General features: G+C 65.7%; 50 protein-coding genes and 3 tRNA genes (1 of these 53 running past the window's edge). 20 read left to right on the top strand and 33 right to left on the bottom strand.

The window, feature by feature from the left end; genetic code table 11:
- Nucleotides 1-81 precede the first annotated feature (81 nt).
- Nucleotides 82-1452, top strand: a complete 1371-nt coding sequence (locus tag ACO06P_RS00780) for a hypothetical protein (RefSeq protein ID WP_420348109.1) — start codon at nt 82-84, stop codon at nt 1450-1452.
- A gap of 21 nt (nt 1453-1473) precedes the next feature.
- Here ACO06P_RS00780 and ACO06P_RS00775 read toward each other — a convergent pair whose 3' ends face one another.
- From ACO06P_RS00775 to ACO06P_RS00765, 3 genes are read right to left on the bottom strand one after another with little or no spacing between them, the layout of a single operon-like run.
- On the bottom strand, nt 1474-2409 hold the full coding sequence (locus tag ACO06P_RS00775; RefSeq protein WP_420348108.1) for a glycosyltransferase family 2 protein: 936 nt from the start codon (nt 2407-2409) through the stop codon (nt 1474-1476).
- Between the two features lie 13 nt (nt 2410-2422).
- Nucleotides 2423-3406: a glycosyltransferase family 8 protein gene (locus ACO06P_RS00770; protein WP_420348107.1), complete on the bottom strand. Its 984-nt coding sequence runs from the start codon at nt 3404-3406 to the stop codon at nt 2423-2425.
- Nucleotides 3403-4566 carry a glycosyltransferase gene (locus ACO06P_RS00765; protein WP_420348106.1) on the bottom strand — a complete coding sequence of 388 codons (1164 nt, stop codon included), beginning with the start codon at nt 4564-4566 and terminating at the stop codon, nt 3403-3405. Before ACO06P_RS00765 ends, ACO06P_RS00770 begins: the two co-directional genes overlap by 4 nt.
- Before the next feature lie 182 nt (nt 4567-4748).
- On the opposite strand from ACO06P_RS00765, the gene ACO06P_RS00760 reads away from it, so the two are divergent.
- A complete protein-coding gene (locus ACO06P_RS00760) occupies nt 4749-6182 on the top strand; it encodes an adenylate/guanylate cyclase domain-containing protein (RefSeq protein WP_420348105.1) in 1434 nt (477 codons plus the stop codon).
- A gap of 43 nt (nt 6183-6225) precedes the next feature.
- Here the strand turns inward: ACO06P_RS00760 and ACO06P_RS00755 are convergent, their stop codons facing one another.
- The 3 genes from ACO06P_RS00755 to ACO06P_RS00745 form a co-directional block, all read right to left on the bottom strand.
- Complete coding sequence (locus ACO06P_RS00755) at nt 6226-7185, bottom strand: glycosyltransferase family 2 protein (RefSeq protein WP_420348104.1); 960 nt, start codon at nt 7183-7185, stop codon at nt 6226-6228.
- 22 nt (nt 7186-7207) lie between these two features.
- Nucleotides 7208-9457, bottom strand: a complete 2250-nt coding sequence (locus ACO06P_RS00750) for a GumC family protein (protein WP_420348103.1) — start codon at nt 9455-9457, stop codon at nt 7208-7210.
- 276 nt (nt 9458-9733) lie between these two features.
- Nucleotides 9734-10678 (bottom strand): glycosyltransferase, encoded by a 945-nt coding sequence (locus ACO06P_RS00745; protein WP_420348102.1) that lies wholly within the window; start codon nt 10676-10678, stop codon nt 9734-9736.
- 65 nt (nt 10679-10743) lie between these two features.
- Between ACO06P_RS00745 and ACO06P_RS00740 the strand changes: the two genes are divergently transcribed.
- Entirely contained in the window at nt 10744-11568 is an 825-nt protein-coding gene (locus ACO06P_RS00740; RefSeq protein WP_420348101.1) for a family 16 glycosylhydrolase, read from the top strand.
- 71 nt (nt 11569-11639) lie between these two features.
- On the opposite strand, the gene ACO06P_RS00735 is transcribed toward ACO06P_RS00740, so the two are convergent.
- The 3 genes from ACO06P_RS00735 to galE are packed head-to-tail and all read right to left on the bottom strand — an operon-like array spanning nt 11640 to nt 15122.
- On the bottom strand, nt 11640-12797 hold the full coding sequence (locus tag ACO06P_RS00735) for a glycosyltransferase (protein WP_420348100.1): 1158 nt from the start codon (nt 12795-12797) through the stop codon (nt 11640-11642).
- Between the two features lie 2 nt (nt 12798-12799).
- A complete protein-coding gene (locus tag ACO06P_RS00730) occupies nt 12800-14107 on the bottom strand; it encodes a hypothetical protein (protein WP_420348099.1) in 1308 nt (435 codons plus the stop codon).
- Nucleotides 14100-15122 (bottom strand): UDP-glucose 4-epimerase GalE, encoded by a 1023-nt coding sequence (galE, locus tag ACO06P_RS00725; protein WP_420348098.1) that lies wholly within the window; start codon nt 15120-15122, stop codon nt 14100-14102. The genes ACO06P_RS00730 and galE overlap by 8 nt, the downstream gene beginning before the upstream one ends.
- Nucleotides 15123-15633: 511 nt before the next feature.
- Here galE and ACO06P_RS00720 point away from each other — a divergent pair.
- Nucleotides 15634-16086 carry a PAS domain-containing protein gene (locus ACO06P_RS00720; RefSeq protein WP_420348097.1) on the top strand — a complete coding sequence of 151 codons (453 nt, stop codon included), beginning with the start codon at nt 15634-15636 and terminating at the stop codon, nt 16084-16086.
- Nucleotides 16087-16298: 212 nt separating this feature from the next.
- Nucleotides 16299-16628: a PilZ domain-containing protein gene (locus ACO06P_RS00715; RefSeq protein WP_420348096.1), complete on the top strand. Its 330-nt coding sequence runs from the start codon at nt 16299-16301 to the stop codon at nt 16626-16628.
- Nucleotides 16629-16735: 107 nt separating this feature from the next.
- On the opposite strand, the gene ACO06P_RS00710 is transcribed toward ACO06P_RS00715, so the two are convergent.
- The 6 genes from ACO06P_RS00710 to ACO06P_RS00685 form a co-directional block, all read right to left on the bottom strand.
- Complete coding sequence (locus tag ACO06P_RS00710; protein ID WP_420348095.1) at nt 16736-17023, bottom strand: hypothetical protein; 288 nt, start codon at nt 17021-17023, stop codon at nt 16736-16738.
- Nucleotides 17024-17208: 185 nt separating this feature from the next.
- On the bottom strand, nt 17209-17568 hold the full coding sequence (locus ACO06P_RS00705; RefSeq protein WP_420348094.1) for a DUF6285 domain-containing protein: 360 nt from the start codon (nt 17566-17568) through the stop codon (nt 17209-17211).
- On the bottom strand, nt 17565-18620 hold the full coding sequence (locus ACO06P_RS00700; protein ID WP_420348093.1) for a phosphotransferase family protein: 1056 nt from the start codon (nt 18618-18620) through the stop codon (nt 17565-17567). Before ACO06P_RS00700 ends, ACO06P_RS00705 begins: the two co-directional genes overlap by 4 nt.
- Nucleotides 18617-19816, bottom strand: coding sequence for an acyl-CoA dehydrogenase family protein (locus ACO06P_RS00695; protein ID WP_420348092.1), 1200 nt, complete (start codon nt 19814-19816; stop codon nt 18617-18619). Before ACO06P_RS00695 ends, ACO06P_RS00700 begins: the two co-directional genes overlap by 4 nt.
- A gap of 21 nt (nt 19817-19837) precedes the next feature.
- On the bottom strand, nt 19838-20611 hold the full coding sequence (locus ACO06P_RS00690; RefSeq protein WP_420348091.1) for an SDR family NAD(P)-dependent oxidoreductase: 774 nt from the start codon (nt 20609-20611) through the stop codon (nt 19838-19840).
- Complete coding sequence (locus ACO06P_RS00685; protein ID WP_420348090.1) at nt 20608-22248, bottom strand: acyl-CoA synthetase; 1641 nt, start codon at nt 22246-22248, stop codon at nt 20608-20610. Before ACO06P_RS00685 ends, ACO06P_RS00690 begins: the two co-directional genes overlap by 4 nt.
- A 172-nt stretch (nt 22249-22420) precedes the next feature.
- On the opposite strand from ACO06P_RS00685, the gene ACO06P_RS00680 reads away from it, so the two are divergent.
- Nucleotides 22421-23071, top strand: a complete 651-nt coding sequence (locus ACO06P_RS00680) for a DsbA family oxidoreductase (protein ID WP_420348089.1) — start codon at nt 22421-22423, stop codon at nt 23069-23071.
- A gap of 36 nt (nt 23072-23107) precedes the next feature.
- On the opposite strand, the gene ACO06P_RS00675 is transcribed toward ACO06P_RS00680, so the two are convergent.
- From ACO06P_RS00675 to ACO06P_RS00645, 7 genes are all read right to left on the bottom strand, one after another.
- On the bottom strand, nt 23108-23893 hold the full coding sequence (locus ACO06P_RS00675; protein ID WP_420349683.1) for an ABC transporter ATP-binding protein: 786 nt from the start codon (nt 23891-23893) through the stop codon (nt 23108-23110).
- Between the two features lie 20 nt (nt 23894-23913).
- Nucleotides 23914-24759, bottom strand: a complete 846-nt coding sequence (locus ACO06P_RS00670) for an ABC transporter ATP-binding protein (RefSeq protein ID WP_420348088.1) — start codon at nt 24757-24759, stop codon at nt 23914-23916.
- Nucleotides 24759-25691: a nickel transporter permease gene (gene nikC / locus ACO06P_RS00665; protein WP_420348087.1), complete on the bottom strand. Its 933-nt coding sequence runs from the start codon at nt 25689-25691 to the stop codon at nt 24759-24761. Before nikC ends, ACO06P_RS00670 begins: the two co-directional genes overlap by 1 nt.
- Nucleotides 25688-26707 carry an ABC transporter permease gene (locus tag ACO06P_RS00660; protein ID WP_420349682.1) on the bottom strand — a complete coding sequence of 340 codons (1020 nt, stop codon included), beginning with the start codon at nt 26705-26707 and terminating at the stop codon, nt 25688-25690. Before ACO06P_RS00660 ends, nikC begins: the two co-directional genes overlap by 4 nt.
- Nucleotides 26708-26785: 78 nt before the next feature.
- Nucleotides 26786-28372, bottom strand: a complete 1587-nt coding sequence (locus ACO06P_RS00655; RefSeq protein WP_420348086.1) for an ABC transporter substrate-binding protein — start codon at nt 28370-28372, stop codon at nt 26786-26788.
- Between the two features lie 174 nt (nt 28373-28546).
- A complete protein-coding gene (gene mfd / locus ACO06P_RS00650; protein WP_420348085.1) occupies nt 28547-32035 on the bottom strand; it encodes a transcription-repair coupling factor in 3489 nt (1162 codons plus the stop codon).
- A gap of 53 nt (nt 32036-32088) precedes the next feature.
- Nucleotides 32089-32361: a succinate dehydrogenase assembly factor 2 gene (locus ACO06P_RS00645; protein WP_420348084.1), complete on the bottom strand. Its 273-nt coding sequence runs from the start codon at nt 32359-32361 to the stop codon at nt 32089-32091.
- A gap of 134 nt (nt 32362-32495) precedes the next feature.
- Between ACO06P_RS00645 and recG the strand changes: the two genes are divergently transcribed.
- A complete protein-coding gene (recG, locus tag ACO06P_RS00640) occupies nt 32496-34580 on the top strand; it encodes an ATP-dependent DNA helicase RecG (RefSeq protein ID WP_420348083.1) in 2085 nt (694 codons plus the stop codon).
- A gap of 13 nt (nt 34581-34593) precedes the next feature.
- Here recG and ACO06P_RS00635 read toward each other — a convergent pair whose 3' ends face one another.
- From ACO06P_RS00635 to ACO06P_RS00620, 4 genes are all read right to left on the bottom strand, one after another.
- Nucleotides 34594-35892, bottom strand: a complete 1299-nt coding sequence (locus ACO06P_RS00635) for an acyltransferase family protein (protein ID WP_420348082.1) — start codon at nt 35890-35892, stop codon at nt 34594-34596.
- A 174-nt stretch (nt 35893-36066) separates the two neighbouring features.
- Entirely contained in the window at nt 36067-37491 is a 1425-nt protein-coding gene (locus ACO06P_RS00630) for a DUF502 domain-containing protein (protein ID WP_420348081.1), read from the bottom strand.
- A 346-nt stretch (nt 37492-37837) separates the two neighbouring features.
- Nucleotides 37838-37924: transfer RNA gene (locus ACO06P_RS00625), tRNA-Leu, on the bottom strand.
- Between the two features lie 50 nt (nt 37925-37974).
- Nucleotides 37975-38061 (bottom strand) — tRNA-Leu (locus ACO06P_RS00620).
- 178 nt (nt 38062-38239) lie between these two features.
- Between ACO06P_RS00620 and ACO06P_RS00615 the strand changes: the two genes are divergently transcribed.
- From ACO06P_RS00615 to ACO06P_RS00595, 5 genes are all read left to right on the top strand, one after another.
- Entirely contained in the window at nt 38240-38473 is a 234-nt protein-coding gene (locus tag ACO06P_RS00615) for a hypothetical protein (protein ID WP_420348080.1), read from the top strand.
- Nucleotides 38474-38752: 279 nt separating this feature from the next.
- Nucleotides 38753-39112 (top strand): TraR/DksA family transcriptional regulator, encoded by a 360-nt coding sequence (locus tag ACO06P_RS00610; protein WP_420348079.1) that lies wholly within the window; start codon nt 38753-38755, stop codon nt 39110-39112.
- Nucleotides 39113-39178: 66 nt separating this feature from the next.
- The gene (locus ACO06P_RS00605; RefSeq protein WP_420348078.1) at nt 39179-39682 is read left to right on the top strand and encodes a hypothetical protein; all 504 of its coding nucleotides are present in this window, start codon (nt 39179-39181) and stop codon (nt 39680-39682) included.
- A gap of 288 nt (nt 39683-39970) precedes the next feature.
- Nucleotides 39971-40279 (top strand): hypothetical protein, encoded by a 309-nt coding sequence (locus ACO06P_RS00600; RefSeq protein ID WP_420348077.1) that lies wholly within the window; start codon nt 39971-39973, stop codon nt 40277-40279.
- Nucleotides 40280-40558: 279 nt separating this feature from the next.
- Nucleotides 40559-41005 (top strand): hypothetical protein, encoded by a 447-nt coding sequence (locus tag ACO06P_RS00595; RefSeq protein ID WP_420348076.1) that lies wholly within the window; start codon nt 40559-40561, stop codon nt 41003-41005.
- 128 nt (nt 41006-41133) lie between these two features.
- On the opposite strand, the gene ACO06P_RS00590 is transcribed toward ACO06P_RS00595, so the two are convergent.
- Nucleotides 41134-41352, bottom strand: coding sequence for a hypothetical protein (locus ACO06P_RS00590; protein ID WP_420348075.1), 219 nt, complete (start codon nt 41350-41352; stop codon nt 41134-41136).
- Nucleotides 41353-41715: 363 nt separating this feature from the next.
- On the opposite strand from ACO06P_RS00590, the gene ACO06P_RS00585 reads away from it, so the two are divergent.
- Both ACO06P_RS00585 and ACO06P_RS00580 read left to right on the top strand, forming a co-directional pair.
- Nucleotides 41716-41961, top strand: coding sequence for a hypothetical protein (locus ACO06P_RS00585; RefSeq protein ID WP_420348074.1), 246 nt, complete (start codon nt 41716-41718; stop codon nt 41959-41961).
- 216 nt (nt 41962-42177) lie between these two features.
- Nucleotides 42178-42378 (top strand): hypothetical protein, encoded by a 201-nt coding sequence (locus ACO06P_RS00580; RefSeq protein ID WP_420348073.1) that lies wholly within the window; start codon nt 42178-42180, stop codon nt 42376-42378.
- Nucleotides 42379-42506: 128 nt separating this feature from the next.
- Here the strand turns inward: ACO06P_RS00580 and ACO06P_RS00575 are convergent, their stop codons facing one another.
- The 5 genes from ACO06P_RS00575 to ssb form a co-directional block, all read right to left on the bottom strand.
- Nucleotides 42507-43589 (bottom strand): sensor histidine kinase, encoded by a 1083-nt coding sequence (locus ACO06P_RS00575; protein WP_420349681.1) that lies wholly within the window; start codon nt 43587-43589, stop codon nt 42507-42509.
- Nucleotides 43590-43947: 358 nt separating this feature from the next.
- A tRNA-Lys gene (locus tag ACO06P_RS00570) sits at nt 43948-44023 on the bottom strand.
- Between the two features lie 202 nt (nt 44024-44225).
- Nucleotides 44226-44780, bottom strand: a complete 555-nt coding sequence (gene coaD, locus ACO06P_RS00565) for a pantetheine-phosphate adenylyltransferase (RefSeq protein ID WP_420348072.1) — start codon at nt 44778-44780, stop codon at nt 44226-44228.
- A gap of 20 nt (nt 44781-44800) precedes the next feature.
- A complete protein-coding gene (gene gyrA / locus ACO06P_RS00560) occupies nt 44801-47527 on the bottom strand; it encodes a DNA gyrase subunit A (protein ID WP_420349680.1) in 2727 nt (908 codons plus the stop codon).
- A gap of 536 nt (nt 47528-48063) precedes the next feature.
- A complete protein-coding gene (gene ssb / locus ACO06P_RS00555) occupies nt 48064-48546 on the bottom strand; it encodes a single-stranded DNA-binding protein (protein ID WP_420348071.1) in 483 nt (160 codons plus the stop codon).
- A 238-nt stretch (nt 48547-48784) separates the two neighbouring features.
- On the opposite strand from ssb, the gene uvrA reads away from it, so the two are divergent.
- From uvrA to trmFO, 4 genes are all read left to right on the top strand, one after another.
- Nucleotides 48785-51640, top strand: coding sequence for an excinuclease ABC subunit UvrA (uvrA, locus tag ACO06P_RS00550; RefSeq protein ID WP_420348070.1), 2856 nt, complete (start codon nt 48785-48787; stop codon nt 51638-51640).
- Complete coding sequence (locus tag ACO06P_RS00545; protein ID WP_420348069.1) at nt 51637-52140, top strand: GNAT family N-acetyltransferase; 504 nt, start codon at nt 51637-51639, stop codon at nt 52138-52140. The genes uvrA and ACO06P_RS00545 overlap by 4 nt, the downstream gene beginning before the upstream one ends.
- A 61-nt stretch (nt 52141-52201) precedes the next feature.
- A complete protein-coding gene (locus ACO06P_RS00540; protein ID WP_420348068.1) occupies nt 52202-53446 on the top strand; it encodes an adenylate/guanylate cyclase domain-containing protein in 1245 nt (414 codons plus the stop codon).
- 85 nt (nt 53447-53531) lie between these two features.
- Nucleotides 53532-54908: a methylenetetrahydrofolate--tRNA-(uracil(54)-C(5))-methyltransferase (FADH(2)-oxidizing) TrmFO gene (trmFO, locus tag ACO06P_RS00535; RefSeq protein WP_420348067.1), complete on the top strand. Its 1377-nt coding sequence runs from the start codon at nt 53532-53534 to the stop codon at nt 54906-54908.
- A gap of 15 nt (nt 54909-54923) precedes the next feature.
- Here trmFO and ACO06P_RS00530 read toward each other — a convergent pair whose 3' ends face one another.
- The gene (locus ACO06P_RS00530) at nt 54924-55763 is read right to left on the bottom strand and encodes a phytoene/squalene synthase family protein (protein WP_420348066.1); all 840 of its coding nucleotides are present in this window, start codon (nt 55761-55763) and stop codon (nt 54924-54926) included.
- 183 nt (nt 55764-55946) lie between these two features.
- Between ACO06P_RS00530 and ACO06P_RS00525 the strand changes: the two genes are divergently transcribed.
- Together ACO06P_RS00525 and ACO06P_RS00520 are read left to right on the top strand one after the other, a co-directional pair.
- A complete protein-coding gene (locus ACO06P_RS00525; protein ID WP_420348065.1) occupies nt 55947-56543 on the top strand; it encodes a urate hydroxylase PuuD in 597 nt (198 codons plus the stop codon).
- Between the two features lie 226 nt (nt 56544-56769).
- Nucleotides 56770-56802 carry the start of a nitroreductase family protein gene (locus ACO06P_RS00520; protein WP_420348064.1) on the top strand. It continues 636 nt past the right edge of the window, so the window shows 33 of its 669 coding nt (coding positions 1-33); it begins with the start codon at nt 56770-56772; the stop codon falls past the right edge of the window.

Raw genomic sequence — 56802 nt, 5'->3', positions numbered from 1 at the left:
GAGCTGGGCCGGTAGAGAGCTTGAACCGACACCTGGCATTGGATGACACCGGGTTAGATGACACTGGGAAGGTGCCGCACCATGTCCGAGACGCCGAAATCCCTGATCGTTCTGGAGTTCAACGAACTCTGTCCGCCAATTCTAAACAGGCTGATGGCCAAAGGTGCGCTGCCGAATTTCCGGCGTCTGCACGACCGCTCCGAGGTTTTTGTCTCCACCACAAAAGACGCAAGCCTGGAGCCCTGGGTCCAGTGGGTGAGCTACCACACCGGCCAGCCGCAAGCGGTCCACGGCATCACCGAGCTCGATCAGGGCCATTGCATCGAACTGCGCCAGCTTTGGGACCGCTTCGCCGAGGACGGCAACAGGGCCCTCGTCTTCGGGTCCATGAACGTGAGCCCGTCGAGGAACGAGCGCGTAACGGTGGTTCCCGATCCCTGGTCAAGGCATGTTCCGCCCTCGGATGACGCCTTCCGGGTTTTCCATCGCTTCATTGCCCACAAGGTGACCGAACACGCCAACCCCGATGCCGAAGCGGGTGGCCGCGATGCACTGGCCTTTGCAGGTTTCCTCGCCAGCCACGGATTGAGCCTGCGCACCGCAGGGCGTGCCGCCGCACAGCTTATGGCGGAACGGCTCGGCAGGCGCGACCGGCGCTGGCACCGGGCAACGATCCTCGACCAGCTCTCCTGGGACGTCTTCAAGCACAGCTACCGCAAACGCCGCCCTGAGGTCGCCTTCTTCTTCGCCAACTCCGTGGCCTTCTACCAGCATCGTTATTGGCGGCATATGGCCGCCGAGGAATACAGCGTGAAGCCCAGTGACGAGGAGCTTGCCTCCTACGGCGATGCGATCGAGACCGGTTACCGCGGCCTCGATCTGCTGGTTGGGGATGCCTTGCGCATGGCCGGCGACGACGGGGCCGTGGTTCTCGTCACCGCGCTGAGCCAGGAAGCCAATCTGAGGTACGAGGATATCGGCGGCAAGTTCGTGCACCGGCCACGGGACTTCCGCAGACTGCTGGACTGGCTGGGCGCCCCGGCGAGCGCGACTGTCGAGCCGGTGATGACGCATCAGGCCTGGGCAAGCTTCGCCAGCGAGGCGGATGCACGCAGCTTCGAGGCGGCGCTCGGCAAAGTGACCGCCGGCGGCGAGCCGGTCTTCGCATGGCGCCGCGACGGCGCACGGGTGATGTTCTGGTGCAACTTCATCCAGCCGCTGGACGACGGCAGCCTGATGTATTGCGGAAACGAGGAAAGCGTGCTCTTCGCGGAGCTCTTCGCCCCGGTCGGCTACGTCAACAACAGTCAGCACCACCGGGACGGCGCCTTCTGGATCATGAGCCCGGGGCGACCGCATCGGGTGGCGACAGCCAAGCTTCCCCTGGAAACGGCGACCGAGATGACCATGAACGTTCTCTCGCAGCGGCAGCCGCTTCACAAGGTCGCCTGAGCCGACGCGGAGCGTCTTCGATCAGCCGCTTGCCGCCGGCTTTGTCGTTGTCTTGAGAGCCCGCGCCAGGCCGTCGCTCCAGCGCTGCGGCAGAACGAACTGACTGAGCAGGCGCAGCACATAGCGCCAGGAGATGTATCCTTCGCGCCAGCAGCGCCAGAGGCTCATCAGCACAATCCCCGGGCTGTGCCAGACCTGGGCCGGCATCTTCGAGGCAAGCTGCGCGGCGAACTTGCGGCGGGTCTCGAAGGGCATCAGGTCATGGGCCGTCGCCAGCCAGTCCAGAGAAAGCAGAAACTTCGGACGGTAGCTCATACGGTCCGGGCGGGCTTCGGCATGCCAGCGGCTGAGCGGTTCGGGGTGGAACCGAAAGTCGGCACCCGCCTTTTGGAGCCGCAGGCAAAAGTCCACGTCCTGGTGGATCCTCAGATCGTCGGTGAAACGGACCTTGCGTGCCAGGCTCCGGCTCATGAACAGGGACGAGGTGTGGATCAGATTGCCGCGCCAGGGAAAAAGATAGTCTCCGACGCTCTCGCCCTCACCCAGCCCGCGCTCCGGCAGGATGAGACGCTCGATGCCGCGGTCGAGTACGACCTGGCTGTAATAGACACTGTCCTGCGGGCAGCCGTCCGCCAGATAGGCTGCAACCTGCCGCGACAGTTTGTCGGAGGTCCAGACGTCGTCGGAATCAAGCAGGGCGACGACCTCTCCCTCCGCGGCATCGAGGCCGGCATTGCGGGCCGTCGCCCCGCCGCGGTTCCTTTCCAGAGTGATCCAACGCAGGCAGCGCTCTGCTGCCTGGGGCAGCGTCAGGGAAACATCGATCGTCGAGGCATCGTCAACCACGATGATCTCCAGGGGCTCGTAGTCCTGCGCCAGGACACTCTCGATCGCCCGCTGCAGTTCGGCGCGGCGGTTGTAGGTGGGTATGACAACGCTGACCAGCGGTCCCGTCATGCTCTACTCCGCGCTATGGCCTGCCGACCTGGGCGGTCAGAGCCAGGCAATTGCCTTTCAGGTGCCGAAATGCCCTCCGCGTCGGGTAGTAGGCGGCGGGAAGGCGGTCGCGAAAGGCCACCTGAGGCCACTGCGCGATGCGCCGCAGCACGCCGGCCAGGGAGACATCCCGCGGTCGGAAATCATGGTAAGGCGTTTTTGCAAGATATTGATAATAAACATCCTTATGGGGATGTGTGTTCTGGAAATGCCAGGGCTTCGAGGGCGTTGTGTAGTGGATAATCCCCGGAGTCAGCAGCAGTTCGCGAAACGCGCGATAGCTCATGGAGAGCGCCTCCGGTTCGCACCACAGCATTGCTGTCTGGAAGTTCCAGTGCGGCGGCAGCTCGGTGATGTCGCCTTCGAAGACCGCATTCAAAGCGTCCTGGTCGTGCGCATAGAGGTGGGCGTGATGGGTTTCAATGAAGCGGACGAGCCGCTCGGTCGCACCCAGACGCCGCCAACGCGCAAGGTCCATCAGCAGAACGCCTGCATTGAAATAGTCCGCGCCGGGCGACATCGCGAGGTCGCCGTGCCGGACAAAGAACGGGTTGTGCACGGCGCCGATGGTGCGCCCGCCGAGGTCGCTTGCCCAGAGCGGCGCCAGATCGGCCTGAACCACGAGGTCGCAGTCGAGATAGAGCACCCGCTCGACATCCGCCGGCAGGATTTCGGGAATGAAGATCCTGAGATAGGACGCATGGGAGATGTGGTTGTCGGTTCGGAAGTGGCGATAGCGCTCGATATCGAAAGGCTGGAACCTGAGGCTGACCCGACTGTTCCCTGCGACGATACGCTGCAGCTTCGCTTCGTCCTCGCCACCCATGTTCAAGGTGATGGCCAGAATATCGAAAGCGTTTGCGGGGTTGTTCTCAAGCAGGGAGACGAGGGTGACAGCCAGATGCTGGCTGTAGCTGCCGTCGACGCCGAAGACGAGCTTGATGGGCGCATTGGTCATAGGGCGCCGCTCCGGCCCGCCCCGCTTTCCGCCGGGCTTTCCGCCCCTGGCTGGTAACGGCGCTCCTTTGCCGCCGTCACCGCCTGGCCCGCCATCTCGCGGGCGGTGACAAAAGCGTTCAGGGTCATGACCAAACTCTCAACCTGTTTTTGAGGATCGATTTCCGGCCGCTTGCCATAGCTCCACGCAGCCGCCGAGGCTTCCTTGTAGACTGCGGAATCGGCCCAGAATTCCCGGACCGCCTCCGCCCAGGTCTCGGCCGGCGCATCGTGGGGCAGGACCCGGCCGGCCGGACCGATGGCCTCCGGCAGCCCGCCGCGATTGCTGCCGATTGCCGGAATACCGCTGAATTGGGCCTCCGTGACCACCCGCCCCCAGGCTTCCTCCCACTGGCTCGGCACCAGAAGACAGCGGGTGGCGCCATAGACGCTGCGCATGTCGTGGGTCCGCGGTTGGAGGCGGATATTGGGATGGGCGGCAACACGCGCCTCCAGGGCGCTCTGTTCCTCGGCGCTCATCGGCCAGCCCTCCACGAAACAGAAGGGTATCTCCGGACAGAGCCCGGCAATCTCGAAAGCCAGGTCCGCACCTTTGACCGGGTGCGGATTGATGAAGGTGACCTGCTTGGGTTCGACCTGCGTCGCATAGCGGGCGGCGCGGAACAATGGCCGGATGACGGTCGCTTTCGGCCCGTAGGCCGCCTTGAAACGATCTGCGACGAACTGGGAGTTGGCGATGTAGCCGAGCGATGGCAACGCAGCCGGGTCACCGCCCAGTTCGTGGAACTCGACGTCGCGCAGATAGACGACCGTTGGAATGCCTGCCGCGACAAAACCCCTGGCCATGCGCAACGACTCGCCGGACTGGACCAGCGCAACTTCGGGGCGCCAGCGGGCGAGAAGCCGGTCGACCTGATCTGCCGGCAACCAGGCGCGGAACACCCGATAGCCCGGCGTCGCATCCGCCAGCAACGGCTGGCGGGTCAGCTTCATCACCACGCGGTTGCGCAGGGCCAGCCAGCCGTTCCCCTGAAGCTGCGCAAGGACTTCGCAGTGATGCCCCGCCTCGCGCAACGCCAGGATCAGTTCATGGCTGCTGGACTCAGACCCGCCGACGCGTTGGGGCAGATAGCCGTGCCCGGTGGCAAAGAGGATTTTCATAAGCCGACTTCCCGGGCCGGAGGCCAGGCGGCGACCGGAAGATGTGATTCCTTGTGTCCTTGCCACAATCTGTCCAAAATTCCGCCGCAGTCTGGGTCTTGGGAAAACTGCGCCACAGGCCGCCCTCTGGGGGCTGCGCAGCGTGATCCACTGGGGAAGGCAAGCATCTGCGAGGGAAGAGCATGAGCCTCACGTCGAGCGTTACCTCGATGGTATGGGACGAGACCACACAGGCGCGTGTCCGCCATGCGCTGCGTGGGGAGGAGGACGCGGGCCTCATTTTCGCTCTCGGTGCGCGCACCCTGGCGCTGATCGTCGTCGGCGTCTGGCTCATCATCGAAGTGCCGATGCCCAGAGCGAGTTACTATCTCGGCATCATCGGGCTGTTTCTGATCCTGGGCGCTGCACACTATGTTACTCGTAGCCAGACCGAACATCCGACGGCCTGGACCGCCCTCTTCATCGCGCTGGATTCCGCGCTCCTGGCCATCGCCCTGATCTTTCCCAATCCCCTCTCCGATGCCCCCTGGCCGATCCAGGGCAACCTGAAGATCCACAACGATCTTTACCTCTACATCTGGCTGGCCCTGGCGGCGATAAGCTACTCGCCAATCCTGGTGATCTGGACCGGCGTCACGACGATGTTGGCCTGGAGCCTGGCCGTGTGGTGGGTGGTTTCGCTGCCCGAGACGGTCACGGAGGTCAATGAGCACCTGGCCACGCCCGCCGATCCGCTTTGGATCGACCAGAACTTTGGCATGATCTTCGACCCCTTCTTCGTAAGCATCACCGGATGGGCGAACCAGGTCGTCCTCTTCCTGATTGCGACCGGACTGGTGGCTGCAGCCGTTTGGCGATCGCGCAAGCTGCTGATCCGCCAGGCGCGCGCGGAGCGCGCGCGTGGCAACCTCGCCCGCTTCTTTTCGCCCAACGTGGTCGAACAGCTGGCCGACAGCGACGACGCCCTGGCCGAGGTCCGCACCCAGGAGGTCGCAGTCCTCTTCATCGACCTTGTGGGCTTCACGCGCTTTGCGGAGACGCTCGAGCCGGTGGCGGTGGTCGAACTGTTGCGCACCTTCCATCAGAGAACGGCGAAGGTCATCTTCGAGCACGGCGGCACCATCGACAAGTACCTGGGGGACGGCATCATGGCGACCTTCGGCACCCCGAAACCCGGCGCGAAGGACGCCCTTGCAGCGCTGCACTGTGCCTGCGCCGTGCGCGACACCCTGGACGCCTGGAACAAAGAGCGGAGCGCCGCCGGCGAACCGATCCTGCGCGCCGGCATGGGACTGCATTTCGGCGCGGTGGTTGTCGGCGCCGTCGGCGATTCCCGCTGTCTGGAGTTCACCGTTATCGGCGATACGGTGAACGTGGCCAGCCGACTGGAGCGCCTGACACGGCAGAGAAACCGCTCGATCATCGTCAGCGGCGCCGTCATCGAGATGGCCCGCGCTCAGGCCGACAGCGACGCCGAGAAAGCCCTTATGAAGCGGTTCGACCGCATCGAAGACGCGGAGTTGAGGGGCCGCAGCGCCCGTATGCCGGTCTGGGCGCCCGTTTCCGCCAACGAGCCGCCCGCGGCACCGACGGCCGCGCCGCCCGCCGCCGGCTGAGAAAGCCGAAGGCCGCGACCGGCGCCGCCGACGCTGCTTTGCCTCAGACAATGCGGTTGCCCCCCGGCAAACGCTTGCGGAGACTCTGCAACCCGTAAAACGCCAGGTGTGGCGTCAGGTCCGGGTTGCTGGCGAAGATGGCGCCCGCATCCCCGACCCTGCGGCCCTTCAGGGCGTCCACGAACTGCATGAACTTCACGTTCAGGTCGACCGAGATCTGCCGCCTGTGCAGGGCGGCGCGCAAATCCGCGCCGCCCTGGGGCGTGGCTCTGAGCAGATCCAGGCGGTTCGCCGTGCTGAGCTGGCGCAGATCGTCCAGGGTAAGGCTGCGCGACAGCGACCCAGGCCGCTGGGTGTAGAGATAACCGGCCTCCGGCGACAGCAGGAAGCGCGCGCCACAGAGCAAGGCATCGAGGCAAAAGTGATAGTCTTCGGCGATCCGCAGGCTCCCGTTCTGGCGCAGTCCATGCCGCTCCAGAAAGCGCCTGCGGAACATGGGCTTCAGATAGCCGAGCTTGAACCCGCGGGTGAGGAACAGGTTGCTGCGGACGTAAGCCGCCGCCGAAACCGGTCTTTGAAACGCCGGGTGCCCGGCGGGCAGCGCCGGACGCGGCGCGGCCTCGCCAAGGTGGCTGACAAAGCGCAGGTTGTCGGCGACGATGTCGGCCTCGCCCCGCTCGCCGAGGTCGACCAGGCCCTCGAGCCGTCCCGGCGTGTAGGCATCGTCGGCGTCCAGCAGGGCGACCCACTTTCCCCTTGCGCAGGCGAAGCCGATGTTCCGCGCCGCAGCCGCACCCGCATTCTCATCACGCCGGACAAGCACGATGCGGGGGTCGACCTTCGCGTAGCCCGCAACCGTATCGGCGGTGCCGTCGGCAGAGGCATCATCGACCACCAGGACCTCGAAGGACTGCAGGCTCTGCAAGAGCAGAGAATCCAGGGCGCGCGGGATACTCTCTGCCGCGTTGTAGGCGGGAAGGATGACCGAGACGATCGGCGTCATGCGACTGTCGTACCCTTGGAGCCTAGTAGTATTTTCGGAAGCTGCGGTCGGCGTAGCCGACGGTGTAGGGATTGAACTTCGCGCTGCGCGTGAGTTGCGCCTGGGTCATGACGGTGCCCGCGATGTGCGCCTTGCACTTGCGCAGGCGCTCCAGCGCCGCCTGGACGAACTGCTTCGGCGTCCGGCCCCAGCGCACGACCATCACCACCTGGTCCGCCAGCTCCGCCAGGCTCGCCGCGTCCGAGACCGCCAGGGCCGGGGGCGCATCGATGCAGACGAGATCGTACTGCTCGCCTGCGGCGCGCACGAAGCGGGTCAGCTTCTGTGAGCGCAACACGGTCAGGGGGTCCACCAACTGAGTGCCCGGCGGAATGACGGACAGTGATGAGTCCTTGTCTATCTCGATGGCCTGCTCGAGCGGACAGTCGGTGAGAACGAAGTCCGAGAGCCCCAGTCGCGGCTCCTGTTCCGAAGCCCGAAGATCGGCATCGATCAGCAGCACATTCATGCCCGCCCGCGACAAGGCCGTGCTGAGCGTGCGCGAGAAAACCGACTTCCCTTCATTGGGAACCGAGGAGGTCACCAGCAGTACGTTGCCGAGGTTCAGAACCCGGCGGTCGACCCGCAGTGCAGCGAAAACGCTCTTGTGGGCTTCCGCAAAGGCGGAGTTGGGCTCGCTGCTCAGGAAGCGCTCCAGCCCCCTGCCGGCAAGACTGCGTTTGGCGATCTTCGGGATCACCGCCAGCACCGGCAATCCCAGCGCGGACTGAAGCTCGTCCGCATCGCGATAGCCGCGCACACTGAGCTCCAGCAGCAGAATGATGAGCGCGCCCAGGCCGCAGCCCAGAACCACCGCAAGGGCGTAATTCAGACGTGTGCGCGGAAAGGACGGGCTGGTCGGAATGCTGGCCAGGGCCAGGATGCGCGACTGCGCCTGGTCGTAGTCCAGCTGTTCGGTCTCCTTGTATCGATTCAGGAAAGACTCGAAGACCTCGCGCGTTGCCTCGGCCTCACGCTGCAGCGCTCTCAGTTCGATCTGGGCGCCGCTCAAGGTGTCGGAGTCGCCCTCCAGTTTGCGGAGAGAGGACCGGATGGAGCCGACGCGCTGCTGGGCGAGATCCCTCTCGTTCTGCAGACTGGAAACAAGGCTCTGAGCTTCCTCGACCATCTGCTGGCGCCGCTTGCTGAGCTGGGACCGCACGGCGATCACAGAGGGATGCTTGTCTCCCAAGGTGGTGAGCAGCTGAGACTCCTCCTGGCGCAGCCGCATCTCTTCCAGCCGCAGGGAATCGATAACCGTCGACTGCACGCCTTCAAAAGCCGCTGTCTGGCCGCGGCTGGCCACCGCGAGGCGCACCCGGTCCAGGCGTTCGTTCACCGTATCGAGTTCGAGCTGAGCATCGAGTTCCTGGCGGCTGAGCGCAAAGATCTGTTCGGCCATCAATTCGCCGTCACGCTCCGAGATGATCGGTGTCGTGGCGCGGAATTCCTCCACTGCGTTCTCGGCCTTCTGAACATCGGCGCGCAGCGCCGCGATACGGCCGCTGAGGAAGGTGTTGGCACCCTCCAGAGCGTCGGTCTTCAAGCGCACCTGATCCCGGATGTACTCTTCAGCGACCGCATTGGCGACCTGCTGGGAAAGGGCGGGATCGCCCGTGGTGTAGGAGATCGAGATCACCCGCGAGGAACCCTGAATGGCGAGGTTGAGCCTGCCCAGGAAGCGGTTCACGATCCTCGTCTGTCCCCAGTCCTGCTGCACCTGCTCGGTGTTCAGGTCCCAGGTGCCCGGGGCCTCGGCAAGCTCGACTGCCCGGGGCTGCGCCGGTTCCTCCTTCAGCCAGGCGATAACCGGCCGAAAGAGACCCTTTACGCCCGACTTCAGTTCGTCGACCACGCTGCGTTCCCGCGGCAGAAGCGAGGGGTTGAACTCCGCCAGGGCGGCGAGCCCCAGGCCGTCGATCACCTGCCGCGCCAGGGTCGGCGACTGAATGATCTGCACCTCGCTCTGCATGGTCTCCAGGCTGACAGGCAGGCTGGACATGACCGACTCGATCTCGATGACGTTCTGCTGGCGCGGCTCCACGATAACCGTGGCGGTCGCGGTGTAGCGCGGCGTGATCACACCGTTGGCGATCACTGCCGTGCAAAGGGCGATAAAGAGGGTGGTGCCGATGATCCATTTGCGGCGCCAGAACACAGCAATAAGCTGGGGGATCGTCAGGCTCATGAAGTCCCCCTGAGCACGGTTCAGCTGCTGTCTAAGGGTGGTCATGGCATCCCCTTGCCCCGGATCCTGCATAGCGCGTATCTAGCTGCACCCCACGGCCCCATGCCCGGTAACCCCATTCGGTCCCTGACCCCGCTCGGCCCCTGGGCGCAGTTCGGCGGACCCGGAAACCGCGCAGACAGCGCGGCGATCTTTCGGCCACCGCCGGCACGAATTCTCGGAACCTTATCAGAGGGCTGTCGGGCTTTTCTCGGCCCCCGGTCAATGTCCGACAAAAGACACAGAGCGGCGGCCCCGCTGCCCCTGCGACCTGCGCGCTTCTCATGCCCCATGGACCTCCCGGTACTCCAAATAATCCCGGCCGAGGGTGCTGGCGAGAATGCCGCAGCCTCGGCAAAGGGTGTACAGCGGGCGGACGATCCTCTCGCGGCGGCCCAACCCAAGCACGGCCAGATTGACAGCGAACAAGGCGCTGCCGGCAACGACCCTCACCCCGCCGCGGACCAGATTGCCGAGCGGACGCCAGGAGGCCGCCCGCGCTCCGCGCAGGAACAGCGCGGCGTCGATGTTGCCGGTGCGGTACCAGCGCCGCATCAGCCAGCCAAGCCGTGCGCGGCTTTCAGGCACGGTTTCAAAGACGACGGCATCGGCGGCGTAGACAATGCGTTCTCCTGCCTCCAGCATCTGCCGGAAGAGTATGGTGTCCTCGCCGCCGCTCAGCGCATAGCGATGGTCGAAGGCAAGTCCGAGGCGGCGAACAACCGCCATGTCGATCAGCACGTTTGCGGTATGGGCGTCGTCAAGCTCGGCTCCATCCGGAAATCTATGCGTGTCGAAGAAACCTCCTGCAATGATCCACTCGGGCGTGCCGTCCGGGAACAGCGGCTGGACAGCACCCAGAACGGCCGCCGCCCCGCTCTTATGCCGGCGCGCCAAGAGGCGGTTCAACCAGTCCGGGGCCGGATACTCGTCATCGTCGATGAAGGCGATGACGTCGCTGTCCAGCGCGTCAGCCCGCTCCAAGGCCGCGTTGCGGGCGTAGGTAATGCCGCGCCGGGGTTCGCTCACGTAGTGCAGCGACCAGGGACAGGCATCGCGGAATCTCTCCACGACCGCCCGCGCATTCGCCTCTGCGCTGTTGTCGACGATCACGACCGAGAGGGTTGTCTGCGCCTCATCGGCGGGCTCCAGCGCCGCAATCGCAGTCAGCAGGCGGACCAAGCCTTGCGGCCGGTTATAGGTTGCCGCGCAGAGCGCTACACGCATGACACAGCGCTCCCCCGGCCCGCTGGATAAGCTGCCCGCGCGACAACCAACCTTGGAGGCTCTGCATGATGGATCGCTCGCCTGCGCACGACAAAGCCGCCTCCACTGCGGGCCCTGCTGCGCGACCCGCCTTTGCCGCCGGCTGCGCGATCACCGCTGCCTTTGCTGTCTGCTTTGCCGCGGCCGGACTGGGCTACGCTGCGGGGGCTGCCTTCGTCGACCCGCTGACCCGGCACGACAAGTCCCATTGGACAAAGTCGCACAACTGGAAGAACGCCTGGGCGGACAACAACACCGGCTGGCGACGGGAAAACGTCCGCTTCACCGACGGCATCATGCACCTCGACCTGACCCGCCGGCCCACGGCAGGAACGCCCTATTCCGGCGGCGAGTACCAGACCCGCGCCTTCTATCACTACGGACGCTTCGAGGCCCGCATCCGCGCTGTCTCCTATCCCGGCGTGGTCACGGGCTTCTTCACCTACACCGGACCGACTTTCGACGGCGACCCCCATCACGAAATCGACTTCGAGTTCCTTGGCGATAAGCCCCGGCACGTTCAATTGAATTACTTCACCGACGGCGTCGGCAAGCACGAAACGCTGATCGATCTCGGCTTCGACGCCTCCGAAAGCTTCAACACCTATGCGTTCGAGTGGCGGCCGGACTCGATCCGGTGGTTCGTGAACGGAGTTCAGGTGCATGAAGAGACCGGTGCGCGCGGTCCCCTGCCCTCGGTTCCGGGCAAGATCTATCTTCATCTCTGGGCCGGCAAGAACCTGGCACACTGGATCGGCGACTTTGTCTGGCCGGGGCAGCCTCTGACCGCGCAGGTCGCTTGTGTCGCCTTCCGCCCGCTGGACAGCGCCGGCCCCAGCTGCGAGGAGTGAGGGGGCCGGGAGTACGGGGGCCGGCCGCGAGCGGCTCCGCCGCGCAAGCGGTCTATGCGCCTGCTGCCGTCTCATCCGGTCTTGCGGCTGCTCTGCGGCAGTTCCCAGGTCTGAAAGCGCTCGCCCTGGCGGGATTTCAGAAGGCCGAGCCCGGTGGCCGCCATTGCCCGCAGGATTTCGACAAGCTGCGCCAGCGGGCCGCTTTGGGCGCGCCTTCCGAGCCAATAGAGAAGCACGAGTGCAAATGGCAGCGCCGCCGCGGCGACCCCCAGACCCCAGAGCCACAGCACAAGCATCGCCGCAGCGATGCCGATCAGCACAAAGTAGATCCCAAACCAGCGCAGCAGCTTGTGCGAGATGTACTTGAACAGATCGGATCTCGACAGCCTGCGCAGCCGCGGCCACAGCAGGCGGTGGCAATTGAAGGCCTGACAGGCGATGCGCACCTTGCGGCGAAACTCGTCGCCACTGTCCGTCGCTGACCGCTCGAAGGCGAGGAGTTCGGGGTCGCGCACAACCCGATAGCCATCGCAGAGAATCGAAAGGGAAACGAACATATCGTCGATGATGTCGGGCGGCACCATCGGGTAGAGGCTGCGTCTTACAGCAAACAGCGCACCGTCGGCGCCCATGGTCGAACCGCTGCGGCTCTCCAGCGACTTGATGCTCTCCTCCAGGCGCCAGTAGAGCGCGCCTGTGGCCGCGGTCGCCCCTTCGTCCGGGTTCGTATAGACAAGGCGCCCGCAGACGCAGCCGATCCGCGGATCCATGAAACTCCGGCGGACTGCCTGGAGAGCTGCCGGCTCGACCAGCACATTCGCATCGGTGAACACGATCAGGTCGCCGCGCGCGGCCTGGACCAGGGTGTTCATGCCATGGCTCTTGCCGAGGCGCTGATCGGAGGCGAAGACGCGTATCCAGTCGCCTTCAGCCTCAAGCAGTCGGGCGGTGTCGTCGGCGCTGCCATCGGAGTATGCCAGGATTTCAAGCGCGGGCTCCGCCTGGCGCAGGCGCCGGAGATTCTCGATCTTCTCCGGCAGGGTCGCGGCTTCGTTGTAGGCACAGAACGCGAGGGACAGCGTGCCGCCATCAACCTCGGCGCCGCCGGGCGCCACGCCGCGGCGCGGCAGCAGACGCAGCAGAAGCGGGTAGATCACATAGGGATACACAACCGCCAGCACGCAGAGCCCCAGAAGTGCCAGCGCCCAAAGGGACATGCCGTCCAGCACGCTCAGTCTCCGCCACTCTCTTTGGCCCCTGCCCCAATGGGCGGGCCGGCGGGCCGCTTCAAGCGGCGGAGGCTGCCAAGATCGCGCCGCCGTCTGTCGATCCCGGCAACGGTGTCGCAGAGATCGCGCGTGTCATGGAGATCGCAGAACTCCTGCAGCGGAAGCGAAAGGATGTGCGCGCGGCGCGCCAGATGCTCATCCCAGGAGTACCACTTCAGGAACGCCACGAGGTTCTCCAGCAGCGGCCCGTCGAAGGTGTAGCCCAGGCCCAGTTCGCGGACCTTCTGCCCCGTCTGCGTGTTCTTGCTGGCCAGCGCGACGCTGCCGAAATAGCCGCCTTCATAGACACGGTTCGGCAACAGCCACTCGGAGTTGGTGCCCTCGTCCAGGAAGTCGAAAGCCCAGGTCAGGTGAACCCGGCCATAGATATCGGCCATATCCTCCGGATTGCGGTATTCGCCCTCGTAGACGATGTTGGGATGCTTGGCGATGGCCTTCTCGAAGTAGTCCATGCCGGTTTCGGTCGGATAACCGCGCATGTAGATCTCAACCCGCTCCGGCAGGCTTTCCGCCAGCCGGCAGAGGATGTCGAGGCTTTTCGGACAGCGCAGCGTTCCGAACCAACCGATGACCCACTTGCCGCCGGCGCGCTGTGCGTCCTCCTCGGCAGGTGCGCATGCGCCCTCCAAAACCGGCCGCTGCACCTGCCGCGCCTGTGCGAAGCTGATCTTGTTTTCCAGAAGAAACACCCGGCCGCGATAGCCCTGCACCGGCTTGAAGTACTCGGTCATGAAGCCCGGCGAGGAGACCACCAGGAGATCGCAGCGTTTCAGAAGACGACGTTCCAGCCAGCGGAAGACCATCCCGACCGGACCTCGCCGGGTAAAGACGCGCTGCACGTCGAGCACCTCGTAGACGAGCGGTGCCGATGACCGGGAGATGAAGCGCGCCAGCCAGGCCAGTGCGCACATGTCGATGTTGCGGGCATAGAAGAAACCCGTCCGGCGCAGGCTGCGGCGCTGGCGGAAGAGCACCGGGACCGCCGCCAGAAGCTTCAGCAGCCGCTTTCGGTAGGCGCGATCTTCCGTCGTTCCCAGATGATGGTTCTCCCAGAAGGGAACAAAGGACTGATTGAACTTCTCGCGCCGAAAACAGTAGCCGGTCACCTTGAGGCCCAGGGCGCCGAAAGCACGCGCACGCTTGATGACGGTGCTTTCCGCCCAATCGTGCCCGAAAAACGCAACGCCACCGGTCAGTGCAAGCTCGTGCGGGACCTCCGCCGTGAGGCTATCGTGATGGTGATCAGGCATGGGCACGCGACCCGTTGGCCGCCGCACCGCGGCCCAGTGAAAGCTCCCAATCGATTGCGGAGCTGATAATCACGTCAATGTCGTCATAGCGTGGCTGCCAGCTCAGGGTTTTCTGCAGCGCGCTGGTGTCGGCGACGAGGATCGGCGGATCGCCGGGACGACGCGGCGCCCTGTCGGGGTTGAGAGGGCGCCCGGCGCAACGCTCCACGGCCTGCAGAACCTCGCGCACCGAATAGCCGTGTCCGTATCCGCAGTTCAGGATCTGGCTCTCGCCACCCGCATCGAGGTAATCGAGCGCCGCCAGGTGGGCGGAGGCCAGATCCGACACATGGATGTAGTCGCGCACACAGGTGCCATCCGGTGTGTCGTAGTCGTCGCCGAAAATGGCGATGGACTTTCGGGTGCCGGCCACCACCTGGCTGGCGATCTTGACCAGATGCGTGGCAACCGGACCGAGCTGGCCGCTGCGGCCCCCCGGATCGGCTCCGGCGACGTTGAAATAGCGCAACGCGACGAAGCGCAGCCCGGCGGCAGCGGCCAGATCCCGCAGCATCCATTCGGTCACGAGCTTGGAGGAGCCATAGGGATTGATCGGGCGGGTTTCCGTATCCTCCGGAATCGGCGACACGGTAACGGCGCCATAAACGGCAGCGGTCGAGGAGAAGATGAAGCGGTCGATCTCATGGCTGGCGCAGGTTTCCAGAAGGTTTCGGCTCACTGCCACGTTGTTCTCGTAGTAGGCCAGCGGCTCGCTGACCGATCGTTCCACGAGGATGCTGCCTGCGAAATGAATGACCGAATCGACGTCGTAGCCCTGCAGCACGCTGGCGACCAGCGCCTGATCGCCGGCGTTACCGTGAACGAAGGCCACGTCGTCGGGTACGATCCCTCGGGTGCCGGCCGAGAGATCGTCGAGCACGACCAAGCGCCGGCCCGCCTGCTGCAAAGCCAGAACCGTGTGACTGCCGATGTAACCGGCCCCACCGGTGACCAAAGTTGCCTTTTCGGATGCCATCGCCGGACCACTCCACCTTGGCGCAACAGATCGGACAAACGACGATGACCGCCGTTACGGAAGCTCCACCCCTCCCCCCAAGACTTGCCGATTTGCGTTGTGACGGCGGACGCCGTGCTCGCTTCGTGGCCACCTGAAACGCCAGGACTTACTGCCGGAGCCGCACCACGCCACCGCACCAATCGCGGCCCGGTTTACCCAGGCGCTTGTAGTTCCAGTTCCAATGGCAGGTCATTCTTAGTCTGCTGCATCATCCAGCGCATGTAGCAAATATCGGTCACAATTGGGGCCGCATGCGGCGATGCTTCCTTCAACGATCTTGCCGACCAGAACGGTGCACCCCTTGGCCGGGCCGCGAAAAACGTGCGATAGTCATCAATCGAAGGGCAAGCGTCGTTGTAGTGGTGCATCCCCGTGACGACGGTCTGACTTCCTGACTTCCGGAGCGCACGGCCGGCCGAATGCCCGTTGACGGTCAGGTGTTCGTTGCCGGGCTTGGGACCAAAGGCGCATGAACATCGAAGAGCGTTTTCGCTCCGATGCGATACGAGAGCTCTACCGCTACTGGCTGTCCCTGCGAGCGGACAGAGCCGCCCCTGCCCGCGCCCAGGTCGATCCGATGGCCATGCGCCGCACCCTGCCGCACCTGGGCCTCTTCGATGTGGAGAATGACCCCAGGCGCTACCGCGTCCGGATCATGGGCACAGAGGTCGTCGCGTGGTATGGCTGCGACGTTACCGGGCGGTATCTCGACGAGATCGACCTCGGTCCCGATCCGGCGCCGGTCTTTGCGATCCTCGACCACGTTGTCGCAACCATGACGCCGGCCCACATGACCGGCGACTACGTGAAGCAGGACGGGCGCCAGATCCGCTATGAGCGCCTCGTGCTGCCACTTTCCAGCAACGGCAAGGAAACAAACATGCTGCTGGGCGCCAGTATCCGTTCCGAAGCGGGCGCCTGAGCGGTGGCCGGCCCCCAGAACTATGTCCCGGGCTATATCCCGGGCCATGTCCCAGAAGGGCGTATCCTAACGATTTGTTAACACTCGCCAGCCACGCTCATAGCGATGCCGATTCTCCTCGCTCTGCGGGCAGAATCATCACCAGAGAACGGGCGGCGGACTTGGCGCAGACGGCAACAGCAGGTTCACGAACTGTCGTATCCCGGACCCGGATGCACGAACATCGGGAATGGCCGCGCTACAGCGCCGAGCGCAGGCTCACACTCTCCGCCAATCTGGACGGCAAGCTCTATCTGTGCACCGTCGCCGATGTATCCCTCGGCGGCGCCCGCCTGGTTTTCGACGACGACCTGCCCGCGGAAACCGGTCGCAGCGGCTCAATCGAACTGCTGCACCCGGATGCGGAGCCGGTCATCTGCGAGCCGATCTGGCGCTCGCGGCGCGAGCTCGGCATCCAGTTCGATTTCTCGGAAGAGTCTCTCGGACTGGTCTCTGTCTGCGTGCGCAACATCGTCGATCACGACTCTCAGACCAAGTCCTGATCGCCGCTTCCCGCAGGGTCGCCGCTGTTTCGCTGAAATCACGATCGCTTTACGTCTGAGTTGGGGCGCGGTCAGGCAAAAGACCCCGCAAGACATCCTGCCGGTATTCAGTCCGAGGAAATCCGCTTGGACTTGCCGCTCCAACTGGCGGGCCCCACCACGACCCGCTCGGTCAGGAAATCATTGGCCGGCGCCGTTTGCGGCTGCGCAAGCGGGTCCTGCTCGCGGTCGCCCAGCACCGTCTTCAGGGGCCGGATCGGCCGCCGAAGATACGGGCTGATGAAGGTTGCACGGTTTCCTGCGCCAGGTTTATCCACAGGGTTATTCCCCGATTTGTCCACAAGATCTGGTGGTTGCGGGTGATGCTCGCACCAGACCCCGTAGCTGTCAATCAAGCCGCCTGTGGAACTTGGGGGTAACTCAATTTCCCCTTTTAAGCTCAATACGCAAGGGTGTCGCTTCTACCCATGGTTCCGCCACCACCATGGTATTCCCGGCCCTCGTTGCGGTCGGCAGTGCCGCGTTCGATGCCAAGCGAACGAGGCCCGGCGGTCGGTACGCAACGGTCAGGACATGACGATCAGGGCCCGGCATCAAGGGCCCGGAGACGGGCTTCGGTGACGGCGAGAAGCGCTTCGTGCAGAGCGACATCGCCGTCCCTTGCGCCCTGTCGGATCTGTTCCTGGATCGACCGCTCGAGGTCGTCTGGCGCGGACCCGTCGGCCTTTGTCTCAAATGCCAGGAGGCCGGAAAGCCGCTCGCGAGCCTCCGCGCCCTGCCGGCCACCCTGCCGCAACTCGGCCTCGGCAAGCGCCAGAGCGTTCAGCACCAGCCGCGCCCGGTAACGGGCATCGCCTGACAGCTGCGGCAGCATCTGCTCCTCGATTTCGCGGCGCGCCAGGCTCAACAGCCGGGCCCCTCCGGCTTCGCCACCGTTCACGACACAGCCCTCCAGAGAGACGGCGCGGTGCAGCGCAGGATTTCCTGTTCAAGCCGGGGCGGATGGATGCGGCCGGTAAGCGCCAGTTCCAGCGATGCCTGATCACCCGACAGCGTTCTTTCGCCTTGCTGCAGGGCGATCACGGCCCACCGCAGGTGGGCCATGACCTCCCAATAGGCCACAGCCTTGGCATCGACGGTCTGGCCCCAGACCTCTTCATAGCCGTCGTAAAAGGCGCGCCGGGAGCCGACGCCGCCGGCTTCCAGTTCCGGATGCGCATAGCGCCAGCACTTCGCACAGAACCAGCCGAGGTCGCTCATGCGGTCGCCCCAGTCGCAAAACTCCCAGTCCAGCACAGCGGTGAGACCCTTGCCGTCGACCATGTAGTTCCCGGTGCGAAAGTCCTGATGGACCAGAACCGGCGCATCGCTGGAGGGTGCATGCAGTTCGCACCATCTCAGCCCCCACTCCAGCGCCAGCGAAAGCGCACCCAGACTGTCCAGGTAGTCCCGGTAGCGTGCGACAGCGGCAAGCGCGGGCTGCCGCGCCGGAGTTCCGAGGAACGCCAGATCCTCCCGCGGTGGCGTGATGCTGTGGATCTTCGCGAGCTCGCGTCCCAGATCGGCGGCCAACCGCTCGCGGTCCCCGCCGAGGCCGGGCTCCTTCATCAGACGGTGCGGGGCGGCGGTACCCTGGGCGCGGGCCATGATGTAAAAGCTCTTGCCCAGGATCGAGGAATCCTCGCACAGCCACAGCGGCTCCGGCACCTTCACGCCTGCATGGCGGGCCGCCTGCAGCAGGGCGAACTCCTCTGCCCGGCTGCGGCTGACGGCAACGCCCGAAGAGGCATCGGTGCGCAGCACAAGCTGGCGCTGCCCGGCTTGCGGACCACCATGAACGCGGACATCGAGCAGCCAGTTTTCCTGAATTGCGCCCCCGGTCAGCGGGATGACGTCATCCAGATCGACGGCATCCGCACCGGCCGCAGCCGCGAGGAACGCTTCCAGCGGCTCTTTCTGTGCCGCAAGCTTGCTCTCCGCTGGCGTGATCACCGCTCCCAGCTCCAGAAGTCGACCCCGTCTTTCAGGAAACTGCGCGCCAGCACCATCTTGTGCACTTCCGAAGCGCCGTCCACCAGACGCGCCTGCCGCGCGTAGCGGTACATCCACTCCAGGGGCGTGTCTTTGGAGTATCCCCGGGCGCCCAGTAGTTGGATCGCCGTGTCGATGGCCTTGTGCAATGTCTCGGAGACCTGGATCTTGGCCATCGAGATCTCCTTGCGGGCAAAGTCGCCGCTGTCCAGCTTGACCGCCGCACGCATGGTCAGCAAACGCCCGACCTCGATCGCCATAGCTGCTTCGCCCAGCAGCCACTGCACCCCTTCGTGCTCCGCCAGGGACTGTCCAAAGCTTTGGCGTTCGGCGACATGCGGCGCGGCGATCTCCATTGCGCGCCTGGCCATGCCGAGCCACCGCATGCAATGGGTCAGCCGCGCGGTCCCCAGGCGAATCTGCGTCACCTTCAGCCCGTCGCCAACCTCCATCAGGCGGTCGTCGTCCGGGACCTGAAGATTCTCCAGCAGGACCTCGCAATGGCCGCCGTGCTCCTCCGGCCCCATGATGGGAATGCGGCGGTCGATCGTCAGGCCGGGCGCATCGCGATGCACGAGGAAGGCCGTCAGGCCCTTGCGCTGGTCCTCTGACGTGCGGGCGACGACGATGAAGTGCTCCGCCACGCCTGCGCCGGTGATGAACCACTTGTGGCCATTCAGAACCCAGGCATTGCCCTGCCGCTCGGCCCGGCTCAGCATCAGGCCCGGGTCGGATCCGGCCCCGGGCGCGGGCTCGGTCATCGCGAAGGCCGAGCGCACCTTGCCGTCGATGATCGGCTGCAGCCAGCGTGTCTTCTGGGCCTCCGTCGCCACTTTTTCCAGGACGATCATGTTGCCGTCGTCCGGCGCAGCGGAATTGAAGACGACGGGTCCGAAGATCGAGCGGCCCATCTCTTCATAGCAAGCGGCCATGGCCGCCACCGGCAGCCCCTGCCCGCCCCTTTCCTTCGGCATCTGCAGCGCCCAGAGGCCCGCGTCCCGGGCCTTGGCGCGCAGCGGCTCCAGGACCGGGAGCCTGATGTTCTCGTGGTCGTCGAAATTCGCCGGGTCGGACTCCAGCGGCATGACCTCGGCCTCGACGAAGGCCCGAACGCGTTGCCGGAGTGCCTCCACCTCAGGGGAAAGCGAGAAGTCCATACCTGATCCTTTTGTGGCGGCCTAAAGCGTTACCGATTGAGCGCCATCGACGACAATCACCGTACCGGAGATATAGCGCGCGCTGTCGGAGGCCAAAAGCAGGAGCGCACCGTCGAGGTCCTCGGGCCGCCCGAAGCGGCGCAGGGGGATGCGCTTGCGCAAGCGCTCGCCCGCCTCGCTCGCCAGGAAGTCGCGGTTGATATCGGTTTCGATGTATCCGGGTGCCAAGGCATTCACGCGGATGTCGTGGCGCGCCCATTCCGCCGCCAAGGCCTTGGTCAGGGCGATGAGACCGCCTTTGGAGGCGACGTAGGCAGGCACCTGTTGGCCCGCGACCAGGCCCAGGACAGAGGCCATGTTCACGATGCTGCCGCCGTGGCCCAGGTTCGCCATGTGCTGCGCAACTTCCTGCGCGACCAGCCAGGCACCTTTGAGGTTCGTGTCGACGACCCGGTCCCAGTCCTCCTCGCTCACCTCGAAGGCGGGTTTGGTCTCGGCGACGCCGGCATTGTTGATCAGAATGGAGATGGGGCCGAGTTCGGTCTCCGCCGTGCTGACGCAGTCGGCCACCGAAGCCGGGTCGGTCACGTCCAGGCGCAGCGGAATGGCGCGGCCGTCCTTGGCCTCGATCTGGCGTTCCAGTTCGACCAGGGGCTCCAGGCGCCGGGCCGCGAGGCCGACTTTGGCGCCGGCCGCCGAGAGCAGCAGCGCGGCATGCCGGCCAAGACCGCTGGACGCACCAGTGACCAGGGCCGCCTTGCCCTCGAGACTGAAGGGACCTGCCGTCGCGCTCACAGTGTCACGGCCCGTTCGCGCAGGACATACTTTTGGATCTTGCCGGTGGAGGTTTTCGGCAGCGGCCCGAACACGACCGTCCGGGGCACCTTGAAGCCGGCCAGCATGTCCCGGCAGAAGGTGACGATTTCCTCGCTGTCTGCCTCCATCCCGTCTTTCAGGGTCACGAAGGCGCAAGGGTGCTCGCCCCATTTCTCATCGGGCCGCGCGACGACGGCGGCCTCCATCACCTTCGGGTGGCGGTAGAGCGCCTCTTCCACCTCCAGGCTGGAGATGTTTTCGCCGCCGGAGATGATGATGTCCTTGGAGCGGTCCTTGACCTCGATGTAGCCGTCGGGATGGGCGACCGCCAGGTCGCCGGTATGAAACCAGTCTCCTTCAAAGGCCGCCGCGGTGGCGCTGGGGTTCTTGAGATAGCCCTTCATCACCGTGTTGCCGCGCAGCATGATCTCGCCCATGGTCTCTCCATCCTGCGGGACCGGCGCCATGGTATCGGGGTTCATGACCACGGCGCCTTCCAGGGTCAGGTAGTTGACGCCCTGGCGCGCCATCTTGGCCGAGCGCGCCTGCAGGTCCAGGGACGCCCAGTCGTCCTGCCAGGCACAGACCGTGGCGGGACCGTAGCTCTCGGTCAGGCCGTAAAGATGGATGATGCGGAACCCCAGCGCTTCCATGGACTCGATCACGGCGCTGGGGGGCGCCGCGCCCCCGGTCGCGCAGTCCACGGTGTGATCGAAGGCGAGCTTCACCGAGGCCGGCGCGTGCGCCAGCATCGTCAGCACAATGGGCGCACCGCACATATGGGTCACGCCCTCGTCGCGGATCAGCGGATAGATCACGGCGGGATCGACCCGGCGCAGGCAGACGTGGGTTCCGCAGGCCGCCGTCACCCCCCAGGTGAAGGTCCAGCCGTCGCAGTGGAACATCGGCAGGGTCCAGAGGTAGACCGAATCGCGCCCCAATCCGAAGGTGATCATGTTCCCCAGGGCATTCAGATAGGCGCCCCGGTGATGGTAGACCACCCCCTTGGGATTGCCGGTGGTGCCGGAGGTATAGAGGAGCGAGAGCGACTGCCATTCGTCCTCCGGCTCGGCAAACACGTCCTCCGCGCTGCCTTCGGCAAGCAGGGCCTCATAGTCCAGAGCGCCGAGCAGTTCGCCGCCCTCGGCCAGGGGGTCGTCGATATCCACCACCAGCGGGCTGCGGCCGCTGATCGCCAGGGCCTCCTTGATCACGGGCGAAAACTCGCGGTCCGTCAGCAGGACCTTCGCCTCGCCATGCTCCAGGATGAAGGCGATCGATCGCGCATCCAGGCGAACGTTGAGGGAATTCAACACGCCGCCCATCATCGGCACGGCGTAGTGGGCCTCCAGCATCGGCGGCGTGTTGGCCCCCATGATGGCGATACAATCGCCGCGGCGGAACCCGCGCCTCGCAAGCGCCGAGGCCAGACGGCAGGCGCGCCGGTAAAACTCCGCATAGGTGATGCGCTGGTCGCCGTACACGACCGCTGTCTTGTCCGGATAGACCGCAGCGGCGCGCCTCAGGAAGTTGACCGGCGTCAGCGGCGCCGCGTTGGCCGCATTCCGCTCCAAGCCCAACTCGAAGGCGCCTGCCTTTACACCGGAGTCGGCCATCGGCATTTTCCCTACCCCCACGTACCCTGCCCCGCTTTTGGCTGTGGGGCTGTCTTGCGGTATGGTGGAAGCTCCGCGGCCCTGCGGTCAAGCCCAGAACTGGTGTCTCGGACCTTCTGGCCCTGACCGCCCGGCGGCGAAGGAGTGCGCAGCGGAGTCCGGAAGGCAGGCCATGATCCAGATCGACATCTTCTCCGACACCATCTGTCCCTGGTGCCTGATCGGCAAGCGCCGGCTCGAAGCAGCGCTGCGGCTGCGCCCGGAGCTGCCGCTGCGGATCCGCTGGCGCGCCTTTCAGCTCAACCCCAACATGCCTGCCGAAGGCATGGAGCGGCAGGCTTACCTCAATCTCAAGTTCGGCGGCGCCGACAACGCCACCATGATCTACGACCGTATCCGCGCCGCCGGGGCGGGCGACGGCATCGACTTCGCCTTCGAAGCCATCGCGCGCACGCCCAACACCCTGGAGTCGCACCGCCTGATCCGCTGGGCGACGGACACAGGCCGCCAGACCGAGGTCGTGGAGGCCCTGTTCGAGGCCTATTTCTTCCGCGGCGAGGACATCGGCGCAAAGGGCGTTCTGGTGGAGGCCGCCGTGGCCGCCGGCCTGGACCGGGCGGACAGCGAGCAGTTCCTCTCCGGGGATCTCTATCGTGCCGAGGTCAGCGAAGAGGACCGTCAGGCCCGCGCGCTGGGAATCGACGGGGTGCCCTGCTTCATCTTCAACGGCCGCCACGCCCTGGCCGGCGCCCAGCCGCCAAAGGCCCTGGCCGAAATGCTCGACCTCGCCCACCAGGAAGTCTCCGCCGCGCCGGCGGAGTAAGACCCCGCACGCTCCCGCAGACCGCGGGCCCGACCCTCAACTGCCGCTGCCGAAATCCTCGAAGCGGTCGATGGCGGCACGGTCGTAACCGAGGCTCGCGGTCACGAGCTGGCGCGTATAGGGGTGCTGGGGCTCGTGGCGCTTCAGGCGTTCGACGTCCAGGCGTTCGACCACCGCGCCGTGATTCATCACCGCCAGTTCGTCGCACATATGGGCGACCACCGAGAGATTGTGACTGACGAGAACGTAGGTCAGGCCCCGCTCCTGCTTCAGGCGCTGCAGCAGGTTCAGGACCTCCGCCTGGACCGAGACGTCGAGCGCCGAGGTCGGCTCGTCCAGCAACAGGATGCGCGGCTCCAGGATCAGGGCGCGGCCGATGGCGACGCGCTGGCGCTGGCCGCCGGAAAGCTGGTGCGGATAGCGGAAGCGGAACTGCGGCCCCAGCCCGACCTCTTCCAATACCTGCTCGATCCGGCGCTCCGGGTCGCTCAGGCCGTGGATCGCCAGGGGCTCCATGAGGATGCGGTCGACGGTGTGGCGCGGATGCAGGGAGCCGTAGGGGTCCTGAAAGACCATCTGCACCAGCTTGTAAAAGGCCTTGTCGCGGCGCGGCGTCTGGGCTTGGCCGGCGATGGTGACGGTGCCGCTCCAATCGGGGTTGAGGCCGCTGAGCGCCCGCAACACCGTGGACTTGCCGGAGCCCGACTCCCCGACCAAACCGTAAGTCGCCCCCTCGGCCACAGCGAAGGAGACATCGCGGACCGCATGCACCCGGTCGGCCCCCCTGCCGAAAATCACGTTCAAGTCGCGGATATCGATCATGGCCCCGGGAGCAGCCGCACTCACAGACCGTGCTCCAGCCACTCGGGGTCGCGGCGCAGCACCGGCAGGTCGCTGCCGTCGCCTTCGATCTTCGGCAGGCAGTTCAGCAGTCCGCGGGTATAGGGGTGCTGGGCCGCGGCCAGATTCTTCGCGTTGCAGATCTCCATGATGCGCCCGGCATACATGATGACGACCCGGTCGCAGAAAGAGGCGACGAGGCTGAGATCGTGGCTGATGAAGATCAGCCCCATGCCGCGCTGGGTCACCAGGTCGTCGAGAATCGCCAGCACCTGGAGCTGGACTGTGACGTCCAAAGCCGAGGTCGGCTCGTCGGCGATCAACAGGTCGGGATCGGGGATCAGCATCATCGCGATCATGATGCGCTGGCCCATACCGCCGGAGACTTCGTGCGGATAGGCGCGATAAACCCGTTCCGGATCGCGGATGCGCACGGCGGCCAGCATGTCGAGCGCGCGGCGGCGGGCTTCGTCGCGGGGTACCTTCTGGTGGGTGCGGTAGGCCTCGGCGATCTGCTCGCCGACGCGCATCACCGGGTTCAGCGAGAACTTGGGGTCCTGCATGACCATGGAGATGCGCTGGCCGCGAATGTCACGCATCTGGGCTTCGCTGGCCCGCTGCAGGTCGATGCCGTCAAACTCCAGACGCCGGGCCGTCACCTCTCCGGGCGCGGAGACCAGGCGCAGGATGGAGCGGCCGGTCATCGACTTGCCGGAACCGGACTCGCCGACGATCCCCAGTTTCTCACGGCCGAGGGAGAAGCTGATGCCGCGCACAGCCTGCACCACGCCCTTGCGGGTCGGAAAGTCGACGTGCAGGTCCTCCACCGTCAGCAGCGGGCCGGCCATCAGCCCTGCCCTCCAGACTTCGGGTCCAGCACGTCACGCAGGCCGTCGCCCAGCAGGTTGAAGCCCAGGCTGACGATAAAGATGGCGATGCCGGGCACCGTGGCCACCCACCACTGATCGAGCAGCACCTTGCGGCCGCTGGAGATCATGGCGCCCCATTCCGGCAGGGGCGGCTGGGCGCCGAGGCCGAGAAAGCCGAGCCCGGCAGCGATCAGGATGATCCCGGCCATGTCGAGGGTCACCCGGACGATCAGCGAGGAGGTGCAGAGCGGCACGATGTGGGACCAGATGATGCGCAGGCGGCCGGCCCCCTGCAGACGCACGGCGGAGATGAAGTCCGAGTTGCGGATGGTGATGGTCTCCGCCCGGGCGATGCGCGCATAGGGCGGCCAGGAGGTGATGGCGATGGCGATGATGGCGTTCTCGATGCCCGGCCCCAGGGCGGACACCAGGGCCAGGGCCAGCACCAGCTTGGGGAAAGCCAGGAAGATGTCGGTGATGCGCATGAGCACGGCGTCGACCCAGCCGCCGAGATAGCCCGCCGTCGTTCCGACCAGCAGTCCGATGGGCGCGGCGATCACCGCCACCAGAACGACGATGTAGAGCGTCAGCCGCGCGCCGTGGATGATGCGCGAGAGAATATCGCGGCCCAGTTCGTCGGTTCCGAACCAGTGCTGGGCGGAAAAGAACTGCAGGCGGTCGGCCAGGATCTGGGCGTTAGGGTCATAGGGCGCAATCAGCGGCGCAAAGACGGCGACGACGATCAGCGTGACCACGATGCCCAGGCCGATCATGGCCAGGGCGTTGGAACGGAAGGCGAGCCAGCCGATGTAGGCCCGCCCGAGCCGCGCCTGACCGCGGGACTGCGGCGAGCTGCTGAGCAGCCAGGACCGCAACCCCTCGCTTTCCACCTGTTGGGCCTGACTGGTCATCGTGCGCGCGGGTCCAGGACCCTGTAGAGCACGTCAGACAGCAGATTGATGCCGATGAAGACGGCGCCCACCACCATGGTGGCGCCCAAGACGGCGTTCATGTCGGCATTGAGCAGCGACTGGGTCAGATAGAAGCCGAGCCCCGGCCAGGCGAAAACGATCTCGGTCAGCACCGAGCCCTCCAGCAGGTTGGCGTAACTGAGGGCGATCACCGTGACCAGCGGCACCCGCACATTGCCCAGGGCATGCACCCAGATCACCCGCCATTCCTTCACGCCCTTCACCCGCGCCGTGGTGATGTACTCCTGGCTGAGCTGCTCCAGCATGAAGGAGCGGGTCATGCGGCTGATGTAGGCGAGGCTGAAGTAACCGAGAATAGAGGCCGGCAGGATCAGGTGACTGGCGGCGTTCCAGAAGATGTCCCATTCCCCGGCCATGGCCGCATCGATCAGCATGACCCCGGTGACCGGATCGATGAGCCCGTCATAGACGAAGTTGAGACGCCCCGGCCCGGGCACCCAGTCCAGCGTGGCATAGAAAAGCAGCAGGCCCATCAGGCCCAGCCAGAAGACCGGGATCGAATAGCCGAGCAGGCCGACGACGCGGATCACCTGGTCGGGCCAGCGCCCCTGATAGACGGCGGCCAGCACGCCCATGGGCACGCCGAGAAGGACGCCCAGCAGCGTTGCCACGGTGGCCAGTTCCAGGGTCGCCGGAAAAACCCGCTTGATATCCTCCAGCACCGGATTGGCGGTCAGAACCGAGTTGCCCAGATCGCCCTGGACGACATTCCAGACGTAGATGGCAAACTGCTCGTAGAGCGGCAGGTCGAGGCCGAGCTCCTGGCGCACCCGCTCGACGACGTGTTCCGGCGCCCGGTCGCCGACGATGGCCAGCACCGGGTCGATGGGCACCACCCGTCCGATGATGAAGGTTACGAAGAGCAACCCCAGGAATGTCAGCCCTACCGTAACGACAACACTGAGGGCGACCCGTAAAGGACGCGGCAGGGACAGGCCGCTCAGACCTGCCCCTGCCCCGCTTTCCCGATCGACTTTTATGGTCACCTATACCGTACCCAAACCGGCCCCGGCCTAGTCCTTGGTGACGTCGTGGTACCTGTTGTCGTCAAAGGCCGGGCCGATGATGAAGCCCTTGGTGTCGGCACGCACGCCCGCCACCTCGGCCTGCTGGAACATGATGACGAAGGGCGAGGTCGCCTGGTGCGCCTTCTGGATATCCAGGTACATCTCGGCCCGCTTCGCCGGGTCCCGCTCCAGGATCGCCGCATTGGCCATCTGGGTCATATCTGGGATATCCCAGGAATTCCGCCACGCCAGAGGCTTGGACTTGGCGTCGTCGGAGTTATCCGGGTTGCGCGCGAAGGTGTCGGCGTTGGTGTGCGGATCCTGATAGTCCGGTCCCCAACGGCCGATGTAGATGTCGTGGTTGCGCGCCCGGTACTTGGTCAGGGTCTGCTTGCCGTCGCCCGGAATGATCTCCAGATCGACCCCGCCCTGGGCAAAGGTTGCCTGGATGGACTGGGCCATATCCATGATCGGCGAGGTGTTCCGCGTGTCCATGGTCACCTTGAAGCCGTCCGGAAAGCCGGCCTCGGCCAGCAGCTGCTTGGCCTTGGACACGTCCAGCGTGAAGGGCGTGTCTTCGAGCGCACCCAGGAAGCCGCGGGGCAGAAAGGCCTGATGCACGGACATCAGGTCGCGGACGATGGTGCCCTCCATGCCCTTGTAGTCGACCAGATACTTCAGGGCCTGGCGCACCTTGGGGTTGGAGAGCGCCTCGTGCTTCTGGCTGAGGCCCAGATAGTAGATGGCGCCCTTGACGCCCACCTGCACACTGAGATCGCTGTTGTTGCGCACGCTCTCGAGCTGATCCGGCCCCAGGTTGCGGGCGATGTCGATGTCGCCCTTCTCCAGCAGCAACTGCTGGGCCGAAGGCTCGACGATATGACGGATGATCACCCGCTTCATGGCCGGAGCGCCGCCCCAGTAATCGTCGTTGCGGTCGAGCAGCAGGGACTCGTTCGGCTTCCACTGGCGCAGCTTGAAGGGCCCGACGCCCGCATAGTTGGTGCGCAGCCACTCGTGGCCGAGATCGCCGTCCTTCTCGTTCGCCATCACCGTCTCCTTGTCGACAATGGAGCTGATGGTGGCGGTCAGGCAGTAAAGCAGGAAGGTCGGCGCATAGGCCTGGTCGGTCTCGATGACCAGGGTCATCTCGTCGGTCGCGCGGATCTTGTCCGCCACATTATCCGGCGTGAAGCCGAACTGTGTGAGAATGAAGGCCGGCGACTTGTCGAGGATGATGGCCCGCTGCAGCGAGAAGGCCGCGTCTTCGGCGGTCATCGGGTTACCCGAAGCGAACGTCACACCCTCACGCATCTTGAAGGTATAGGTTTTTCCGTCGTCCGAAATCGTCCAGGACTCGGCGGCCACGCCGAAAAGGTTCGACACGTCCTTGGGGTCGTAGCCGATGAGCCGGTCATAGGTGTTGCCGGCATATTCGGCGCCGGAGAACTCGAAGATCTCGGCCGGATCCAGCGTGATGATGTCGTCAATCTGGAACGCCATGACAAGGGTGTCACGGGGCGTCTCCGCAACGGTCGGTGCCGCCGTCACGGCCATCGTGGCCGCCACGACACAGGCGAATAGCTTCCTCACGATACGTCTCCCTAGATGATGCCCGCGCGGGCAACGGTGCTGCTTGGGGGCCCTTGGGCTCTCTCCAGCGGCGCCCGACAATATTAACCACTGATTTACTGTGGTCCAGCGCTCATCTGGAAAAGGAAAAAGTTCGCGATCTCAAGACGATGCGCCCGGCGGGCGGCCTCAATCCTAAGCTGCAAGCTTGGCCAGCTCGTCGAGCATCAGGCGGACACCCTTGACCCGCGCCGCTTCGCTGTCCCAGGCCCGGCGGTAGACCAGAGTGTGGTCCGGACGGAGCTTCACCTCACCGGCCTGCTTCTGGATGAAAGCGATGAGGCCGGCCGGGTTGCCGAAGCTGTCGTTGTGAAAGGCCACCGTCGCGCCCTTGGGACCGGCATCCAGACGCGCCACCCCGGCTTCCCGGCACAGCCGCTTGATGGTCATGATCTGCAGCAGGTTCTCAACCTCCGCCGGCAGCGGGCCGAAGCGGTCCACCAGTTCGGCGGCGAAGGCGTCCACCTCGGCGCGGTCGACGAGGGTCGACAGCCGCCGGTAGAGCCCCAGCCTGAGGTTCAGGTCGGTGACATAGCTTTCCGGGATCAGCACCGGCATGCCGATGTTGATCTGCGGGGTAAAGCTCTCGGCGGCTTCGGCCTCCGCCGCCTTGCCGCCGGCTCTTGCAGTGGCCACCGCCTCCTCCAGCATCTGCTGGTAAAGCTCGACCCCGACCTCGCGGATATGGCCGGACTGTTCCTCGCCCAGCAGGTTGCCGGCGCCGCGGATGTCCAGGTCGTGGCTGGCCAACTGGAACCCGGCGCCCAGGCTGTCCAGGGTCTGCATGACATTCAGCCGCTTTTCCGCCGCGGCACTGAGAATGCGCCCCGGCGGTAGTGTCAGGTAGGCATAGGCGCGCACCTTGGAGCGGCCGATCCGCCCGCGCAGCTGATAGAGCTGGGCGAGACCGAACATATCGGCGCGGTGGATGACCATGGTGTTGGCGGTGGGGATGTCGAGGCCTGATTCGACGATGTTCGTAGACAACAGAATGTCGAACTTGCGGTCGTAGAAGTCGGTCATCACCGCTTCCAGCTGGGTCGGCGGCATCTGGCCGTGCGCGACGGCCACCTTCACCTCCGGAACCAGCTTCTCCAGCCGCTCGTAGAGCTCTGTCAGGTCCTTGACCCGCGGGCAGACAAAGAAGCTCTGGCCGCCGCGGTAGTGCTCGCGCAGAATCGCCTCGCGGATGATGACCGGGTCGTACGGCAGCACGAAGGTGCGCACCGCCAGGCGGTCCACCGGCGGCGTGGCGATCAGGCTCATCTCCTTCACGCCCGACATGGCCATCTGCATGGTTCTGGGGATCGGCGTCGCCGTCAGCGTCAGAACGTGGACGTCTTCGCGCAGAGATTTCAGCCGCTCCTTCTGCTTGACGCCGAAGTGCTGCTCCTCGTCGACGATCAGCAGGCCCAGATCCTTGAAGGCGATGGACTTGGCCAGAACGGCGTGGGTCCCGACCACGATCTCCACGCGCCCCTTGGCCAGGTCCGCCTTGGTCTCGTTGGCTTCCTTGGTGCCGACGAGGCGGGAGAGCTGGCGGATCTGCACCGGCAGGCCGGCGAAGCGCTCCTTGAAGGTCCGGTAGTGCTGGCGGCACAGCAGGGTGGTCGGCACCACCACGGCCACCTGCTTGCCGGCCATGACGGCGAGGAAGGCGGCGCGCAGCGCCACCTCGGTCTTGCCGAAGCCGACGTCGCCGCAGACCAGCCGGTCCATGGGGCGGCCCGCCGCCATGTCGGCCAGGGTCTCCTCGATGGCGCGCAACTGGTCCTCGGTCTCCGGAAAGGGAAAGCGCGCGCAGAACTCGTCGTAGAGACCCTCGGGCCTCTCCATGGCCTCGGCCCCCTTGAGGGAGCGGGCGGCGGCCAGCTTGATCAGCGCATCGGCCATGGCAGCGATGCGCTCCTTCACCCGCGCCTTACGCGCCTGCCAGTTCACGCCGCCCAGCTTGTCCAGCTCCACGGCGTCGTTCTCGGAACCGAAGCGCGACAGCACCTCGATGTTCTCCACCGGCACGAAGAGCTTGTCGCCGCCGTGGTAGATCACCTTCAGGCAGTCGTGCGGCGCCCCGCCCACGTCCAGGGTCTCCAGCCCCTCGTAGCGCCCGATGCCGTGGTCGACGTGGACCACGAGATCCTTCTCGTAGAGATCGGAGATCTCGGTGAGGAAGTTCTCCGCCCGCCGCTTGCGCCCGGCCGCACGGGCGATGCGCTCGCCCAGAATATCCTGTTCGGTGAGGAAGAGAACGTCGCCGAGGCGGAAGCCCCGCTCGATCCCCAGAACGGCGAGACCGACGGCAGCTCCCGAAAGCCCGCCGATCGCGGACCAGCCCTCCACGGCCTCGGTCACGAGTTCCGCATGCTCCCTGACCAGGGCCGCCAGCCTGTCGAGGGCGCCGGCCGTGAAGGCGGTCAGGACGACTTTGCGTCCCGCCGCCTGCTGGCGCCGGATCTGCTGGCCGACCGCGTCGTAGAGGTTGCCCTGGCCGGCCGCCCGTTCCTCGGCGAAATCGACGCCGGGCCCGGCGCCGGCGTCGCGCACGGTCTCGCCCTCCGGCGCAGCGAAAGGCGTGAACTGCCCGCCGGACCGTGACGCCAGCGCTGCGTCCCACTCGCTGTCCTCGAGGAACAGCGCGGCCGGCTCGACGGGCTTATAGACCCAGCCGCCGGTCTCGCCCCCGCCCTCCAGGCTCTTGCGGGCATTGTAAAAGTCCAGGATGGTTTCCCGCCGCACGGCCCGGGCTTCGTTCGCCTGGTGATCCAGGGTGACCCCCGCCCCCGGCAGGTAGTCGAGCAGGGTCACCAGACGCTCGTGGAACAGCGGAAGCCAGTGCTCCATGCCCGGATGGGCGCGGGCCGCGCTCACCGCTTCATAAAGCGGATCGTCGCGGACGGCCCCGAAAGTGGAGCGGTAAGCGGTTCGAAAACGCTCGATGGCGGACGGTTCGAGGATGACCTCGCTCACCGGTTTCAGCGTGACGCTGTCAACCTGCTCGGTCGTACGCTGCGTCAGCGGATCGAAGAGTCGCAGGGTCTCCAGTTCGTCGCCGAAGAAGTCCAGGCGCAGCGGCTGCGCCTGTCCGGGCGCGAAGACATCGATGATGCCGCCGCGCACGGCAAATTCGCCGGGCTCGCCGACGGTCTCGACCCGGTAGTAGCCGTTCTCAGCGAAGAAGGCGTTCAACCTTTCCGCCGGAATGCTCGTCCCGGCCGTCAGGGTCATGACGCGTCCCTCGAAGGCCTCGGGCGGCGGCACCCGCTGCAAGAGCGCGTTCACGGTGGTGATCACGACCTGCCGCGCGCCTTCGGCCGGCTGCAGCAGCCGCGTCAGGACATCCAGGCGCCGGGCAATGATGTCACGGTGCGGGCTCACCCGGTCATAGGGCAGACAGTCCCAGGCCGGGAAGACCATGGTCTCGATGTCGGGCGCGAAGAAGCGGAGCGCATCGGCCATCCGCGCCGCCTGGGCGTCGTCCAGCGCAACGTGCAGCCAGCGCCCCGCGCTGTCCGGCAGGAGGCCGGCCAGATAGAGCGCATCTGCCCCCGGGGGTGCGGAAGCGATGGTCGCTCGCGCCGACGCTGCCGCGTCGTGCGTCGCCAGGGCGGAAGCAGTATCGCTCATCGGGGGTCTGTCGTTTCGGTTTTCTGCGCTGTCATCTGCCGCGCGGCACCGGGCTAGCGCGTGCGGGGCTTGTACTCGAAGTCCAGGAGCAGCCGCAAGACATCATGATCGAATTCAGCGGGCGGCTGGCTGCGGCCGAGGATCCAGTCATAGACGACCGGCTCGGGCACGTCCAGCAGGGCCTCGAAACGCCCCAGTTGAGCGGCATCGAAGCCGTTGAGATGGGCATCGGCGAAGCTGCCGATCAGCAGGTCCATTTCCTGCGTGCCGCGGTGCCAGCTGCGGAAACGCAGCCGCTTGCGGCGGTTCTCGAGAGATTCGGTCATAGTGCTTTCTGTCATGGCGTAGCCCGGGAATTGGCATAGGATATAGAGCGATCCTGCCGTTTTGTCAGGCTCCCCGCTGTTCCGACCGATCCCGTCCTTCATACCGCCCGTCACTCATTTCGCCCCGTCCACCCGTGCGCCCCGAGATTCTCTTTCCCCTTTTCGCCCCCGCCACCAGCCTCACGGGCGTCGGGCCCCGTTTTGCCGCACTCTTCGAGGGCCTGGTGGGCGGCCCGGCGGTGATTGATCTCTGCTGGCACCTGCCCAGCGGCCTCATCGACCGGCGCTACGGCCCGCCCCTTGCACAGGTTCAGCCGGGGCGTATCGCCACCCTGACGGTTGAGGTCGGCGAGCACCGCGCACCGCCCAATCGGCGGCAGCCCTACAGGGTGTTCTGCCACGACGACACCGGCGAGCTGGAGCTGGTGTTCTTTCACGCACACCGCGATTACCTGGCGAAGGTCCTGCCGTCCGGACAGACCCGCGTGGTCAGCGGCAAGGTGGAGATCTTCAACGACCGCCTGCAGATGACCCATCCCGACCACATCGCCGAACCGGCCGAGGCCGAACGCGTAAAGGCCGTGGAGCCGGTCTATCCTCTGACCGCCGGCCTCAGTCTCAAGGTGGTCAGCAAGGCCGTCCACGCGGCGCTGGAGCGCCTGCCGACGCTGCCGGACTGGCTCGATCCGGCACAGCGCCAGCGCGAGGGTTGGCCGGCCTGGGACAGCGCCCTGAATCAGGTGCATAGCCCCCGGGACGAGGCCGACCTCTCCCCCCTCAGTCTCCCGCGGCGGCGCCTGGCCTACGACGAACTGCTGGCCAATCAGCTGGCCATCGCGCTGGTTCGCGACCGCCAGCTGCGGCAGAAGGGCCGGTCGCTAAAGGGCAGCGGCCATCTGCAGCAGCGCGTTCTGGAGAGCCTGTCCTTCGCCCTCACCGGTTCTCAGCGCCAGGCCGTCGCCGAGATCACGGCGGACATGGCCGCGCCGCACCGGATGCTGCGTCTGCTGCAGGGCGACGTCGGCAGCGGCAAAACGGTGGTCGCCCTGCTGGCCATGCTGGCGGCGGTGGAAAGCGGCTGTCAGGCGGCGCTCATGGCACCGACGGAGATCCTCGCCCGGCAGCACCACCAGACCATCGCACCGCTGGCCGAGGCCGCCGGGGTGCGGCTGGAAATCCTCACCGGCCGGGACAAGGGCAAGGCCCGCCAGACCCTGCTGGACGATCTCGCCGACGGCACGGTCGACATCGTGGTCGGCACCCACGCCCTCTTTCAGGAGGACGTGGCCTTCCGCGATCTCGGCATGGCGGTGATCGACGAGCAGCATCGCTTCGGCGTCCACCAGCGGCTGACCCTGACCGGCAAGGGGCGGGCCGTCGACGTGCTGGTGATGACGGCGACCCCGATTCCGCGCACGCTGATGCTGACCGCCTATGGCGACATGGACTCCTCCCGCCTGACGGAGCGGCCGCCGGGCCGCCAGCCCATCGAGACCGTGGCCCTTTCCCTCGACCGCCTGCCGCAGGTCATCGCCGCCGTGGAACGGGCGCTTGCCAAGAACGCGCAGGTCTATTGGATCTGCCCGCTGGTGGAGGACTCCGACCACAGCGATCTGGCGGCGGCGGAGGCGCGCTACGGCGCACTCACAGAGCGTTTCGGCGCGCAGGTGGGGCTGGTGCACGGCCGCATGAAGGCGGCGGAGAAAGATGCCGTCATGGAACGCTTCGCGGAGGGTGCGCTGGGCATCCTCGTCGCAACCACCGTGGTCGAAGTCGGTGTCGACGTGCCCAACGCCACCGTCATGGTTATCGAACATGCCGAGCGCTTCGGGCTCGCCCAACTGCACCAGCTACGCGGGCGGGTCGGGCGCGGCACGGGCAAGTCGACCTGCCTTCTGCTGTGGCAGGGCCCGCTGGGGGAAACGGCCCGGGCACGCCTGACGATCCTGCGGGAAACCGACGACGGCTTTCGCATTGCCGAAGAAGACCTGCGGCTGCGCGGCGCCGGCGAACTGCTGGGCACGCGCCAGAGCGGCCTGCCCGCGTTCCGCCTCGCCGACCTGGCGCTGCATGGCGATCTCCTGGCGACGGCCCGCGACGATGCCCGTCTGATCCTGGACAAGGATCCGGAACTCTCGGGCGAGCGCGGGCAGGCGCTGCGGACCCTGCTCTATCTCTTCGAGCGGGACGCCGCTGTGCGTTTCCTGCGGTCTGGCTGACCACGCAAACGCGCTAGGCGCCGGACTCCGACGGCCGCGCGGCAGCGCGACGGTTCAACACCAGTGAACGGCTCCACGCTCTTGCAGGCTGTTCGATCAGGCGGTAGGTCAGCATCGACACGCCGATGACGATGAGCAGGTAGGAAAGCAGGTAGAGATCTCCATGCCAGAATTCCGTTCCGATGATCCTGGTGCCGTCAGCCTGTTGGACAACGTCCAGACCAATGTGTTTCTCGACGGCGTCTGCCGTCTTCAGAATCAACCGGCGAACCAGCATATGGGTCATGTAGATCGAGTAGGATAGGACACCCAGGAGCAGAAAGGCACGGTGTTTCAACACCGAAGACAGGGCTCCTCCTTCGAACGCAAAGAGCAGCACTGCTCCACAGAAGACGTACGGAAGCAGCAGCGAGAGCTGGCTCGAGGTCGACTCCATGATGGCAAGGGCCACCAGCAGGACGGCGAGCGCTTCGAGCAATGAGAAGTGAACCCGGCGCAGCGGCAGCGACCCCCAGCGGCTCCGGATTACCCCGTAGAGCTGCCAACCGACAGCACCGGCGGCGAAGCCGTAGATCGATCGGATCAGCCCGTAATCGTAGCCCGCCCCGAGGCTGCCGTGCAGTGCAGCAAGGGCCAAGGGACCGACCAAGAGAGCGCCAATGAGAACCCAGGTCATGCGGGCGCGGAAAAGCAGCAGGGCCACCGCGAAAACGACGTAGGTGTAGAACTCCGTGCTGATGCTCCAGCTCGGCGTGTTCCAGGTATAGAACTGGTGGATGCCCAGCGAGTGAATCAGCAACAGATTGGTCGCAATGGTACTCGGCGCGGTCTGCGGTGTGGAAAACGGGGGCTGAAAGGCAAGGGCCTGCAGGCCCGGAAGGAACTTGAGCAGTTCCAGACCGACAAAGGCCGTGAGCATCGCCAGATGCAGAGGATAGAGGCGGCCTACACGCAGCAACAGGAAGCGGCCGACCGAGGCAAGGTCGAAGAGCCGGCTGCCATAGTTCGCCGCTATAACAAAGCCGCTGAGGACAAAGAAGAAATCAACGAAATAGTATGCCTGCCGAAGCAGCGAAAGATCCTGCAGATGGCCGACAGGCCCGGCATGGAAGGCCGCCACAAAGCAGGCGGCGATCCCGCGCCAACTGTCCAGGACCAAGAACCGGGGAACTGGCTCGGCCGTAGCAGGGGACCAAGCCCCGATCTCTGCATGTGCCGCGGTAGACTTGTCGCGGGCTACGCCATCCGTACTCATGCCATCGATGCCTGCGCCCGCCGGCAGTTCCCGGTCGCTGTCCTCATCGCCCCCCACGGGCCGCTCGGTTAGAGCTGCCGTGGTTCTAGCATTGGCAGCCGAGGCTGGGCAGCACTTTGTGCGGCAAGGGGTCCTGCAAACGGCGGCGCCTCTGCGCCAAGATCTTCGACTTGGGTGCGGTGATGCGGTCGCGCGGGGATTCCGAACTGCAGTGCTGGCTGATGCAGCTGGTCAGCCGCTGTGGGCGATGGGCGGCGTCTGGCTGCCTGCGTCGCCCTCGCCGACAACGGCGGGACGGCGGTCCGGCGGCGTGACGATCCCGCCTGACACCACCATCTTGATGCCTTCCTCCACCGTCATGGTCAGGGCGCGCACTTCCCCGCGCGGCAGGAAGAGCAGGAAGCCCGAGGTGGGGTTGGGGGTGGTGGGCAGGAAGATGTTGACCGTGTCGTCAGGCGTCAGTTCCTGAATGCCGACCTCGGCCGACCCCGTGATGAACCCCAGGGCCCAGCAGTCCGCGCGTGGATATTCCAGCAGCACCACCTCGCGGAAAGCCTGGGACTGCTCCTTGAACACAGTCTCCAGGATCTGCTTGACCGCACTGTAAAGACTGCGGATGACCGGCATCCGGGCCAGCAGCCGCTCTCCGCTTGCAACGAGGGAGCGGCCGAGGAAACCGGCAGTGAGGAAGCCGACCAGGATGAGGCCGACAACGACCACCAGAACACCCAGCCCGGGAAGGCTGAAGGGCAGATAGGTCTCCGGGTTCCAGCGCGCCGGAATGTAGCGCACGACGTTGCTGTCGACGAAGGACACGAATTCGGACGCCAGCCAGATGGTAATGGCAAGCGGCGCGGTCACAAGGATACCGGCGAAGAAGTAGTTGCGCAGCCGGGTGATGAAGCCGGCCCGGGTCTTCTGCGGCTTATCCTTGCGCCGCCGCCGGATGGTTTTCCTGGCATAGGCCTCGACCTGGGCCTTGGCGGCCTCGGCGCCGGACAGCTGTCCTTCTTCAGTGGTTTCAAGATCGTGGTCAGGCACAACGATGCCGCCGGAGATGACCAGCTTGATCCCCTCCTCCACCGTCAGGTCCAGGTGGTAGACTTCCTCCCGGGGCAGGAACAGCAGAAAGCCGGTCGTCGGGTTCGGGGTCGCCGGGATGAAGACGTTGTAGACGGTATCCGCGGTCAGGCTCTGCACCTCGCCCACGGTCTCGCCGGTGATGAAGCCCACGGCCCAGCAGCCGCGGCGCGGATACTCGATCAGCACGACCTCGCGGAACGCCGAGGAGGACTGCGACAGCACGGTCTCGAAAACCTGCTTGGTCCAGCTGTAGACCGAACGGACGACCGGCACACGCGCGACCAGCCGTTCGCCCATGCCCATGACCAGGCGGCCGATATATCCGGCCGCGAGGAAGCCGACGAGAACCAGGAAGAGAACGGCGACGATGAGCCCAAGGCCGGGAATGCCGAACGGCAGGTAGCTCTCCGGGTTCCAGCCCGGTGGGATCATCGGCGTGATGCGGTCGTCGATGAAGGTGATGACGCGCCAGGTCAGCCAAAAGGTGATCGCCGCCGGCGCGGTTACCAGGATGCCGGCCAGAAAATAGTTGCGCAGGCGCGTGCCCAGGCTGTGCTGCGTTTTGTCAGACAAGGGGGGTGACCCCCGGCCGAGCCAGACCCAGGCGCTGAATTGGCATCACAGGGCCGCGCCGCAAGTCGGCGCCGGCACATGGAATCCCTGTCATCTGAATGCTTGCAAACAACCTCATGACCCACATCCCCACCTGGCTCATGATATGGGCATTGTGGGCGGAAGTACCAGAGAGACCGCGTCCCGGGCGGAGTCGCGGGGCCCGGCTCGGCCCCAAACTGCGGTCAAAGCCCTAAGGAAGCGCTAACACCGGCGTCCGAAGGCGGGTACGGCAAGGAAGCCCGCCCAATTGCCGGGATTGCCCGGCGGCAGTCTGCGCGATCCCAAAGTCTTCCGATTGAAGGCTTGGTGCGGCTGAGAGGACTCGAACCTCCACTTCCGTACGGAAACTAGCACCTGAAGCTAGCGCGTCTACCAATTCCGCCACAGCCGCGACGCTGATGAAGGGGTGCCCCTTCGCATGAACCGAGCCCGGAAACGGGTTGGTGCGGCTGAGAGGACTTGAACCTCCACGGGGTTTCCCCCACAGCGCCCTCAACGCTGCGCGTCTACCGATTCCGCCACAGCCGCAGGTCTCCGCTGGCTCCTGGCCACCGGCTCGGAGCGGGTGTTATAGCGTTCTGCGCCAAAAGGGCAACGGAAATCTGTGCCGAAAAAAGGGCTGGACGGACCTGCGAAACGGGGTCCACCATGCCGCCTGCCGCGGGGTGAAACCGCCGTTTCGTCAATCTGGACCGCGTCTCAGATTATGAAGACAGCTTTGCTGATCGCCGTGCTCGGCGGTCTCCTTCTCGTGTCCGTCATCGGCGGCCTGTTCGTCTGGTGGAGCCTGGGCGATGTCGACATCAGCCTGCACGGCATGATCGCGTTGACGCTGGGCTGCCTGGTCTCCCTGCTGCTCGGCGGCGGCCTCATGTTTCTGGTCTTCTACTCGAGCCGCCGGGGCCACGACGACGACCATCACCGCGGACCGGAAATGTGAGTAGTCGTAACCCTTTAGGGTGAAAACCCTAAGGCTTGACACAAAAAGATCACCCCGCAGATAGAGGCCGCCCCCTAGGCTTCGATCGGTAAGCCTGCAGGGATGGGGACCCTGCCTCCCTGTACGACTTCATGTCTACCAACCCCCGAAGACGGCCGGGGCCCCCTAGACATCCCTGCAGGCTTCCTCTTCTCCAGATCACGAAACCACCGGGCCCGCGCCGACTTCACCCCGCGCAAAGCCCCTTGCCGTGCGAAACAGCGGGGTTCATCATACGGGATGAATGAACCGATCCAGGTGGACCTCTCCGCTCTTCGCGCGCGCCTGATCCTGCGCCGCCGGGAGCTCCTGGATCTAGCCGCGAGCTCGGCGGACAGCCGAAAACCGGTCGAACTGGATCAGACCAGGGTTGGCAGGCTGTCGCGAATGGATGCGCTCCAAAGTCAAGCAATGTCCCTGGAGGCTGAACGCCGCCGCAAGGCGGAGCTGCAGCGCATTGAAGCCAGCCTGAAGCGCATCGAATCGGGGGACTACGGCTACTGCGTCACTTGCGGCGAGCGTATCCCGCTGCGACGCCTGGAACTCGACCCCACCCTGCCCACCTGCGTCGGCTGCGCAGGAAAAGCCGGCGGCGATTGATGCGTGCCGGCTTTCGGAACCGCCGCCCGCCGCCGCTCTCCCCGTCCCTTTGAGAACCAACCGCCCGTGCGTCCGTTCATTCTCGTAACCCCGCTCCGGCTTCGCGCCCTGGCCGTGGCCGCCGCAGTCATCGCAGCCTGTGCCGCCGCCGGTCCGCCGGCCGCGGCGCAAAGCGTTCCCGGTTCCCCCCCGGAGACCCTGTCCGCCGGTCAGGCGACCGAGTGCTGGCGGGGCTGGGGCTACATTCTGGACGGCCAGTCCCGCGCCTATAAGAGCGAGGAAATGCTGCTGGTCACCCTGGGACCGACACTCTGGGAGGCTGGACGGGCTGTCGAGCTTTTCGTGCTGGACCGCGCAAGCGGCCACATCTCGGAGCTGCCGCCGATCAGGGTCATTCCGCAGACACCGCGGCTCTATTACCGCGGGCGCCTCAACTATGTGGACACGGTAGCCGCAATCGATGGCTCCGGCGATTTCATGACCCTCGGCCTCAGCCACATAGAGCCCGCGCCCGCGGGCGTTCCCGCCAAGGAAGACTTCAATCGCTGGGCCTGCGGCCTGGGCGAGTGAAGCGGACCGCGTTTGGACGAAACAGCTTTGTGATTCAGCCCAAATCAGCGGATCTGATCCGGCCGCTGCGCAAAGCCCGCGTTCGGCGTTCCATGGAGTCTTCTCAGCAACGTGCCTTGTGCAGAGATTATATACAATACAACATGTATTTAACGGCGATTTATTTTAAATTTATTTGAATTTCGAGAGATCATGGTTAACAACATCTAAAAATTTAGTTGATTTTCTCTTAACATTGCCAAATAATAGCCGCACTTCAGGTATGAAGAATGCGGAGGCGATGACGTCATGTTGGACGTCCTGCAATGGATCTATGGGCCCGGCGCCGAAGCCGACCCCTACTATGTCCTGCTCAGGGACTTCATCGTGCTGATGCCCTGGTGGTATCCCTACATGTGGCTGGGCATCATCATGGCGGTCGTTTGCTGGCGCGCCCTGCGGAGCTTCCGGCGGAACCGCCAAAACCGGGCCGGACTGAAACGGGTCCGCAGCCGCGTCCTGCGGCTGGCCGACGGACCGGACGGTCGCCTCGAAATCCCCGGGGCCGCCAATGACGACCACCCGGCACTGAACGGGCGCTCGCTGGCCATCGACTGACCGCCAAGGCCGCCGCCGCGCCGGCCTCTCCCACTCTTCTCAGGTTCTCCCGCCGCCCGCTCTGCGGGCAAGGGCAGATTTCACCCGGCAGGATTTGCCGCGCCCGACCGAATGTTCTCCGCCCGGAACTGGGCCTGCCCGGCCGAGCCCGGGAATCCTGCGCCTGCCGCGGGCCCACGCAACTGGCCCGTCGATTGCAAAGTCTGATCTGTGCAGTGACGGGCGGAGGACGCTCGTCCAGCGACGTGCAGCGCAGATGACAGGAGCAGGGAAACGCGCATGACCTTCACGGATCTCTCCCGGGCAGACCCCCAGACAAACGAGGCGATGCAGTGGTTTCATCGGACCAGCGGCAAACCCCGCGAGGCGCTGCGCATGCTCGAAGAAACCCTGGCGGTGCCGGAGCCGGAGCAGCCAAAGGTCTCCGCCGGCGCATTCGTCGAGCAGATCGACGAAAGCATCCAGGAGCAGGGCCGTCGCGAGGTGATGTCGGTCCTGGTCAATCTGCGCCAGAGTGAGATCAGAGCCCTGGTGCGCCGCGCCGCCCATGCCAAGGGGCGCTATCTCGCCGCCCTGATGGAACTGCCGCGCAGTCAGGCCAGCCGCAAGACAGCCATTGAGGAAGTCGCCCTGCTGAGGCGGGAGTTCGAAGAGCTGGAGATCGGACTGAAGACGCTGCGGCAACTCGTGCTCGACAGCGACATCGACGTGATCGGCGTCGACTGACGGAGGACACGCCGGGGTTCGCAGCGGCTGTATCGGAAGAGGCCCGGGCCGGGTCAGGCCCAGTTCAATTCAGGCCGGGATCAGTTCAGGCCGGGATCAGTTCAGGCCGGGATCAGTTCAGGCCGGGATCAGTTCAGATAGAGGACGTCGCTGTCGGGCTTGGGCATCTGCAGGATCACGGCTTCCGAATTGCCGCTCAAACGGCCGAGCAGTTCCTCGGTCTCACGCGGGCAGGCGTTGACGACGTCAAGCGCCAGGTCACCGTTGGCGTTCACACGCGCGAAGATTCCCGCCCGAAAGGCGTCGACGATCCATTGTGCCGGATCGAAGCCTTGCTGAGCTTTCATCGCTTCAACCTCTCCCATGCCTACGCACCAACACAGCCTGCACGTCTTGTTTTAACGTTCGGTTACTAAATTGCCGCCGAGATTTGGCGAAAATTCCTGTCTTAGTATTGGTCCGCCGAAGCCCGAATACTGTGGTTTTTCTCACCTCCGGCGATGCGACAATCGGCCCCGAAGATGCTCCTTGAAGTGCACGGCGGAGAGGCTGATCCTGAGCCTCCGGGAGAGCATGCCGGCCCCGTCCCGCTGGCCTCTCCCCTGTTCGTAGCGCCCTGGCCGCAACGCCCTGGCCGCAACGCCCTGGCTGCCGCCCATACCCGGGCTCTTGCAACCGGATGGCCGAGCGACCCTCGCGAGGAAGCCGCTTTGACACCTCAGGACCGGTCTTTTCTCGGGTTTCTTGCCCGGCATCTCGCCACCGGCATTGCTGCAGGGGCGCTCTTTGGCGCCGCCATTCTGGTCAGCGACTTTGCCGGGCTGCGCCGGCTGACGTTCTCCAGCGACACCCCGATCCTGGTGCTGGCATTGCTGTTCTTCGGACTCTTCATCACCTTCGGTTCGGTCTCCATGGCCGCGAACCTCATGATGCTGCAGCGCAAAAAAGACGACTGACCGTCGCGCCCCATACCCCTGCCCCATACCCCTGCCCCAGCCCTCCGGCCAGCCGCAATCCGAGCATCGGCCGCAAGCGAATGTTTACCCCTGGGTGTGACAATACGCACAAGAGTGTGAACCGCACGTCGCTAGCCTGCGACTAGGGATCGAGTGATCGGTACGGGCAGACGACGTCCGACCGGCTGTGAGAGACCTGAATCAGGGGAGAGAACAATGGCAAACCATTTGATGTTTTGGCGGTCGACCGGCTTGGAAGAGACCATCCGCAAGAACCACCCGCCGATGGGAACCCACCGCGAGCGGCGTCACCTGCCCTGCGCGCAGCATTCCTCGACCGAACTGGCCGCCTTCGAGCGCAGCCTGCGCCGGCCCGTCCGCTCGCCCTGGACCCGGATGCGGACCACCAAGCACTGACCTTTCGGGCAGGAATAGCTTGGGTTGGGTTGGGTTGGGCTGGGCCGCGCCGCGGCCTCTCCCCTTCCAGAACTGTAGAAGATTTGACGCTCCAGCCCCTCCCAAGAGGTCTTCAGGGAGTCCTGCGGCTAGGACGCGGCCTTGGCGGGCGCCGTGACAGCGGCGTTGCCACGGGAACGCGCGGCGGGAAAGACGACCGAGACCGTGGTGCCGCGGTCAGGCGCACTCTCGACCTGCACCTCGCCGTCATGCAACTCCGTCAGCGCTTTCACCAGAGGCAGGCCGAGGCCCGTGCCGCCGCGCTTGCGCGCGAAAACGCTGTCGACCTGGCCGAACGGCTGCATCGCCAGCTCAATCTCCTCCGCAGTCATCCCGATGCCATCGTCGGTGACTGAAAGCACGCAGCGCCCCGCCAGATCGATCTGACTGTAGAGGCGGACGGAACCGCCGGCACGGCTGAACCGTACGGCGTTGGACAGCAGGTTGGTGAGGATCTGCGTAACCAGTCTCGGGTCGCCGCAAAGCCCCAGCGAGCCCGGCAGCGGCGCGGACGGCAGGGCGATGTCGTACTCCCGCGCCAGCGGCGTGACCAGACGGATCGCCGGCTCCGAGATCTCCTCGAGTGTGAATTCCTCCTCTTTGAGATCCAGCTTGCCGGCCTCGATCTTCGTCAGATCGAGAATGTCGTTGATGATGCCGAGCAGGTGGCGCCCCGATGCGCGGATATCGGTGATGTAGTCCTTGTAGGCTTCGACGCCGATCGGCCCGTGCACTTCCCGCTCCATCAGCTCCGCAAAGCCGATGGTGGCATTGAGCGGCGTCCGCAACTCGTGGCTCATATTGGCGAGAAACTGGGTCTTCGCGCGGTCGGCCGTCTCTGCCCTCATCTGCGCCTTGACGAGCCCCTCTTCGATCTCCTTGCGCCGGCGCAGCTCCTCCTCGAGCTGAGCGTTCATCTCTTTGCGCCGCCGCGCCTCCGCCTTGAACTCGTACCAGCGCCGCCAGGCGAACCAGCCGAAGGAGACCGTCAGCAGCATGACCGCAATGGGGATCTCGTCCACTTCCCAGGCTTCGTGATCCTCGGCGAAGTCCTGCCACATCTCGGCCAGATCGAAGGCGCCAGCCACAAGGAACGCGAGCAAGAAGCCGAGGGTGGCGAAGATGATGTCGACGGCTGCATTCGGCAGCGTGTAACGCCCGATCCGCATCACGAAGTCCAAGAGGTCACCCCTGTTACCGCCAAGCCATTGCAGTATTTGCTAAAAATACAAATTCGGAAAATCAGCCTAGCCTCCTGACTTATAACGATTGGTAAAGAAAAGTACACGAAATAACTATTTTCATACTCTTGTAGTCGAAAGGGCCGGACAATGGCCGCACCCCCGGCAGGGCGGCCAGGATGCGGGTCTGCCCGACGCTGTAAGCGATCCCGCGGAAGAAGCCGGAGTGCCTTGGCTGATGAAAGCGGTGTTCCTGCCGACCGTGGCCTTGCCGCAGCGGCGCGGTCCATGGCCCGGAGCGCAGCCCTTCCGAAGGAGGCTGCCGGGAGAGGCTAAAGCGCAGGAGTGATGGTGAGCCCGGCAGGGATCGAACCTGCGACAACCTGATTAAAAGTCAGGTGCTCTACCAACTGAGCTACGGGCCCCCGAGAGACGGGATCGCCGGCGTTCCGGGCGGTGCCAGAGTGTGGTTAGGACTCCGGCGAAACGGGCCGAAATGCACGGCGCGCGCACCATAAGGCCCGGCCCAGCCCCGGTCAACAGGCCCGGTAGACAGGCCTGGTAGACAGCCCCGGTCAACGGGCCTCGTCTCAACGGCCACCGGCCGAGTGGCCCGACTATCCCTGGTCAGTCCTGCTTGAGGGTCTGCAGGCGTTTGGCCGCGGCCTTGCCATCCTCCTGCTCCAGGTGGAAGCGGTCGCGCAGCCGGGCCGCCACCTGGGGGCCGACGAAGCTGGAGATGTCGCCGCCCAGACGCCCGATCTCCTTGACGAAGCGCGAGGAGATGAACTGCTGGCGTTCGGAGGCCATGAGGAAAACGGTCTCGATGTCGTCATCGAGGCGCGCGTTCATGCTGGCCATCTGAAACTCATACTCGAAGTCGGAGACGGCGCGCAGGCCGCGCACCAGGACCTGTGCGCCGACCTCGTGACAGAAGTTGATCAGCAGACTGTCGAAGCTGTGGACCAACACCTCGGCGCCGTAGTGTTCCATCTGCGCGATCTCGTCGCGGACCATCTCCACCCGCTCGTCGATGGTGAAGAGCGGTCCTTTGCCGGCATTGCGCGCAACCGCAATGACCAGCCTGTCCAGGATCTTGCAGGCCCGGCCGATGATGTCCTGATGGCCGTTGGTTATGGGATCGAAGGTGCCGGGATACACACCGACCAGAGGCTTTTTCATGGTCCTTCGATCTCCTCTTGCTATGAGGTCTCTGGCGGCGTTTCGGCGGCGCCCGCGGCCGGGTCCGCCGCTCCACCGCCATTGTCCCCACCGGTATTGTCTTCGCCGTTATCGTCCTCGTCGTCTTCCTCCGGCAGGTGGGCGACGGAGACGATGCGCTCCCGCTCGTCGATCCGGAACAGCATGACGCCGCGGGTGGTGCGCCCGGCGATGCGGATATCGTCGACCGGGCTGCGGATCAGCTTGCCGCCGTCGGTCACCAGCATGATCTGGTCGCCCGGGGCCACCGGAAAGGCCGCCACGACGCCGGACTCCCGCCCGCCCGGACGGCTGAGGTCGAGGTTGCCGATGCCGCGTCCGCCGCGGCCGGTCAGACGGTACTCGTAGGCCGAGGTGCGCTTGCCGTAGCCGTCGTTGGCGACCGAAAGGATGAACTGCTCCCCCGCGGCCAGTTCGGCCAGCCGTTCGGGCGAGAGATCGATGCCGTTCTCGGGCACCGACTCGCCGTTGCCGTTCTCGCCGCGCCGGCGTGCGGTGGCATAGCGCAGATAGGCGTCGCGCTCTTCCGTGCTCTCGGCCTCGCCGGAGCGCAGGATGGACATGGAGATCACCCTGTCGCCCTTGGCCAGCTTGACCCCGCGCACGCCCGTCGAGGTGCGCCCGGCGAAGACCCGCACGTCGGAGACGCTGAAGCGGATGCAGCGCCCGCCCGCGGTGGCCAGCAGAACGTCGTCGTCGGGCCCGCAGGGGCGCACGCTCACCAGTTCGCTGTCGCCGCCGTCCAGCTTCATGGCGATCTTGCCGTTGGCCGCAACGCGCACGAAGTCCGAGAGCTTGTTGCGGCGTACGTTCCCGTCGGAGGTCGCGAAGACGACGTACATCCGGTCCCAGGTCGCCTCGTCCTCCGGCATCGGCATGAAGGTGGTGATCACCTCGCCCTCCGCCAGCGGCAGCAGGTTGATCAGCGCCTTGCCGCGGGCCTGGGGCGTGCCGATGGGCAGGCGGTAGACCTTCAGCTTGTAGACCATGCCGCGGGAGGAAAAGAACAGCACCGGCGTATGGGTGTTGCAGACGAAGACCTGGCTGACGAAGTCCTCGTCGCGGGTCGCCATGCCGGCACGGCCCTTGCCGCCGCGCCGCTGGGCGCGATAGGTGGAAAGCGGCACGCGCTTGATGTAGCCGCCGTGGGAGACGGTGACCACCATGTCCTCGCGCTGGATCAGGTCCTCGTCTTCCTGCTCGAAGCCCTGCTCCTGAATGACGGTGCGCCGCGGGGTCGCGAAACGCTCCTTCATGTCCGTCAGTTCATCGCGCAGAACGCCCAGCAGGCGCTCCCGGGACGAAAGGATCTCCAGGAACTCGCGGATCTCGCCGGCGATCCCTTCCAGTTCGGCGGCGATCTTCTCGCGCTCCAGCCCGGTCAGCCGCTGCAGGCGCAGGTCCAGGATCGCCCGTGCCTGGGCTTCGGAGAGGCTGTAGGTGCCGTCCTCCTCCACCGCCCGGCCCGGCTCGTCGATGAGCGCGATCAGGGGCGCCACGTCCTGGGCCGGCCAGCGCCGGGCCATCAACTGCTCGCGCGCCGTCACCGGGTCCGGCGCCGCGCGGATCAGGGCGATCACCGGGTCGATGTTGGCGACCGCGATGGCAAGGCCGACCAGCACATGGGCGCGGTCGCGGGCCTTGCCGAGACGGAAGGCGGTGCGCCGCGTCACCACCTCTTCGCGGAAATCGAGGAAGGCGGAGATGATGGCCCGGAGATCCAGCACCTCCGGCCGGCCGCCGTTCAGCGCCAGCATGTTGCAGCCGAAGGAGCCCTGGAGCTGGGAGTGCCGGAAGAGCTGATTCAGCACCACCTCCGGCTCCGCCTCGCGGCGCAACTCGATCACCACACGCAGGCCCTGGCGGTCGCTCTCGTCGCGGATGTCGGAAATGCCCTCGATGGTCTTGGCGCGCACCAGTTCGGCAATGCGTTCCTGCATGCGGGCCTTGTTCACCTGATAGGGGACCTCGGTGACGATGATGGCCTGGCGATCCTTACGGATCTCCTCAATATCGGTCTTGGCACGCACCCGCAGGCTGCCGCGGCCGGTGTGATAGGCATCGCGGATGCCGGCGCGGCCAAGGATCACGCCGCCGGTCGGGAAATCGGGGCCGGGTATGATCTCCATCAGTTCGTCGATGCTGATGTCCGGCTTGTCGATGGTGGCCAGACAGCCGTCGATCACCTCGCCCAGGTTGTGCGGCGGGATGTTGGTGGCCATGCCGACGGCGATGCCGCCGGCGCCGTTGACCAGCAGGTTCGGGAAGCGCGCCGGCAGGACCACCGGCTCCTGCGTCGACTCGTCGTAGTTGTCCTGGAAGTCGACGGTGTCTTCGTCGATGTCGGCCAGCAGGGCGTCGCTCGCCGCCCGGGTCAGCCGCGCCTCGGTGTAGCGCATCGCCGCCGGCGGGTCGCCGTCCATGGAGCCGAAATTGCCCTGGCCGTCGATCAACTGCAGGCGCATGGAGAATTCCTGCGCCATGCGCACCATGGTGTCGTAGATGGCGCTGTCGCCGTGCGGGTGGTACTGACCCATGACGTCGCCGACGACTCGGGCCGACTTGCGGTAGGGCCGGTTCCAGTCGTAGCCGGCCTCCTTCATGGCGTAGAGGATGCGCCGGTGCACCGGCTTCAAGCCGTCACGCACGTCCGGCAGCGCGCGGGCCACGATCACGCTCATCGCGTAATCGAGGTACGAGCGCTTCATCTCGTCTTCGATGGTGACCGGCGTTATGTCGTGATCGGAGGTCGGCTGTGTCGGATCTGACAAGTTATCAAGGCCTTGAGACGGTCCCGGGCCCCAGTGCCCGGGCAAAGAACGGACGGCCGCAGGGGGCCGCAAAGAGACAGAGCGCACACGATCCGCAGGGCGATCCCCTCGTCTCCCGAAGTGCTGGACCGAAGCCGGTCCGAAGCCCGGGAGGGCCCCCGCGAGTCGCTCATAAGACTATAGCAATGCAGCCCAGGCACGACAACTCTCGCGCCTGCGAAAGGCCGCCAAAATTCGTATGAATATCAGATAGTTAGGAAGTGTGTCCGGGCGTCCTGGCAAAACCCGGGTCTGCACAGGCGCAACAATGCCCGGCGCGACGCAAAACCCGCGTTCCGGTTGTGCCGGATCGTCGCCCCCACCCCCAATACGGACAACCGCGCCACCGCCCGCGCGAAGCGCAGGCTTGGCGCTGACAGCCCGGAATTACCGACCTGGAACTACCGACCTGGAACTACTGGGGAGCGGAGCTTCTAGAACGGGATCTCGTCGTCCAGGTCGCCGGCCGGGGGCGGACCACCCGAGCCGCCGCCCGGTCCTCCGCCGGAACCGCCGCCGCTGTAGCCGCCCTGGTCGCCGCCGCCGAACCCGCCGCCACCGTCCTGGCGGCCGTCCAGCATGGTCAGTTCGCCGCGGAAACGCTGCAGGACCACCTCGGTCGTGTAGCGGTCCTGCCCGGACTGGTCGGTCCACTTGCGGGTCTGGAGCTGGCCTTCGATGTAGACCTTGGAGCCCTTGCGAAGATATTTCTCCGCCACCTCGGAAAGCCGCTCGTTGAAGATCACCACCCGGTGCCACTCGGTGCGCTCGCGCCGTTCGCCGCTGTTGCGGTCGCGCCAGGTCTCGGAGGTGGCCAGCGAGAGATTGGCGATGCGGGTCCCGTCCTGAGTGCTGCGGATTTCCGGATCGCGCCCCAGGTTGCCGACCAGAATGACCTTGTTGACGCTCCCCGCCATACCGACTGTCTCCAATTTCAGAGGTTTTTCCTAGAAGCGCGCGACTCTAGCGCGTCTGGCAGGTCTATGTCAGCAATGCCGTCCGCGCAAGGCCGCCGGGGCCATCAGGGGGTCGATTTTCGCGCGCCCATCCTCCATATTGCTTCCTGCCGGTCGCTCGACGACCATGGTATCCAAACCAGAACCCAAGCCCCCGAAAGGCCGTGCCGATTTGATGCCAAACGGTCCGCAAGGTCCTGTGATCGCGATTCGTGGCGCCCGCGAACACAATCTGAAAAACATCGACGTCACCCTGCCCCGCAACAAGCTCGTGGTGATCACCGGGCTGTCCGGTTCTGGGAAGTCCTCCCTTGCCTTCGACACCATCTATGCCGAGGGCCAGCGCCGCTATGTCGAATCCCTCTCCGCCTATGCGCGCCAGTTCCTGGAGCTGATGCAGAAGCCGGACGTGGACTCGATCGAGGGGCTCTCGCCGGCGATCTCCATCGAACAGAAGACCACCTCCAAGAACCCGCGCTCCACCGTCGGCACGGTCACCGAAATCTACGACTACCTGCGTCTGCTCTATGCGCGGGTGGGCGTCCCCTACTCGCCGGCCACGGGCCTGCCGATCGAGAGCCAGACCGTCAGCCAGATGGTCGACCGGGTGATGGAGATGCCGGAGGGCACGCGGCTCTATCTGCTGGCGCCCATCGTGCGCGGGCGCAAGGGCGAGTACCGCAAGGAACTGGCCGACCTGCAGAAGCGCGGCTTCCAGCGGGTGAAGATCGACGGTGAGCTGCACGAGATCGAGAGTGCCCCGGCGCTGGACAAGAAGCGCAAGCACGACATCGAGGTGGTGGTCGACCGCCTGATCGTCCGCGAAGGGATCGAGACGCGCCTGGCCGACAGCTTCGAGACGGCCCTGGGGCTGGCCGACGGTCTGGCCTTCACCGAAGAGGCCAACAAGGCCGGCACGCGCACCACCTTTTCCGCGCGCTTCGCCTGCCCGGTATCCGGCTTCACCATCGACGAGATCGAGCCGCGGCTGTTCTCCTTCAACAACCCCTTCGGCGCCTGCCCCTCCTGCGACGGGCTGGGCGTGACCCTCTTCTTCGATCCCGACCTGGTGGTGCCGGACGACAAGCTGGCGCTCAGCGAGGGGGCCATCGCGCCCTGGTCGCGCTCGGCCACGCCCTCGCCCTACTATCAGCAGACGCTGGATTCCATCGCCCGCCACTACAAGGTTTCGACCCGCACCCCCTGGCGCGAGCTGAAGAAGACGGTGCGCGACGCCATCCTCTACGGCTCCGGCAAGAAGCCCATCACCATGACCTACGAGGACGGGCTCAGGAGCTACAAGACCACCAAGCCCTTCGAAGGCGTGGTCCCCAATATGGAGCGGCGCTGGCGGGAAACCGACAGCGACTGGGTGCGCGACGACCTCGGCAAGTACCAGAGCAACCAGGCCTGCGAGGCCTGCGGCGGCTTCCGCCTGAAGCCGGAAGCGCTGGCGGTGAAGATCGACGGCCACCACATCGGCCAAGTGGCGGAGTTCTCCGTCGCCCAGGCGGCCGAGTGGTTCTCCAAGCTGTCGAAGAAGCTGCGGCCTAAGCAGCGCGAGATCGCCGCGCGCATCCTGAAGGAGATCAACGAACGCCTGCGCTTCCTGGTGGACGTCGGCCTCGACTACCTCACCCTCAGCCGCGGCTCGGCGAGCCTTTCCGGCGGCGAAAGCCAGCGCATCCGCCTCGCCTCGCAGATCGGCTCCGGCCTCACCGGCGTGCTCTACGTGCTGGACGAACCCTCCATCGGCCTGCACCAGCGCGACAATGCGCGCCTGCTGGAAACCCTGAAGCGCCTGCGTGACCTGGGCAACAGCGTGATCGTGGTGGAGCACGACGAGGACGCCATCCGCAGCGCCGACTATCTGGTGGACATGGGGCCGCGCGCCGGCACCCGCGGTGGCCAGGTGGTGGCCAGCGGCAAGCCCAAGGAGGTGATGACGGCGCCGGAGAGCCTGACCGGACAGTACCTCACGGGCATGCGGCAGATCGCCATTCCCGGCCTCCGGCGGGAGGGCCACCCCGGCCAGGCGATAAAGATCCTGGGCGCCGAGGAGAACAACCTGCAGACCGTTGATGCCGAGATTCCGCTCGGTACCTTCACCTGCGTCACCGGCGTTTCCGGCAGCGGCAAGTCGACACTGATCGTCGAGACTCTCTACAAGGCCCTGGCCCGGCGCCTGCACAAGGCGCGCGCCAATCCCGGCAAGCACGAAGGGATCGAGGGGCTGGAATACCTCGACAAGATCATCGACATCGACCAGTCGCCCATCGGGCGCACGCCGCGCTCCAATCCCGCCACCTACATCGGCGCTTTCACGCCGATCCGCGAGTGGTTCGCCGGCCTGCCGGAATCCAATGCCCGGGGCTACAAGCCCGGCCGCTTCTCCTTCAACGTCAAGGGCGGGCGCTGCGAGGCCTGCCAGGGCGACGGCGTCATCAAGATCGAGATGCACTTTCTGCCCGACGTCTATGTCCAGTGCGACGTCTGCAAGGGTAAGCGCTACAACCGGGAGACCCTGGAGATCACCTTCAAGGGCAAGTCCATCGCCGACATCCTGGACCTGACCGTCGACGAAGGCGTGGAGTTCTTCAAGGCGGTCCCCTCCATCCGCGCGAAGCTGGAAACCCTGCAGAAGGTGGGCCTGGGCTACATCCACATCGGCCAGCCGGCGACCACGCTCTCCGGCGGCGAGGCCCAGCGGGTGAAGCTCTCCAAGGAGCTGTCGCGCCGGGCGACCGGGCGCACCCTCTACATCCTCGACGAGCCCACCACCGGCCTGCACTTCGAGGATGTGAGCAAACTGCTGGAGGTTCTCCAAGCGCTGGTCGATCAGGGCAACACCGTACTGGTGATCGAGCATAATCTGGAGGTCATCAAGACCGCCGACTGGATCCTCGATCTCGGGCCAGATGGCGGCGACCGCGGCGGGCGCATCGTCGCCGCCGGCACGCCGGAGGATGTCGCCCGGGTCTCCGGGAGCCACACCGGCCAGTATCTGGCGCCCTACCTAGGCATCTCCAACAAGCCGAAGCGCAAACGGGCATGAGCGGCACGGAGGGGGCGATCCTCTGCCGCCTTGCCGGCAAATCCGACACGGCCGCGGTCGGCGAGCTCTTCTACCGCTGCGACCTGCACTACTGGGGCGACAGGGCCCCCAGCGCCGAAGCCATGGCCACCCACGTGCGCAAGCGCGTGATGGCCGAGGACGCGGCCGTGGAGATCGTGCTGGCCGAGGAGAACGGCGACGCCCTGGGCTTTGCCACCTTCACCATCATGTATCCGGCCCCGGACCTGGGCGGTCAGCTCTATCTCAAGGATCTCTTCGTGCTCGACCGGGCCCGCGGCAAGGGCGTCGGCCTCATTCTCATGCGCTACCTTGCCGCGATGGCGCTGGAGCGCGGCTGCGTGCGCTTCGACTGGACGGCGGAGGAGAACAACCCCCGCGCCATGGAATTCTATGCGCACATCGGCGCGCAGCAGGTCACCAACAAGGTCTACTACCGCTTCGACGGCGCGGCCCTGCGGCGCTTCGCGGAAGGCGACTGACGGCCGGTGGCAGACGGCGCCGGGCCTTGCCAGCGGGCGTCCGGCCCTCCACACTCCCGCTATGACGCTTGCAGACCCCGGGCGCGACAGCCTGCAGGCAGCCGAGCTGCAGCCCCAGGCCCGCTTGAAAGCCCAGCCGGTCATCGACTGGCTGACCGACATGGGCATGCGCCGCAGCCGCATCACCATGCTGCACGACGGTTTCATCCGTCAGCTGATCTCCATCGGCATCCCCATCGACCGTTCCACCCTGCATCTGCCGCAGCTTCACCCGCAGATGCGGGCCGTCACCGTGCTCTGGGAGGCGGAGGCCGGCGGCGCCATGGAGATCCCCCGCGCCCACGGCGTCGAACAGACGGATTTCTTTATGGCCAGCCCGGTGCGGCTGGTGAACGAGGGCGGCCCGGCAATCCGCCGGCGGCTTTGCGAGCCCGACTGTCCGATGGACTTCCCCATCGTCCAGGACCTGCAGGCGGCAGGCTACCGCGATTACACGGCACGCCCCCTGCCCTTCAGCAACAAGCAGATGAACACCGTCACCTTCGCCAGCAAGAGCGAAAGCGGCTTCGACGAGCTGGACATCGCCACCATCGATGCCTGCCTTCCGGCCTTCGCCACGGTGCTCGAGCTGCGCAACGTCTACCGCACGGCCCGCACGCTGCTCCAGACCTACATCGGTGCGCGAACCAGTGACCGCCTCTTGAGCGGCACCGTCAAACGCGGCGATGTCGAGCAGATCTCTGCGGTGCTGCTCTGCTCCGACGTGCGCGGCTTTACGGCGCTGTCCGAAAACCTGCCGATGCAGGAGATCGTCGAATTGCTGGACGAGTACTTCGAGATCATGGGCACGGCGATCGTCGATACGGGCGGTGAAATCCTCAAGTTCATCGGCGACGGCCTGCTTGCCGTCTACCCCACGGACCACGCGGGCGAGGCGGCGACGGACAGCGCCTGCGCAGCGGCGATGGACGCCGCGCAGCAAGCCCTGGAGAACATCGGCAAGCTGCAGGAGCGCCGCCGGGCCGGCGGCCTGCAGACCTACGAGATCGGGATTGCCCTGCACGTCGGCGAGGTCATGTACGGCAACATCGGCGCCGCCGACCGGCTGGACTTCACCGTGATCGGGCCGGCGGTCAACCTGGTGAGCCGCATCGAGGGCCTGAACAGTACCCTCGGCCTCTCGCTCATCTACTCCGCGGCCTTTGCGGCGCATTGGGGCGGAGAGAGCCGCAGCCTCGGGGTCCACCCGCTGAAGGGCATCGCCGAAGCGCAGGAAGTCTTTACCCTGGCCGATTCCCCGGCTTGATGATTCCGGTCGGCGGGGCTATCTGCTCCGGCAGCACCGGTCCCCGGAACCCACTCGAGGGACCATAGAGACGAGAGTTCGGATCATGACCGAGACAAACCCGAAACCCATCCATGTCGTCGGCGGCGGGCTGGCCGGCAGCGAGGCGGCCTGGCAGATCGCGCGTGCCGGGGTCTCGGTCGTGCTGCACGAGATGCGCCCGGAGCGCGGGACCGATGCCCATCTGACCGACGGCCTGGCGGAGCTGGTCTGCTCCAACTCCTTCCGCAGCGACGATGCGGAAAACAACGCCGTCGGCCTGCTGCACGAGGAGATGCGGCGCCTCGGCTCCCTCATCATGGCCTGCGGCGATGCCACCAAGCTGCCCGCCGGCGGCGCGCTGGCGGTCGACCGGGTCGCCTTTTCCGACCGCGTGACGGCCCAGTTGGAAGCCGATCCCCTGGTCACCATCGAGCGGGGGGAAGTCGCCGGGCTGCCGCCGGAGGATTGGGATCAGGTCATCGTCGCCACCGGGCCCCTCACCTCGCCCGAACTGGCGGAGGCGGTGGGCCGGCTGAGCGGCGAGGAATACCTCGCCTTCTTCGATGCCATCGCCCCCATCGTCCACAAGGAGTCCATAGACTTCTCCAAGGCCTGGTTCCAGTCGCGCTACGACAAGCCGGGCCCGGGCGGCGGCACGGCGGACTACGTCAACTGCCCCCTCAACGAGGCCCAGTACGAAGCTTTCATCGCCGCGCTGCTCGAGGGCGAGAAGACCGATTTCAAGGACTGGGAGACCTCGACCCCCTACTTCGAGGGCTGCCTGCCCATCGAGGTGATGGCCGGCCGTGGGCCGGAGACCCTGCGCTTCGGGCCCATGAAGCCGGTCGGCCTGCACGACCCGCACCGCAACGAGCGGCCCTATGCCGTGGTTCAGCTGCGCCAGGACAACGCGCTGGGCACGCTCTACAATATCGTCGGCTTCCAGACCAAGCTGAAGTACGGCGAGCAGGTGCGCATCTTCCGCACCATCCCCGGCCTGGAGCAGGCGGAGTTCGCCCGCCTCGGCGGCCTGCACCGCAACACCTTCATCAACTCGCCGCAACTGCTCGACAAGGAGTTGCGCCTGAAGGCCATGCCCCGGCTGCGCTTCGCCGGCCAGATCACCGGGGTCGAGGGCTACGTCGAGTCCGCCGCCGTCGGCCTGATGGCCGGGCGCTTCGCCGCCGCCGAGCGCCAGGGTCAGGCCTTTGCCCCGCCGCCGCCGACCACCGCCCACGGCGCCCTGCTGGCCCACATCACCGGCGGTGCCGATGCGTCGACCTTCCAACCCATGAACGTGAACTTCGGGCTCTTCCCGCCGCTGATCCCACCGGAGGGCAAGCGCAAGGTGCGGAAGAAGGACCGCAAGCCGGCCATGTCGGCGCGCGCGCTCACCGATCTTGCCGCCTGGCTGACCACACCCGCCGAGGCCGCCGAGTAGCCGAGCACTGCGCCGCTAGTAGCGCCCGCGCCAGTGCGCCCAGGCCAGGCGCCAGATCTGGCCGGGCGCCTCCGCCTGCAGGTCCGGGTGAAAGGGGTCGTATCCGGCAACGTCGAGACGCCGCAGCTGCGCATCCGCCAGGGTCGCCAGCAGCAGCGGCGCACGCGCCGCCCGCGGTACCCCGGTCACCGCCCTGGCCCGCCGCAGATGCTCCGCCGCCGCGTCGCCAAGGTCCCGCGCCACGGCGCTGAGCGCCTCTGAGCCCCGCAGTTCGAAGAACTCGCCATAGTCGAGCCCGGCGGCATGGCAGAGGTCGACGGGCAGATAGAGACGCTTCTGGCGGGCGTGAAAGGGCACGGCCCGCAGCAGGCCCAGATAGGCCCAGGCGATCCCCAGGTGATGCGCAGCCCCCTCCGCCGACGCGCTTTCGACCCCAAGCACCTTCAGGGCGAGGCGCAGCAGCTGGGAGGACGTGCCGGCGGCATAGCGCTCGAGAGCCTCCAGCGTCTGTGGTGCTTCGCCCTCCAGATCGAATTCGCGCGCGGTGATGAGGGCTTCCAGCCCTTCGCGCGGCAGATCCGTCGCCGCCACCGCCCGGGCCAGAGGCTCGACCACTTCATGCGCACGGGGCGCGCCTGTGTAAATCCCTTCCAGGCTTTCACGCCACCACTGCAGGCGGATCTGGCCCAGCATCGCCTCGCTCACCACCTCCGCGGTCTTGGCGACCTCGTAGTTGAAGGCGTAGAGCGCGAAGAGGTGGTCGCGCGCCGCTGCCGGCGCGAAGAGGCAGGTCTGATAGCGGTCGCGGTCGTGTTGGCGGAGACTGGCCACATGCCCGGGCAGCGCCGCTACCATGGCCGCCGGACCGCTCTGTTGCCGTTATGGGCCGCCCCTTGGCAAGGGTTCAAGCGCACTCTAATATTTTTCACAGCGAATCCAAGTGGCTAGGCAGCAGGTTGCGTAGTCGTTTCAAGTAAAGAACCACGCTGATCTCTGCCTTGCGGCAGATCAGCCCGGCGGAAATATGGAGGGGACCCTATGGCTGGCATACTGACGTCTTTGCGCAACACGGTGATTTCGGGGTTTGTCTTGGCGGTCATCCTGGCGCTGATCTATGCCGGCATGCAGGGCTACGACGGATATAGTTTCGGTGCTTTTGTGTTCCGCTGGCTTCACGTGATCAGCGGTGTCATGTGGATCGGACTGCTGTGGTACTTCAACTTCGTTCAGATCCCCAATATGCCGAACATCCCGGACGAACAGAAGCCGGCAATCGGCAAGGTGATCGCGCCGGCCGCGCTCTGGTGGTTCCGCTGGGGCGCCATGGCGACCCTCGTCACGGGCATCATCCTGGCCGGCTTCAACGGCTATCTCGTCGAAGCCTACCTGCTGGGCCTCACCGACGGCGTGCCCAAGCACACCATGATCGGCATCGGCATGTGGCTGGGCACCATCATGTTCATCAACGTCTGGTTCGTCATCTGGCCGAACCAGAAGCGCGCTCTTGGCATCGTCGAGGCGGATGCCGACACCAAGGCGAAGTCGGCCCGCACCGCGATGCTGTTCTCGCGCACCAACACCCTGCTGTCCGTGCCCATGCTCTTCGCCATGGTCTCGGCGCAGAACCTGTTCTAAGCGGGCTTCGTCCAGAGAGGCCCGCAAACACGGCCTTGCCCGGGGCCGGAACTGCTCAGGTTCCGGCCCCGGTTTTCCGCGCCGTCCCGCATCGTTTGCCCGGACGCCTTCCCAGTCGCGAATCAATCGCAATTGCAAAACTGGCCGCTGCCCCTATCTTGTCAAGGAACGGAGGCGGCCCGGCAGGCGTCCGAGCCCCAGGAACGACTGGAAAGAGTGAGGGCCCATGGCGGGTGCGAGCATTGCAGAGGACCGGGAC

This window comes from Pelagibius sp. (assembly GCF_965227505.1).
Taxonomy (GTDB): domain Bacteria; phylum Pseudomonadota; class Alphaproteobacteria; order Kiloniellales; family Kiloniellaceae; genus Pelagibius.
Note: the sequence above shows the minus strand (reverse complement) of the source record. Positions and strands in the feature narration are given on the sequence as shown.

Bases quoted from the DNA above. Each gene is read 5' to 3' on its own strand.
- ACO06P_RS00780 (WP_420348109.1), top strand. From the start codon at position 82: ATGTCCGAGACGCCGAAATCCCTGATCGTTCTGGAGTTCAACGAACTC.
- ACO06P_RS00775 (WP_420348108.1), bottom strand. From the start codon at position 2,409: ATGACGGGACCGCTGGTCAGCGTTGTCATACCCACCTACAACCGCCGC.
- ACO06P_RS00770 (WP_420348107.1), bottom strand. From the start codon at position 3,406: ATGACCAATGCGCCCATCAAGCTCGTCTTCGGCGTCGACGGCAGCTAC.
- ACO06P_RS00765 (WP_420348106.1), bottom strand. From the start codon at position 4,566: ATGAAAATCCTCTTTGCCACCGGGCACGGCTATCTGCCCCAACGCGTC.
- ACO06P_RS00760 (WP_420348105.1), top strand. From the start codon at position 4,749: ATGAGCCTCACGTCGAGCGTTACCTCGATGGTATGGGACGAGACCACA.
- ACO06P_RS00755 (WP_420348104.1), bottom strand. From the start codon at position 7,185: ATGACGCCGATCGTCTCGGTCATCCTTCCCGCCTACAACGCGGCAGAG.
- ACO06P_RS00750 (WP_420348103.1), bottom strand. From the start codon at position 9,457: ATGACCACCCTTAGACAGCAGCTGAACCGTGCTCAGGGGGACTTCATG.
- ACO06P_RS00745 (WP_420348102.1), bottom strand. From the start codon at position 10,678: ATGCGTGTAGCGCTCTGCGCGGCAACCTATAACCGGCCGCAAGGCTTG.
- ACO06P_RS00740 (WP_420348101.1), top strand. From the start codon at position 10,744: ATGATGGATCGCTCGCCTGCGCACGACAAAGCCGCCTCCACTGCGGGC.
- ACO06P_RS00730 (WP_420348099.1), bottom strand. From the start codon at position 14,107: ATGCCTGATCACCATCACGATAGCCTCACGGCGGAGGTCCCGCACGAG.
- galE (WP_420348098.1), bottom strand. From the start codon at position 15,122: ATGGCATCCGAAAAGGCAACTTTGGTCACCGGTGGGGCCGGTTACATC.
- ACO06P_RS00720 (WP_420348097.1), top strand. From the start codon at position 15,634: ATGAACATCGAAGAGCGTTTTCGCTCCGATGCGATACGAGAGCTCTAC.
- ACO06P_RS00715 (WP_420348096.1), top strand. From the start codon at position 16,299: ATGCACGAACATCGGGAATGGCCGCGCTACAGCGCCGAGCGCAGGCTC.
- ACO06P_RS00695 (WP_420348092.1), bottom strand. From the start codon at position 19,816: ATGGACTTCTCGCTTTCCCCTGAGGTGGAGGCACTCCGGCAACGCGTT.
- ACO06P_RS00685 (WP_420348090.1), bottom strand. From the start codon at position 22,248: ATGGCCGACTCCGGTGTAAAGGCAGGCGCCTTCGAGTTGGGCTTGGAG.
- ACO06P_RS00680 (WP_420348089.1), top strand. From the start codon at position 22,421: ATGATCCAGATCGACATCTTCTCCGACACCATCTGTCCCTGGTGCCTG.
- ACO06P_RS00675 (WP_420349683.1), bottom strand. From the start codon at position 23,893: ATGATCGATATCCGCGACTTGAACGTGATTTTCGGCAGGGGGGCCGAC.
- ACO06P_RS00670 (WP_420348088.1), bottom strand. From the start codon at position 24,759: ATGGCCGGCCCGCTGCTGACGGTGGAGGACCTGCACGTCGACTTTCCG.
- nikC (WP_420348087.1), bottom strand. From the start codon at position 25,691: ATGACCAGTCAGGCCCAACAGGTGGAAAGCGAGGGGTTGCGGTCCTGG.
- mfd (WP_420348085.1), bottom strand. From the start codon at position 32,035: ATGAGCGATACTGCTTCCGCCCTGGCGACGCACGACGCGGCAGCGTCG.
- ACO06P_RS00645 (WP_420348084.1), bottom strand. From the start codon at position 32,361: ATGACCGAATCTCTCGAGAACCGCCGCAAGCGGCTGCGTTTCCGCAGC.
- ACO06P_RS00615 (WP_420348080.1), top strand. From the start codon at position 38,240: ATGAAGACAGCTTTGCTGATCGCCGTGCTCGGCGGTCTCCTTCTCGTG.
- ACO06P_RS00610 (WP_420348079.1), top strand. From the start codon at position 38,753: ATGAATGAACCGATCCAGGTGGACCTCTCCGCTCTTCGCGCGCGCCTG.
- ACO06P_RS00600 (WP_420348077.1), top strand. From the start codon at position 39,971: ATGTTGGACGTCCTGCAATGGATCTATGGGCCCGGCGCCGAAGCCGAC.
- ACO06P_RS00595 (WP_420348076.1), top strand. From the start codon at position 40,559: ATGACCTTCACGGATCTCTCCCGGGCAGACCCCCAGACAAACGAGGCG.
- ACO06P_RS00590 (WP_420348075.1), bottom strand. From the start codon at position 41,352: ATGAAAGCTCAGCAAGGCTTCGATCCGGCACAATGGATCGTCGACGCC.
- ACO06P_RS00580 (WP_420348073.1), top strand. From the start codon at position 42,178: ATGGCAAACCATTTGATGTTTTGGCGGTCGACCGGCTTGGAAGAGACC.
- coaD (WP_420348072.1), bottom strand. From the start codon at position 44,780: ATGAAAAAGCCTCTGGTCGGTGTGTATCCCGGCACCTTCGATCCCATA.
- gyrA (WP_420349680.1), bottom strand. From the start codon at position 47,527: ATGAAGCGCTCGTACCTCGATTACGCGATGAGCGTGATCGTGGCCCGC.
- ssb (WP_420348071.1), bottom strand. From the start codon at position 48,546: ATGGCGGGGAGCGTCAACAAGGTCATTCTGGTCGGCAACCTGGGGCGC.
- ACO06P_RS00545 (WP_420348069.1), top strand. From the start codon at position 51,637: ATGAGCGGCACGGAGGGGGCGATCCTCTGCCGCCTTGCCGGCAAATCC.
- ACO06P_RS00540 (WP_420348068.1), top strand. From the start codon at position 52,202: ATGACGCTTGCAGACCCCGGGCGCGACAGCCTGCAGGCAGCCGAGCTG.
- trmFO (WP_420348067.1), top strand. From the start codon at position 53,532: ATGACCGAGACAAACCCGAAACCCATCCATGTCGTCGGCGGCGGGCTG.
- ACO06P_RS00530 (WP_420348066.1), bottom strand. From the start codon at position 55,763: ATGGTAGCGGCGCTGCCCGGGCATGTGGCCAGTCTCCGCCAACACGAC.
- ACO06P_RS00525 (WP_420348065.1), top strand. From the start codon at position 55,947: ATGGCTGGCATACTGACGTCTTTGCGCAACACGGTGATTTCGGGGTTT.